The sequence below is a fragment of the Paenirhizobium naphthalenivorans genome (assembly GCF_007992095.1).
Classification (GTDB): domain Bacteria; phylum Pseudomonadota; class Alphaproteobacteria; order Rhizobiales; family Rhizobiaceae; genus Allorhizobium; species Allorhizobium naphthalenivorans.
Genome location: NZ_BJZP01000030.1, coordinates 1 through 49,612 on the forward strand (window position 1 = coordinate 1; position 49,612 = coordinate 49,612).

The 49,612-nt window shown below is 61.4% G+C and carries 45 protein-coding genes and 3 pseudogenes; 25 read left to right on the forward strand and 23 right to left on the reverse strand.

The genetic code is table 11. The features are described 5' to 3' along the window. Positions 1-161: 161 nt before the first annotated feature. Entirely contained in the window at positions 162-1,946 is a 1,785-nt protein-coding gene (locus RNA01_RS20130) for an ABC transporter ATP-binding protein (RefSeq protein WP_210245789.1), read from the reverse strand. Positions 1,947-2,186: 240 nt separating this feature from the next. Between RNA01_RS20130 and RNA01_RS24495 the strand changes: the two are divergent. Then, positions 2,187-2,323 (forward strand): annotated as a pseudogene (locus RNA01_RS24495) (IS6 family transposase); the annotation flags it as partial. A 43-nt stretch (positions 2,324-2,366) separates the two neighbouring features. Here the strand turns inward: RNA01_RS24495 and RNA01_RS20140 are convergent. From RNA01_RS20140 to RNA01_RS20160, 5 genes and pseudogenes are all read right to left on the reverse strand, one after another. Then, positions 2,367-2,788 (reverse strand): annotated as a pseudogene (locus tag RNA01_RS20140) (ATP-binding protein); the annotation flags it as partial. Positions 2,789-2,906: 118 nt separating this feature from the next. Next, positions 2,907-3,839: a putative B6 ABC transporter permease subunit 1 gene (locus RNA01_RS20145; RefSeq protein WP_147181952.1), complete on the reverse strand. Its 933-nt coding sequence runs from the start codon at positions 3,837-3,839 to the stop codon at positions 2,907-2,909. A gap of 15 nt (positions 3,840-3,854) precedes the next feature. After that, complete coding sequence (locus tag RNA01_RS20150; RefSeq protein ID WP_147181953.1) at positions 3,855-4,946, reverse strand: putative B6 ABC transporter permease subunit 2; 1,092 nt, start codon at positions 4,944-4,946, stop codon at positions 3,855-3,857. Further along, complete coding sequence (locus RNA01_RS20155) at positions 4,943-6,514, reverse strand: putative B6 ABC transporter ATP-binding protein (RefSeq protein WP_147181954.1); 1,572 nt, start codon at positions 6,512-6,514, stop codon at positions 4,943-4,945. The genes RNA01_RS20150 and RNA01_RS20155 overlap by 4 nt, the downstream gene beginning before the upstream one ends. Before the next feature lie 74 nt (positions 6,515-6,588). Beyond that, positions 6,589-7,542 (reverse strand): putative B6 ABC transporter substrate-binding protein, encoded by a 954-nt coding sequence (locus tag RNA01_RS20160; RefSeq protein WP_235916810.1) that lies wholly within the window; start codon positions 7,540-7,542, stop codon positions 6,589-6,591. Between the two features lie 179 nt (positions 7,543-7,721). Between RNA01_RS20160 and RNA01_RS20165 the strand changes: the two genes are divergently transcribed. Together RNA01_RS20165 and RNA01_RS20170 are read left to right on the forward strand one after the other, a co-directional pair. Then, positions 7,722-8,126, forward strand: coding sequence for a hypothetical protein (locus RNA01_RS20165; RefSeq protein ID WP_147181956.1), 405 nt, complete (start codon positions 7,722-7,724; stop codon positions 8,124-8,126). Positions 8,127-8,402: 276 nt separating this feature from the next. Further along, positions 8,403-9,170 carry an SDR family oxidoreductase gene (locus RNA01_RS20170; RefSeq protein WP_210245790.1) on the forward strand — a complete coding sequence of 256 codons (768 nt, stop codon included), beginning with the start codon at positions 8,403-8,405 and terminating at the stop codon, positions 9,168-9,170. A gap of 26 nt (positions 9,171-9,196) precedes the next feature. On the opposite strand, the gene RNA01_RS20175 is transcribed toward RNA01_RS20170, so the two are convergent. The 6 genes from RNA01_RS20175 to RNA01_RS20200 all read right to left on the reverse strand — a co-directional run bounded on the left by RNA01_RS20175 (position 9,197) and on the right by RNA01_RS20200 (position 15,574). Continuing rightward, positions 9,197-9,913, reverse strand: a complete 717-nt coding sequence (locus RNA01_RS20175; RefSeq protein WP_147181958.1) for a GntR family transcriptional regulator — start codon at positions 9,911-9,913, stop codon at positions 9,197-9,199. A 535-nt stretch (positions 9,914-10,448) separates the two neighbouring features. Next, a complete protein-coding gene (gene ppaT, locus RNA01_RS20180) occupies positions 10,449-11,633 on the reverse strand; it encodes a pyridoxamine--pyruvate transaminase (protein ID WP_147181959.1) in 1,185 nt (394 codons plus the stop codon). An 18-nt stretch (positions 11,634-11,651) separates the two neighbouring features. Beyond that, on the reverse strand, positions 11,652-13,013 hold the full coding sequence (locus RNA01_RS20185; RefSeq protein WP_147181960.1) for an MmgE/PrpD family protein: 1,362 nt from the start codon (positions 13,011-13,013) through the stop codon (positions 11,652-11,654). A gap of 1 nt (position 13,014) precedes the next feature. Next, positions 13,015-13,911, reverse strand: coding sequence for an NAD(P)-dependent oxidoreductase (locus tag RNA01_RS20190; protein WP_147181961.1), 897 nt, complete (start codon positions 13,909-13,911; stop codon positions 13,015-13,017). A 29-nt stretch (positions 13,912-13,940) separates the two neighbouring features. After that, a complete protein-coding gene (locus RNA01_RS20195; RefSeq protein ID WP_147181962.1) occupies positions 13,941-14,723 on the reverse strand; it encodes an SDR family NAD(P)-dependent oxidoreductase in 783 nt (260 codons plus the stop codon). Then, positions 14,720-15,574: an N-acyl homoserine lactonase family protein gene (locus tag RNA01_RS20200; protein WP_235916811.1), complete on the reverse strand. Its 855-nt coding sequence runs from the start codon at positions 15,572-15,574 to the stop codon at positions 14,720-14,722. Before RNA01_RS20200 ends, RNA01_RS20195 begins: the two co-directional genes overlap by 4 nt. Positions 15,575-15,748: 174 nt before the next feature. Here RNA01_RS20200 and RNA01_RS20205 point away from each other — a divergent pair, with 174 nt between their 5' ends. The 8 genes from RNA01_RS20205 (at position 15,749) to RNA01_RS20240 (ending at position 24,117) form a co-directional block, all read left to right on the forward strand. Next, the gene (locus tag RNA01_RS20205) at positions 15,749-16,150 is read left to right on the forward strand and encodes a carboxymuconolactone decarboxylase family protein (RefSeq protein ID WP_147181963.1); all 402 of its coding nucleotides are present in this window, start codon (positions 15,749-15,751) and stop codon (positions 16,148-16,150) included. 59 nt (positions 16,151-16,209) lie between these two features. Beyond that, positions 16,210-17,700, forward strand: coding sequence for a 4-hydroxyphenylacetate 3-hydroxylase N-terminal domain-containing protein (locus RNA01_RS20210; protein ID WP_147181964.1), 1,491 nt, complete (start codon positions 16,210-16,212; stop codon positions 17,698-17,700). A gap of 68 nt (positions 17,701-17,768) precedes the next feature. Beyond that, a complete protein-coding gene (locus RNA01_RS20215) occupies positions 17,769-18,158 on the forward strand; it encodes a nuclear transport factor 2 family protein (protein ID WP_170253585.1) in 390 nt (129 codons plus the stop codon). Positions 18,159-18,162: 4 nt separating this feature from the next. Then, on the forward strand, positions 18,163-19,581 hold the full coding sequence (locus tag RNA01_RS20220; protein WP_147181966.1) for an amidase: 1,419 nt from the start codon (positions 18,163-18,165) through the stop codon (positions 19,579-19,581). Positions 19,582-19,592: 11 nt separating this feature from the next. Next, complete coding sequence (locus tag RNA01_RS20225) at positions 19,593-20,891, forward strand: amidase (protein ID WP_170253587.1); 1,299 nt, start codon at positions 19,593-19,595, stop codon at positions 20,889-20,891. Next, positions 20,888-21,403 carry a flavin reductase family protein gene (locus RNA01_RS20230; RefSeq protein ID WP_147181968.1) on the forward strand — a complete coding sequence of 172 codons (516 nt, stop codon included), beginning with the start codon at positions 20,888-20,890 and terminating at the stop codon, positions 21,401-21,403. The genes RNA01_RS20225 and RNA01_RS20230 overlap by 4 nt, the downstream gene beginning before the upstream one ends. 137 nt (positions 21,404-21,540) lie before the next feature. After that, the gene (locus RNA01_RS20235; RefSeq protein WP_147181969.1) at positions 21,541-22,584 is read left to right on the forward strand and encodes a 2,5-dihydroxypyridine 5,6-dioxygenase NicX family protein; all 1,044 of its coding nucleotides are present in this window, start codon (positions 21,541-21,543) and stop codon (positions 22,582-22,584) included. A 3-nt stretch (positions 22,585-22,587) separates the two neighbouring features. Beyond that, positions 22,588-24,117 carry a GMC family oxidoreductase gene (locus tag RNA01_RS20240; protein WP_147181970.1) on the forward strand — a complete coding sequence of 510 codons (1,530 nt, stop codon included), beginning with the start codon at positions 22,588-22,590 and terminating at the stop codon, positions 24,115-24,117. Positions 24,118-24,177: 60 nt separating this feature from the next. On the opposite strand, the pseudogene RNA01_RS20245 reads toward RNA01_RS20240, so the two are convergent. Both RNA01_RS20245 and RNA01_RS20250 read right to left on the reverse strand, forming a co-directional pair. Beyond that, positions 24,178-24,929: pseudogene (locus RNA01_RS20245) on the reverse strand (IS6 family transposase). A 96-nt stretch (positions 24,930-25,025) separates the two neighbouring features. After that, positions 25,026-25,967, reverse strand: a complete 942-nt coding sequence (locus tag RNA01_RS20250; protein WP_147181971.1) for a LysR family transcriptional regulator — start codon at positions 25,965-25,967, stop codon at positions 25,026-25,028. Positions 25,968-26,131: 164 nt separating this feature from the next. On the opposite strand from RNA01_RS20250, the gene RNA01_RS20255 reads away from it, so the two are divergent. The 14 genes from RNA01_RS20255 to RNA01_RS20320 all read left to right on the forward strand — a co-directional run bounded on the left by RNA01_RS20255 (position 26,132) and on the right by RNA01_RS20320 (position 40,315). Beyond that, positions 26,132-27,322 (forward strand): muconate/chloromuconate family cycloisomerase, encoded by a 1,191-nt coding sequence (locus RNA01_RS20255; RefSeq protein ID WP_147181972.1) that lies wholly within the window; start codon positions 26,132-26,134, stop codon positions 27,320-27,322. A gap of 2 nt (positions 27,323-27,324) precedes the next feature. Further along, positions 27,325-27,615 (forward strand): muconolactone Delta-isomerase, encoded by a 291-nt coding sequence (gene catC / locus RNA01_RS20260; RefSeq protein WP_147181973.1) that lies wholly within the window; start codon positions 27,325-27,327, stop codon positions 27,613-27,615. A gap of 73 nt (positions 27,616-27,688) precedes the next feature. After that, positions 27,689-28,627, forward strand: coding sequence for a catechol 1,2-dioxygenase (gene catA, locus RNA01_RS20265; RefSeq protein WP_147181974.1), 939 nt, complete (start codon positions 27,689-27,691; stop codon positions 28,625-28,627). A gap of 123 nt (positions 28,628-28,750) precedes the next feature. After that, complete coding sequence (locus RNA01_RS20270; RefSeq protein WP_147181975.1) at positions 28,751-30,109, forward strand: Rieske 2Fe-2S domain-containing protein; 1,359 nt, start codon at positions 28,751-28,753, stop codon at positions 30,107-30,109. Further along, a complete protein-coding gene (gene benB / locus RNA01_RS20275; RefSeq protein WP_147181976.1) occupies positions 30,106-30,594 on the forward strand; it encodes a benzoate 1,2-dioxygenase small subunit in 489 nt (162 codons plus the stop codon). Before RNA01_RS20270 ends, benB begins: the two co-directional genes overlap by 4 nt. A 42-nt stretch (positions 30,595-30,636) precedes the next feature. Further along, the gene (benC, locus tag RNA01_RS20280; protein WP_147181977.1) at positions 30,637-31,662 is read left to right on the forward strand and encodes a benzoate 1,2-dioxygenase electron transfer component BenC; all 1,026 of its coding nucleotides are present in this window, start codon (positions 30,637-30,639) and stop codon (positions 31,660-31,662) included. Next, positions 31,659-32,447 carry a benzoate diol dehydrogenase BenD gene (gene benD, locus RNA01_RS20285; RefSeq protein WP_147181978.1) on the forward strand — a complete coding sequence of 263 codons (789 nt, stop codon included), beginning with the start codon at positions 31,659-31,661 and terminating at the stop codon, positions 32,445-32,447. The genes benC and benD overlap by 4 nt, the downstream gene beginning before the upstream one ends. Before the next feature lie 42 nt (positions 32,448-32,489). Beyond that, positions 32,490-33,821, forward strand: a complete 1,332-nt coding sequence (locus RNA01_RS20290; RefSeq protein ID WP_147181979.1) for an MFS transporter — start codon at positions 32,490-32,492, stop codon at positions 33,819-33,821. An 11-nt stretch (positions 33,822-33,832) separates the two neighbouring features. Further along, positions 33,833-35,035 carry a benzoate/H(+) symporter BenE family transporter gene (locus RNA01_RS20295; RefSeq protein WP_147181980.1) on the forward strand — a complete coding sequence of 401 codons (1,203 nt, stop codon included), beginning with the start codon at positions 33,833-33,835 and terminating at the stop codon, positions 35,033-35,035. A gap of 215 nt (positions 35,036-35,250) precedes the next feature. Then, the gene (locus RNA01_RS20300; protein WP_147181981.1) at positions 35,251-36,093 is read left to right on the forward strand and encodes a metallophosphoesterase family protein; all 843 of its coding nucleotides are present in this window, start codon (positions 35,251-35,253) and stop codon (positions 36,091-36,093) included. After that, the gene (locus RNA01_RS20305) at positions 36,090-37,259 is read left to right on the forward strand and encodes an ABC transporter ATP-binding protein (protein ID WP_147181982.1); all 1,170 of its coding nucleotides are present in this window, start codon (positions 36,090-36,092) and stop codon (positions 37,257-37,259) included. Before RNA01_RS20300 ends, RNA01_RS20305 begins: the two co-directional genes overlap by 4 nt. Next, positions 37,252-38,187 (forward strand): carbohydrate ABC transporter permease, encoded by a 936-nt coding sequence (locus RNA01_RS20310; RefSeq protein ID WP_147181983.1) that lies wholly within the window; start codon positions 37,252-37,254, stop codon positions 38,185-38,187. Before RNA01_RS20305 ends, RNA01_RS20310 begins: the two co-directional genes overlap by 8 nt. Continuing rightward, the gene (locus tag RNA01_RS20315) at positions 38,184-39,023 is read left to right on the forward strand and encodes a carbohydrate ABC transporter permease (protein ID WP_147181984.1); all 840 of its coding nucleotides are present in this window, start codon (positions 38,184-38,186) and stop codon (positions 39,021-39,023) included. Before RNA01_RS20310 ends, RNA01_RS20315 begins: the two co-directional genes overlap by 4 nt. Positions 39,024-39,049: 26 nt before the next feature. After that, the gene (locus tag RNA01_RS20320; protein WP_147181985.1) at positions 39,050-40,315 is read left to right on the forward strand and encodes an ABC transporter substrate-binding protein; all 1,266 of its coding nucleotides are present in this window, start codon (positions 39,050-39,052) and stop codon (positions 40,313-40,315) included. A gap of 66 nt (positions 40,316-40,381) precedes the next feature. Here the strand turns inward: RNA01_RS20320 and RNA01_RS20325 are convergent, their stop codons facing one another. The 9 genes from RNA01_RS20325 to RNA01_RS20365 all read right to left on the reverse strand — a co-directional run. Further along, positions 40,382-41,377, reverse strand: a complete 996-nt coding sequence (locus RNA01_RS20325; protein WP_147181986.1) for a substrate-binding domain-containing protein — start codon at positions 41,375-41,377, stop codon at positions 40,382-40,384. Between the two features lie 145 nt (positions 41,378-41,522). Then, a complete protein-coding gene (locus RNA01_RS20330; RefSeq protein WP_147181987.1) occupies positions 41,523-42,437 on the reverse strand; it encodes a TIM barrel protein in 915 nt (304 codons plus the stop codon). Positions 42,438-42,473: 36 nt separating this feature from the next. Beyond that, positions 42,474-43,223 carry a glycerophosphodiester phosphodiesterase family protein gene (locus RNA01_RS20335; RefSeq protein WP_147181988.1) on the reverse strand — a complete coding sequence of 250 codons (750 nt, stop codon included), beginning with the start codon at positions 43,221-43,223 and terminating at the stop codon, positions 42,474-42,476. Between the two features lie 35 nt (positions 43,224-43,258). After that, the gene (locus RNA01_RS20340) at positions 43,259-44,140 is read right to left on the reverse strand and encodes an ABC transporter permease (protein ID WP_147181989.1); all 882 of its coding nucleotides are present in this window, start codon (positions 44,138-44,140) and stop codon (positions 43,259-43,261) included. A gap of 10 nt (positions 44,141-44,150) precedes the next feature. Beyond that, positions 44,151-45,077, reverse strand: a complete 927-nt coding sequence (locus tag RNA01_RS20345) for an ABC transporter permease (protein WP_147181990.1) — start codon at positions 45,075-45,077, stop codon at positions 44,151-44,153. A 10-nt stretch (positions 45,078-45,087) separates the two neighbouring features. Continuing rightward, on the reverse strand, positions 45,088-46,026 hold the full coding sequence (locus RNA01_RS20350; RefSeq protein ID WP_147181996.1) for an ABC transporter ATP-binding protein: 939 nt from the start codon (positions 46,024-46,026) through the stop codon (positions 45,088-45,090). A gap of 48 nt (positions 46,027-46,074) precedes the next feature. Then, positions 46,075-47,073: an ABC transporter ATP-binding protein gene (locus RNA01_RS20355; RefSeq protein WP_147181991.1), complete on the reverse strand. Its 999-nt coding sequence runs from the start codon at positions 47,071-47,073 to the stop codon at positions 46,075-46,077. 110 nt (positions 47,074-47,183) lie between these two features. Continuing rightward, positions 47,184-48,818: an ABC transporter substrate-binding protein gene (locus tag RNA01_RS20360; RefSeq protein WP_147181992.1), complete on the reverse strand. Its 1,635-nt coding sequence runs from the start codon at positions 48,816-48,818 to the stop codon at positions 47,184-47,186. A 135-nt stretch (positions 48,819-48,953) separates the two neighbouring features. Then, the coding region (locus RNA01_RS20365; RefSeq protein ID WP_147181993.1) for an HAD family hydrolase at positions 48,954-49,612 on the reverse strand (659 nt) is incomplete at its 5' end.

Here is a 49,612-nt window from a genome sequence, read left to right on the forward strand (position 1 = left end):
GAGGACCAGCCGACCGGTGCCGAGAGCCCGCCAGATCGCGAGAGCCGCGCTGCGGGTGTTTTTCGGTTTTTCCCCACCAAGTGCTGCACCTGGTCCGCGGTGTCCACGCGGTCCGACGACCGAAGATGAGACGATGGATGAGCGTGAATCCTCCATCTTGTTCATGCGGCGTCCTCCGCGACGCCCTGCTGCGAACGCACGATGTCGGCATAGACCGGGCAATCCTCCATCAACGCCTCATGCGGCCCGAACCCGACAATCTTTCCGCGATCAAGGACGAGGATGCGGTCCGCATCCCGGATCGATGCAACACGCTGGCTGACGGTCACCGTGACCGCATGCGTGGTCGCTTGCCGAAGCTCCGCCCGCAAGCGCGCATCGGTCGCCTGATCGAGCGCCGAAAAGCTATCATCGAAGAGGTAGAGATCAGCGTCGCAGACCAACGCCCTGGCGATGGCGAGACGTTGTCGCTGGCCTCCGGAAAAATTCGTGCCGCCTTGCGCCACCGGTGCCGCCAGTTTCTCGGGTAGCGCGCGGATAAAATCGGCGGCCTGCGCGATCTCAAGTGCGTCCCAAAGCCTGACATCGTCGGCCTGCGGATTCCCGAGCCGCAAGCTGTCTGCCACGGTGCCCGAGAAGAGATAGGTCTTTTGCGGAACGTAGCCGATCCGCCCACTGAGCGCCTCGGGCGCGATCGCCCGCAGATCGATGCCGCCAAGCAAAACGCGCCCCACGCTCGGATCATCCAGCCGCGCGATGAGATTGACGATGGTGGACTTGCCCGAGCCAGTGGCGCCGATGACGCCAAGGACCTCACCGGGGCCAACCTCGAAATCGATGTTCTCGAGGACCATGGCTTCGGCGCCGGGGTAACCAAAGCTCACCGCCTCGAAGCGCAAGGGCAGCCCTGTCCCTTTTTTGGGCAGAGCTTGCGGATGAGCGGGCGGACCCACTGCAATCTGGCTTTGCAGAAGTTCGCTGATCCGTCGTGCGCTGACCAGCGCACGTGGCAACAGCACGACCAGCATACCCATCATCATCACGGAGATCAGGATTAGCGAGACGTAGGATAGAAAGGAGATCAAGGCGCCTATCTGTAGATCGCCGGCGACGACCCGGCCCGCTCCGGCCCATATCAGGGCGACCGAGGCAAGCTGCATCACCGCGGTCACCGCAGGGCTAATCGTTGCCATCAGCCGCCCTGCATGGAGCGCGGTGTCCGTCAGTTCCGTGTTGGCCGTCGCAAACCGCTGGCTTTCGCGGCCCTCTTGCAAAAAGGCGCGAATGACCCGAATGCCTTCAATCTGTTCGCGCAGGATGGCGTTGACCCCATCGAGTTGTTTCTGCATCCGCTGGAACAATGGCGTTGCGCGAAACGTCAAAAAACCGATGATGAGCGCCAGGATCGGCACCGCGATCAGTAAGAGCCTCGACAACTGCACATCTTGACGCAAAGCCATGATGGCGCCGCCAACCCCCATGATCGGTGCGATCACGATCATGGTCAGCGTCAAGGTGAGCATGGTCTGCACTTGCAGCACGTCATTCGTGCAGCGGGTGATGAGAGAGCCGATACTGAAGCTCTGCACTTGCGCAAGGGCGAGGTTATGGACCTTGGCAAAGACGTCGGCACGCAGAGCCTGACCAACCCGGAAGGCGATCTGCGTGCTCAGCACGACCGCGGTGACGCTGAGGAAAAGCTGCACCAGTGAAGCCGCCGCCATCAATCCGCCATAACTCAAAATCGCGTCGGAAGAGTTGGCGGCAATGCCCTTATCGATGATGTCGGCGCTAAATCCCGGCAGAAGCAGTGATGCCCAAACCTGTCCTAATTGGCACAGCAGCAAGCCTAGCAGCGTCCAGCCATGCATGAGAATCCGGGCGCTCCAACCTTTCGCCGGTGTGGCCGGCGCGGCCAAGATGATCGAGGATTCGGTTGCGCTCATTGTTCGCCTTTTTCCGACTTTCCTATTCAAGACACCGGCCCGCACCAATCCGAGTATTGGGTCGCCAAAGCTTCGACGCGGCTGGTCTCCGCAAAGCTCGGAGTTACAAGGCGTCGCCTTGAACTCAGTCAACATCTGCGGCATGCCGTCCCCTTTGGGCAAGAATATGTATGGTAGCTAATGGGATGGGATCAATGGGCTATAATTTGCATATGTTGCACAGACTTCCTGGGGCTATTCACGCTCAACCGATGGGTTCTGGCCTCCGCGCCGATGATCAAGAATCGTCGGAGTCAGTTCCGCCGACCCACTTTGGGTCAGTCCGGATTGACGCGACCTATGTGAAGATCCGCGGCAAATGGCGATACCTGTATCGAGTGTCGATGCCGCGTGAATTTTCCCCCGAAGTGGGTGCGGGGGGAGTTGAGGGTTTTTCGGTGGCCGTCCGCGCGGCTTTTGTGGCGGCGCGAATCCCAGGGGCGCGATGAGGGCTTTCGAACGAACATGCTCGGGCATAAGTTAGGTATGCTGCCTCAACCGGTAGTTGGATCCCTCAATCTGCACCACGATGGCATGATGCCGCAGTCTGTCGAGCAGTGCGGCGGCGACAACGGGATCGCCGAAGACATCACCCTATTCTATGAGGTCGCAGTTTGACGTCAGGATCATTACGCTGCGTTGACGAGTTGGAAGAATAGGTTGCCGTCGCCCTGGATGACCGGCAGATAGCTGATCTTGTCGACGATCGGCGGACTTGGCCTGCAAAAGAACCGAGTGCATTCCTGCAGTCCGCCTTCCCGCTCGGAACCGGCAAAGGAACCGATCAGATCGGCGAGTGTCGTGAGTGCACGCGGCACTGTAAAACTAACCTGTCGGCGATCGAACTGCGCGATTTTTCAGTATAACTCAAGTCGTTCGTAATCGCCTTTACCGCCGCCAGGTTCTCCTTACGGAGCTCGCTCAGCGAGCCCCCCGCACGAAACTTTCGCCAAGGGCCTGCGGCAGGCTCGCTTTCCTGCCGGCGACGAGCAGCACCAGCATCACCATCGCAAAGGGCAACATCTGGATGACGTCGGTGGGCACGTTCACACCCGCCACCTGCAGCGCCGTGGCAAGCGAAAGGCTGGCCCCGAACAGGAGTGCGCCACCAAGGACCCAGAGCGGGCGTCCCCGTGCCAGCATGGCAAGAACGATGGCGATGAAGCCGTTGCCATGGCTCATGAAGGGAATGAAGACACCTGCGACGGCCACCGACATGAAAGCCCCACCGAGCCCCGCTAGTGCACCCGTGACCAGAACGGCGAGGCTGCGGGTGCGAACCACGTCAACGCCCATGGCGTCCAGCGCCGCAGGCTTGTCTCCGGCCGCCTGGAGGACGGAGCCGAGATGGGTCATCCGATATATCCAGGCAAATAGTGCGACGAAAGCAATTGCCAGATAGACGACCGGAACGTGGTTGAAGAGGATCGGCCCGAGCACGGGTATCTCCGACAGGGGCCATATCGGCCATTTCGAGACACCGTCGAGACGCGGGTAGCTCCGGGAAAACTGCGCGAAATGCAAGAGCGCCGTAAGGCCCTGAACCGCAAGCGTCAGAGCGATCCCGATCACGATCTGGTTGAGGCCCAGGCGCACACAAAACAACACCATGAAGGCCGCAATGAATGCCCCGGCGGCAGCGCCGCCGACAAAGCCCAGGGCCGGGCTGCCACTCGCCCACGCGACGAGAAAACCGGCGTAAGCGCCCGCGAGGATCATGCCCTCGAGACCGATGTTCAATACTCCCGCCTTTTCGGAGAGCTGTTCTCCAAGGCCCGCCAGAAAAAGCGGGGTCCCCGCAGAAATGGCCCCGAGAAACAAAGTTATGATGAAGCTTTCAGTGAAGAGAGACATGTTTCAAACCTTTGCTTAGGGCTTCGCGCGGTAGTGCCGGCGTTTGTCCAGGTATTCGGCAAGCGCCAATGTGATCAGCAACAACGCCACGATGACCAGGGAGAAGAAGCTCGGCACGCCAAGTCGTCGGGCGGCACTTTCGCCACCGATCGTGAGAGCGGAGAAGAGGAAGACATAGGCGATTGAGGCGAAGCCATTCAGTCTGGCGAGAAACACCAGCGGCACGACAGTCAGGCTGTAGGCCGGGTTCCAGTCTGCCCGTACATTGCCTTGGGTGCCAAGAATATCGACAGCTCCGGAAAGCCCCGCCAGGCCGGCCGAAATGGCGAAGACGGCGATCGTCAGTTTCGGCACAGAAAGCCCGGCATGAACCGCGGCCCGCGGATTGGCGCCGACGAGACGCAGCCGCATGCCGAAGGAAGTGCGTGTCATCATCAGATGCACCGCCATGATCACGATCAGGCCAATAATCAGGCCGGATGAAACGGTTGTGTCAAAAAGCTTGGGCAGCCGAGCCTCCACCGGGAGGGTGCGTGTCTGGGGTGTCGTGGTGGCAGGGTCGAGAAAAGCGAGCTTGACCAATACGTTGGCGAGCGAAACGCCGAGAAAGCTCATCATCAGCGTTGTGATGATCTCGTTGATCCCGTGCCAAGCCTTCAACAGGGCCGGCAGGACACCCCATAGCGCCCCGATCACGGCACCGATGAAGAGGCCGATCATTAGGTTGATCCAGATGGGAAAGCCGGCGCCGAACATCAGCGGCGTTACCGCCGCGACGATAACGGCAGCCAGCAGAAACTGGCCATCGCCGCCCAGATTCCAGATCCCCGCGCGGAATGCGACGATCAGGCTGGCAGCGATAAGGAGGAAGGGACCCATCCTGGTCAATGTTGCTGCCAATCCGGAGGGCGACAAAATCGCCCTGTCCACTACATAGGTATAGTAGCTAAGGGGATTAACGCCCATCGCCAGAAGAATGATCCCGCCGAGCGCCAATGCTGCGATGAGCGGCCCGACGCTGATGGTCAACACGCGGCCCCATGCCGGGAATGTCCTCGATCTGCCGGAGTTGGTCGTCCTGACAGCGGTCGCTTGTGGTTCGCTCATTCTTCTTCTCCGGTACTCATCAGGCGGCCGACTGCATCGCGGGCGCCCGGGCCATTCTGGACAGCGCCCAACAGTTTTCCCCTATCAATCACGCTGATCCGATCTGCTAGCTCCAGAAGTTCATCGAGATCCGTTGAGATCAACAGGACCGCCTTGCCGCTGCTTGCGGCCTCACGGATACGCTCGCGTGTCGCGCGAATGTTCTTGACGTCAAGACCATAGGTCGGTTTGGCGAAGATCACCGCTTCAGCCGCCCCAGTCAGTTCCCGCGCCAGAAGAACCTTCTGGATGTTGCCGCCAGAAAGCGTGCCCACCGGCGTTTGAATGCTCGGCGTTCTTATGTCGAAATTGCGGACATGCTCAGCGGCCTGCGCGTTGATCGCCTTCGGTTTCTCCAGCCCCCCTTGCCAGAACGGCGCGGCGCCGATGTCTTTAAGCAGGAAGTTCGTAGCCACGGCGAAGATGCCCACCGTGCCTTCGCCCAGTCGATCATCCGTTACATATCTAAGTCCGGCAACACGGCGTGCGCCGACGCTCCGCGCGCCGATCTCCGTGCCGTTGAGCTGAACGCTGCCGAATGCCTTCGTCTGGCCGGCCAGAGCCTCGGCGAGTTCCTTTTGGCCATTACCGTCGATGCCGGCGATTCCCAGAATTTCGCCTGCGCGTATGCTGAAAGCAATGTCGTTCAGCGGGATGCGTCCGGCCTGCGAGGTGAGGCCTTCGACCTTCAGAACCACCGCTCCGAAATCGCGTTCAGGGCGAGCCCAAGCACTCGCTTTGTCGACAGCCGCCTGGCCGAACATGAAGCCGATGATGTTGGCAGTGTTCTGTTCGTCGGATTGCTCCCGAAGCTCCTGTGGGCCGATGGATCCCGCATTGCGGCCAAGTCGCAGAACCGAGATCCGGTCGCCATAGGCCAACGCCTCGTTCAGCTTGTGGGTGATAAAGATGACCGCGAGACCATCGGCCGCAAGTCGGCGCATCAATGCGCCGAGTGCGGTTGCCTCGTGGGGGGTCAGCATGGCCGTGGCTTCGTCGAGGATCAGGCACCGGCTTCCGCGCATGAGGGCACGCAGGATCTCGACCTGCTGGCGTTCGCCGAGCGAAAGGGTGGAGACCAGTGCGAAGGGATCGACCCGTAGGCCGACGCGCTCCGCAGTCTCGCGAATGCGTTTGGCGACACCGCTCCGGTCCGGTTTGCGCCACCAGACTCCGTCGAGCGTGAAATTGTCCACGACGCTCAGGCTGGGCACCAACATGGAATGTTGGAAGACCGTCCCGATGCCGAGGGAGAGGGCTTGGCGAGGCGAAGTAATGGTAACCGCGGCTCCGTCGATCTCGATCGATCCGCCGTCCGGCTGCTGTAGCCCTGAAAGCATGCCGACAAGCGTCGACTTGCCGGCGCCGTTCTCGCCGAGTAGCACATGTACTTCGCCGGGCCATATATCGACGTTGACATTGTTGTTGGCGATTACACCGGGAAAGCGCTTGGTAACGCCGCGCAGACCGATGAACGGCCTCCCGAGCGCGTGTGACGGAGAGGCTGCTGCCTCGATTGTCGCCTGCATCTCAAATTCCTTCATGAGGGTCTGGGTTGCCGCATGCGTCATACATCCGGCAACCCAGGTTGGAGCAGGATGGCTCAGTTGGAGCCGACCGTCTTGACCAGCGCGTGCACGCTGTCGGCGTCGAATTTCTGCTCGACCTTGATCTTCCCGGAGATGATGTCCTCCTGAAGTGCCTCGATCTCCGTCCAGACATTTTCCGGAGCGTTGGCGGTCTTCAGCAGGCGGAGGCTGCCGTCCGCGAGTCTGATATTGTAGTTCCGGCTGCCGTACTTGCCGTCCTTGAGATCCTGGATCATAGCGACATAGACCGGTTCAAGGTTCCAGATGACCGATGACAGCAGGTGTCCCTTGTCGATCGATGTCTTGTCACCGATCACATCGATGAAGTAGGCCTTGCCACCATCGGTTGCCGGTGTGGTTTCAACGGCCTGCAGCATGCCGAAGCTGGACCCGTTGCCCTGGCCGAAAATAATGTCCGCGCCCGAAGCGATGACCGTTTCGGTCACGCGCTTGCCACCGGCCGCATCCGCATAGGCTGCCGGGCCGATAACCGCATAGCGGACTTCGACCGCCGGATTCTCCGCCTTGACGCCTTGGGCGAAGGCGACCGACATGTTGTTCCAAGACGGAGGCTCGCCGGAAACGACGATGCCGACGACCTTGGTACGGGATACCTTGGCGGCCAGGCGGCCCGCCAGATAGGCGCCCTCGCCGCCGGCTGCGGTGTAGTCGGCGATCTTGCCGGCGGCCAGTTTGTCGGGGCTGTCGACGATGGCCACGGGAACGCCCAGTTCTTCACCGATCTCCGGCGCGGCAGTGTTGTAACCGGAGGCGTGGGCGATGAGAAGGTCGGCGCCGTCCTCGGCAAGCTCGCGCAATGTGGGACGAACATCACCATAGCCGAGGTTCTCGGCGACGATCACCTTTACACCCGCAGCTTCACCGGCGGCCTTGGCTGCGTCGACGCCCTGCTGGTTCCAGCCCATATCGGTGCCCATTTCCGGGGCCAGAATAGCAATGGAGTCCACGTCCGCAGCCGATGCTGCCCCTGAATTAAAAGCAACGGTGGACAACACAATCGCAGCTATACTTACTGACGACTTGATTTTATTCCTCATTATATTGTTCCCATTCTTGATTGTTGTTGACGGTAATTCGACATGTGCTAGATTTTACTTATCGTAAAACCGCAGAATTGGATCATGATATGAAAGTCCGCCTCCTTCTTGTTCCGGCGCTCCTCTCGAGCCTCGCTTCCACTCCGGCCCTTTCCGCGGCGCAGGCTCTAGATTTTGCGATCGAAAATACTGGAAAGGCCGCGTTGACCTGCAGTGCCGCCTTCGCGCACTGGTTTTCCGCCGATCTCGGAGAAGCCGCCCCTGGCGCGAGCATCTCTTTCAGTCTAGGCGTCGACGTTGATTCCGGAACGGTGTTCCAGAAAAATACCGTCGGTGACAAAATGGCAGTGCAACGCGTCTGGTGTGGCCTCAAGGGTGACGACTGGCGAACGAGAGATGAAATTCCGCTAGAGCATCGGGCAGGCGTAGTCCCCGAGCCGGTTCGTCTGCGGTGTGCGACAGCGGGAGAGAAGACTCGCTGCGTCGCGCAGTAGGCACCTTCGCAGCCTGCTGCTTGCCATCTTGTGCGATGCGAGATCCGGTCCCCCTTCTCGGCGGGACCGACTGGGCGGCGCAAGGAATCAAAGAGTGCCTGGAAATCCATAACGACGTTCTCGATTGACAGCGTCAGAATACGATAGCATGATCATACCGTAATACAATAATGAAAAGGGCGGCGAGAGAAAATTTTCGCTTCCATAGATTAAGCACATGAATTCAAACGAATTATTGTGGGTCTCTGGTCGCCGAACATGAGAGGAAAAGTGAAAATGAGGACTGCAATAGTCACTGGAGCCAGTCGCGGATTGGGGCGAGCCTTCGCAATCGGACTGGCAAGGGACGGCTTCGCGCTGAGCCTTTGCGCTCGCGATACGGAGGGTCTGGAGGCGACTGCCGAAATGGCGCGGGCCGCTGGTTCACCCAAGGTCGTCCTCGTCGCCGCAGATCTTTCGCAGACGGGTGCCGCCGAAAAGGTCGTTGGCGCCACATTGGAGGCGACCGGGCGCATCGATGCATTGATCAATAATGCGGGCGCGACCAAGCGGGGCGATTTCTTCGTGCTGACTGAGGACGATTTTCTTGAAGGCTTCGCACTCAAGTTTCACGCGACGGTGCGCTTCTGCAAGGCCGCCTGGCCCGCCTTGGCCGAAAGCAAGGGCGCGATTGTGAACATCTCCGGCGTCGGCGCTCACACCCCGGAACCCGATTTCACCATCGGCGGTTCTGTCAACTCCGCGCTGATCAATTTCACCAAGGCCATCTCCAAGCGCGTCGGAGATACCGGGATGCGGATCAACACCCTATGCCCCGGCCACATCGTCACAGACCGACTTGCCAAGCGTATCGAAACTCTGGCCCGGGAGCGGGGGATTTTGCTTGAGGACGCACGCGAGGAAATGCGCCTGGAGCAGGGCATCCAGCGCTTTGCCGATCCTGAAGAAGTCGCAAACGTGGTCCGTTTTCTTTGCAGTCCGGCCGCATCGTACATTCATGGCGCCGTCATCAACGTGGATGGTGGCGCAACGCCAGGGATCTGACTATTCGGCCCGTAGTCGGGCCGAACTCAGTCTTCGCCTTCTTCGGCCAGCCGCTCGCGCAGGATGGCGACCGCGGTCTTCCCGGCGTTCATCACATGACGCGCGGCGGCCTTGCGGGCTTCCTTTCCTCGTCGGGCGGCGAGGTGCCCGACGACCTCCTCAAGTTCCTCAAGGCTCTCTCGCGTCCGCCCAGGTGCGCCCAACGATGTTGCGCGCAAAACCATCACGCGTGCGTTGAGCGAGGAAAGCGTATGCCCCAAGGCCTCGTTGTGGGCCCCGTAGATCAGGCAATCGTAAAAGGCGTTCTTCGCGGTCAACCGTTCCAGCGGATCCGTAATCTTCTCTCCGCGTTTCAGAACCTCGAATGCAGCCTTCAACGCCTCGATATCCTCATCCGTCGCATTGCGGGCGAACAACTCGCAGGCCAATCCTTCCAGTTCGATCCGTACCTGATAGATACCCTCCGCCTGTTCCGGAAGCAGACGAGCGACGATCGGCCCGCGATGGGGGACGACCTGCACCAGGCCCTCGCTCTCCAGCTGACGCAGTGCCTCACGCACGGCGGTGCGGCTTACGCCGGTCATTTCGCAGAGATCCCGCTCGGTGATGCGCTCCCCGGCTTTGAAGTATCCAACCGCAATCGAGTCGCGGATGCTCTCGGTGACGCTGTGGCGGACGGGTGCCGCAGCCTTGATGACCTTGAAATCAATGGGCGGAGTTTTCCGATGCAGAAGCTTAGCCATCAGTTGGTGCTCCGTTTGCGAACTGAAAGTTGATAATACGGTATTACTACACGGAAACTGCCTGCTTTAAAAGCGCTAGATTGCCCGAGTGCCTGTTTTGGATGCAGTGTCCTGTTCGTGGTTGTTCGCGGCCGGGTGTCTTGCAGATGCCCTTGCGTGAAAATCTCAGTCCTCATGGCGTCGATCAATCAAGAAAAATCGAGAACATCAAGAATTTTATTCATGTTTTAAATTTAGTGAAATTCTACATATTATTAAAATTCGGGTATCTTTTAAGTATATCCATACCTTTTTAGGGAATAAGTATATGGATTGTTCGGACGCATATTCGTTATTACCGAATTCCGGAACAGTTGTTACCGCCAGAATTTAGGGCTTTTCGCTAATCTCAACAGCTTTCCGACGTGTGCGATCTCCCCGGTGGGGGCCAGTCCACAAGGTCAAAGCGGGCGTCGAGTCGGAGGACCTCCCGGAGTGGCGCCACGGCTCCGGGAAACATGTTTCGACTGCAACGCCCCTCATGTCGGAGGAAGCCTTACGCCTGCGCTTCGCCGATCACAGTCATCGCCGCCGCGACGCCGGCTCCTACATCGATCCCTTTCACGCCGGCCGCCTGGAGGCCACCCGCAATGGCTGCGACAGAAATAAGCGAATAGGTCGGACGCGCTGTCGGCCCCATGTGCCCAATGCGGGTGAGCTTGCCTAGTGTCTCTGCGCGTCCCGACGAGAAGACGATGCCGTAGCGAGCCCGGATCGATGCCCGCAGCTTTGCCTCATCAACACCATCCGGAATTGCGACTGCGGTACAGGTCGGCGAGGCAATCGCTTCACTTGCTGCCCAAAGTCTGAGGCCGGCGGCCTGGATCCCTGCTCGGCAGGCCTTGGCCGTCAAGGCATGACGTGCCCACACAGCCTGTTCTCCCTCCTCCAGATAAAGATCGAGTGCCGCATCAAGGGCATAGATCTCTGAGACGGACGGGGTGAAGGGGAACGGCTGACTCGCATCGAACGCTTGTTTCCAGTCGCTGATGGACAGGATGGAGGCGGTCGGAGCGTCTGGGTTGGCCGCGATCTTCTCCCAGGCTGCCTCGCTCACATGCAAGAGAGACAGTCCCGGCGGGCAACCGAGGCATTTGTTCGGTCCCGTCACGAAGATGTCGGCACAACAGGTTTCCGGCAGGACTTCCATTCCGCCGAATGCCGATACGGAATCGACGATCAGGAGTCTTCCGGCCTCACGCACGACCGCGCCGATTTGCGCGACGGGATTGACCGTGCCGGACGGCGTATCGTGATGGCAAATGGAGACGATGGCAATGTCGGGACGCTTCTTCAGCATGTCGGCCACAGCATCCGCAGTGAGCACTTCGTTGTAAGGAACTTCCAGTTCGACCAGTTCCTTTGCGTAGCGCGCAGCCCAGAAGCCGAAGCCTTTTCCGTACACCCCTGAAACGAGGTTGAGCACGACGTCATTCTTGGCGATCAGCGACGCAGCCGCAGCCTCGAGCCCTAGCACGGGCTCGCCCTGAAGGATCACCGGCGGAGCGGTCGTGTGGAAGACCTGCCGAACCTTCGCGTTCGTTGCCTCATATTGCTCGAGGAAAGCCGGATCGTAGTCGTAGAGAACAGGCCTGGACAACGCCCGCAACACCGCAGGATAGGCGTCCACCGGGCCGGTCGTCAGCGTGAATATCGGATCTGAATATGTTCTGCGGCTCATGAGTTTCTCCTGTGATCTCTATTCTGGAAAAATTGCAGGCTGTGTTGCGCGCAGGAACGCCGCGCCATCGACGGCGTCGTCTAGGCTCTCCAGGGCGGCAATTAGGGCGTCGACCTTAAGGTGAAGACATCGCCACGTTACCTGGTCGCGGAATTTTCCGGCGAGGTCCGCATCGCTCAGCGGGTGGTCGAGCCCGCTTTTCGCGGCCGTGACCTTGTGCAGGATCTCGCGTCCTCCGCTCAGGCGAAGACAGATCTGCACCGCGTCCAGTGCAGTGGTGGGGTCGTCGCGGAAAACGAGTTTGTCGCTGAGCGCGCGGACCTGTGGATCGGCGACCGCATCGTCGGAAAAGGCAGCCAGATCGGCACTTCCGTGCAGCAGGCTGACGGCGACAGCATGTTGAGCGCTGACCTGCGCCAACCGACCGGAAGTCACGCCGGGCCGGTCGGTTCGCTGACGCAGGAGCGGATGGCCGATGAGCTCCACCGACTCGATGTCAGCCGCGCCGAAACCGCCTTTCGCATGCAGTGCCAGACATGCCTCGATCACAGGGTTCAGTACGACGCCGCACGGGTAGGGTTTGAAGGTGTTGCTGAGTATTTCCCAGCGGCTGCCGAGCTCTCCGGTGATGGCAGAATAGTCCGGCGCGTCCGAGTGAAGCGCCAGAAAACCGCGCTTTCCCTCCAGCGGGGCTTCGGGGCCGGTGTACCCGTCGGCGGCGAGCAGCGCGGCCATCAGACCGCCGCGCGCAGCCTGGCCCACCGAGAGGCTTTTCGACATGGTGCCGAGCGTTTCGACCGACCCCGCGCCTTGCGCCAGCGCATGTCCGAGTGCGTCGACCAGTTGGGACGGCGACAGGTCGAGCAGGCGCCCGGCCGCCATGGCCGCGCCGAAAATCCCGCATGTCGACGTGATGTGCCAGCCGCGTGCATAGTGCATCGGATGGAGAGCGTTCCCCAGACGACACGTGACCTCTGCCCCGAGCACAAACGCCTCGATGAGTGCGCGGCCGCTGACTGGCTTTCCCTTGGCGGCCAGGGTTTCCGCCAAGGCCAAGACGGCAGGTCCGACGGGCGCCGAGGGGTGGATTACGGTCGGGATATGCGTATCGTCATAGTCGAAGATATTTGCCGAAGCCGCATTTATGTAAGCAGCCCATAACATATCGGCCCGTTCTGGGCGTCCGATCAACGTATTGGTCGCAGGACCAGAGAAGACCGGCAGCAGGGCTGCCAGTTTGTCGATGGCCGCTTCGCCGGAGCCGCCGATTGCCGTACCCACCATGTTGAGCAGGGAACGCCGCCCGGCAAGGAGGGCGGAATCAGGCAGCGTCGGCGGCATGTGTACGAAGGCGGCGAGAGTAGCACTGACGCTCGTCATGTCAGGCGCCGGCGGCCTTGCCGCGTACTTCGGTATCCGCCCACTTCTCAAGGGGGCGGATGATCGCTGTCATATCGGCCGACGGGCCGCAATCGGCTTTGGTGATCGAAAAGAGCATCCGCACCGCATTGCCGACCAGCATGGGCACGCCGAGCCGATCGGCTTCCTCGAGGCAAAGGCGGATGTCTTTGAGTGACAACCCAATGGCGAAGCCGAAGTCGAAACCGCGCGGCAGGACGAAACGGGGAATCTTGTCGACGCTTGCGGAGGTGCGACCGGATCCGGCATTGAGCACCTCAATCATGACGTCGGCATCAAGGCCGGCCTTGGCGCCCATCACCATAGCCTCGGATGTGATCGCCAGCGCTGCAGCCGAGCAGATGTTGTTGATGAGCTTCATCACCTGAGCCTTCCCAGGCTCTTCGGCGACGCGTATCACCTTGCCGAGAGTGAGGAGCATCGGCTCGACAACGGCGAAATCGGCCGATGGGCCCGCGGCCATCAGAGCCAAGGTGCCTTTCGTCGCGCCCGCGACGCCACCTGATACCGGACTGTCGACCAAAGCGATGCCAGCTGCGGACAAGATCTCCGCCAGATCCATCTCGGCCTTCGGGCCGGTTGTGGAAAGGTCGACAACGCGTTTCACGATGCCGGGATTTTCGGCAATATTCCGGCCGACGGCCAGTACCACCTCAGGCGTGGGCAGCGACAGGAAAAGCGTTTCCGCGCGCCCGGTCAGTTCAGGAATGGTCGCTGCCGCCACTGCCCCGGCATCCGTCAGGGCGGTGACCGCCGCTTCGGCACGATCATTGACGACAAGCGTGTAGCCCGCGCCGATAATGCGCTCCGCCATCGGACGGCCCATGTTGCCGAGGCCAATGAAACCAATCTCACTCATTCAACTCTCCTGTTGTCGCGGCTCGCTCTTCAAGCGAAAGACCAGCCATTGTCTACGGGGATGGCCGCGCCATTGATGCCCTCACTCGAGGGGCCGCAAAGGAACTGCGCAAGCGCCGTCACCGTCTCTATCGGAATGAACTTGCCCCCCGGCTGCCGGGTGGAAAGGAAAAGCCTCTCCGCCTCGTCGCGGGAAATGCCCTTGTCGTTCGCGAGCGTCTTGATGCGCTCGAGCGCCGAATCGGTCGCCATCAGGCCCGGGCAGATCGCGTTGCAGGTGATGCGCGTCGCGGCGAGCTCAAGCGCGACGGTGCGCGTCAGGCCGATCATCGCATGCTTGGTCGTCACGTAGTCCGCGCGCCCGGCAAGCGCCATCAGGCTGTAGACCGAGGCCATGTTGATGATGCGCCCCTGGTTTCGCTCCCGCATCTTTGGCAGGCACGCCCGGATCAGCCGGAACGGCGCCGACAGATTGACCTCGAGAGCCCGATCCCAGTCCGCATCGCCGAGCGTCTCCACCGGCGACATCTTGCGGACCACGGCATTGTTGATCAGCACGTCGATCTGGCCGAGATGGCTTTCCGCCTCGTCGACGAGGCAGGCGGCGGCACCCGTTTCGGAGAGGTCGATTTCGACCGCGCCGACTGGGCGGCCGATTTCCTCGGCCAGTCCATCGGCTGCGTCTTCCACGTCCGGCAGAATGTCGGTCAGAAAGACCCGATCTCCGGCCTTCGCAAAGGATCGTGCCAGTTCGAGCCCGAGGCCGACGGCGGAACCCGTAATCAGCACACCTCGTCCGCTAGGGAATTTCATCGCGAAAGTTCCTCCCACGACAGGGAAGGTGCGACGTCCAGCCGAACGACGACACCTTCCAGTTCCGTCGAGGCCGCGGGATAGGCCCGCATTACCGCCGGATCATGCCCCGGCACGATGTGATCGAGGCTGGGTGCCAGTTCGATCAGCCGCGAATAACCGCGAACAAGCGCCGCTTCGTCGAACAGCACCGGGAAAGGATTGCCACGTTCCATGTTGGCGTAGAAGTGCGTGGCGTCGGATGCGAGCACGACCCATCCGCGCTTGGTCATGACGCGAACAGCCTGCAATCCGGCGCTATGACCCGGTATCGCATGGAGCCAGAGGCCGGGCGTGAGCTCCTGGTCACCTCGGTGAAACTCAATTCTGCCGGCATAGAGGCTTCGAATGTAGGCAACGATATTCTCGACGTCGAAGGGTGCACGTGCCTTCGCATTGCACATGCATGGACCCGTGGCGTGACCCGCTTCGTCGACCTGGAGGTGGAACCGCGCAGCCGGAAAGCCCCCCAAGGTGCCCGCATGATCATAGTGAAGATGAGTCAAGATGACCTGCGACACCTCGCGAGCGTCGACGCCAAGCAGGGCGAGTGCGTCTGTGGGATGGCGCAGCAACGTGCGTCCGCGCGCCTTGGCCGCATCATGGCCGAATCCCGTGTCGATTACGAAGACCTCGTCTGCGCGGCGGGCCAGCCAGATGAAGTAGTCGAGATTGGCGCCCGCCTCATGTGGATCCGCACGGAGAAAGTTGTCCTTGGCGGTGCGCCCGCCGTGCATAGCATAGCGCAGGGCGTAAAGCTCGAATGGCACTATTCCTGCCTCAGACTCAGCCGTCGGGTCAATCATGCTCATTCCAATCCTGGTCGCCATCCGAGATGGATTTCAAAACTGCTCTTACAATATGACCGTAATCTTGTCATACAATCTATTGACAGGTCAAGTCCGGCATGTCTAGATTTGAAGCATCAGGACGGCAGAGCCAGCGGCTCGACAAATGCCTGCCTGTCCACCTTAACGGAGAGATGCATGACTCGTCCTGAATTCAGCGGTGAACAATTCCAGAAAGGTCTGCAGGTAAGGCGTGAAGTTCTTGGCGATGCCTATGTGGCGCCGTCACTGGCCAGCGCCGACGACCTCACCGCTCCCCTGCAAAAGCTCGTGACGGAGTGGTGCTGGGGAGAAATCTGGACCCGTCCGGGACTGGAACGCAAGACCCGCAGTTTCCTCAATCTCGCGATGCTGACGGCTCTCAATCGTCCGCACGAGGTCAAGATCCATGTTCGCGGCGCGCTGAACAACGGCGTGACGGAGGAAGAGATCGTCGAGGTCATCCTGCAGGCGGCAATCTACTGCGGCGTTCCGGCCGCACTGGACTCAATGCGGGTCGCCTCGGAAGTGATCCGCCAGGTGCGCGAAGAAAAAGCTTGATTTGGCCTTGGTGTCCGAAGGGGCGCGATCGGCAATTCGAATTTCAACAGGAGGCCTAAATGACAGAGACGGGAACGCTAAAGTCCGCAAAGGACGTGCCGCACAGGCTCAAGACTGGTGAGGAATACAAGGAATCACTTAAAGATAACCGCCAGATCTGGGTTGGTGGCGAAAAGCTGAACTCGGTCTATGATGAGCCTGCGTTGGCACGTGGCATCGACCTTTTGGCTTCGATGTTCGACGACCAGTTCACCGAGGAACACGCTGACGCGACCACCTATTACGACGAAAAGGTCGGCGCCGTGCTGAGCCGGTCGTGGCAGATTCCGCGCACCAAGGAAGACCTGGCTGCGCGTCGCAGGATGATCGAATACACCTCGCTCAAGACCGCCGGCACCTTTGGCCGCCCGCCGGATCTCGCGCCGTCCATCGTCGTCGGCCTCTATGCTTATCTCCCGACCTTCAAGAAGAAGAAGTCGCTGATCGAAGGTATTGATCCGGATTTCGCCGAAAATATCGAACGCTACATGGAGTACGGTCAGAACAACAACCTGACCGCATCTGAAAGCCTTGCCGGCCCCCAGGCCGACCGTTCTTCGCCCAAGGCGTCGGAGGCTTCGCTGCTCAAGGCACGCAAGGTCACCAAGGATGGTGTCTACATCTATGGCGCCAAGACCGTCGGCTCGATCGCGGCCCAGGCGAACGACATCTTCTTCACGAACCTCGGCGGTATTCAGGAAACGCCGGCTGATGCGTGCATCTGGGGCTCGGTTCCAATCGACACCCCCGGCATCAAGATGATCTCGCGCGAAATGGTGTCGCAGCCGTTGGCCAGCAAGTTCGATCATCCGGTTGCAAGCCTCGGTGAGGAAGCTGACCAGTTCATCATCTTCGACAACGTCTTCGTTCCGAAGGAGCGGCTCTTCAATCTCGGCGATCCGACCGCGATGAGCTACTACGGCCCGGTCTGCGTCTTCGCACACTGGCACGTGCTCACCCGTCTGGCTGTCAAGGCCGAGCTCTTCGTCGGCGCAGGTCAGATGGTCCTCGACTATCTCGGCACCGGCAAGATCCCTGCCGTGCAGATGATGCTCGGCCAGCTTGTCGAATACGCCCAGACGCTGCGCGCTTTCGTAACCGCGGCAGAGGCTCTCGCCGTGCCGACGGAAGGCGATGTCATGCGCCCGGATGTCGGGATGCTGACGGCCGGCCGTCTCTACTCGATCGAGAACTACCCGAAGATCATCCACATCCTTCAGGAAATGTGTGGTCAGGGTCTCGTCATGCGTTTCGGCAAGAAGGCCTTCGACAATCCGGATGTCGGTCACTTCTTGCATGAACTCCTGCCCGGCCACGGCGTGTCGGCCATGGTCAAGGAACAGCTGATGAACTTCATCTGGGACATGACTTCCGGTTCTCTGGCTGGTCGCGTCGCACTGTTCGAAAACGTCAATGCCACGCCGGCTCCAGCCCTTCGCGCAAGGCTTTACAACGAAGTCAAGCGCGACGGATATGTCGCTCAGGTGAAGAAGATCGCCGGCATCGAGTGAACCACAGTCGACCCCGCCCGACCCGAAGAAGGGCGGGGTTCTTTTTTCCGACAATGCGGGAGCCCGCTATGGATCACGCCACGCTCATTGACTGCCTTTATCATGCCTACGCGTCACGCGACGCGGATCAGGCGGCGTCCCTCTACCATCCCGAGGGCTGGCACGAGGAAGTCGCGATGGCCAAGCGCCGCGAAGGTCGAACCGCCCTGGCGGAGGGACTGATTGGGTTCTGGCGGATGTTGCCCGACGTCTCATGGGACAGGCGCGGCTACATCCGTGCCGCCAATCAGGTTGCGGTCCCCTATTTCATGACTGGAACATTCACGCCTCGCGGAGGTGATGGAACCCCAAGGCAGATCGCACTCGATGGTCTGCATCTCTTCGAGATCCGCGACGGCTTGTTGACCTCCAGCAAGGACATGTGGGACCTCGACCTCTTTAAGGCACAGATGGGCTGAACCGATGGATGACCTTGCGACACTGGACGGCATTGCTTTATCCGGGCTGATTGCCAAGCGCGAAGTAAGCGCCGGCGAAGTGCTCGAGGCCGCGATCGAGCGCATCGAACGTTTGAATCCGAAATTGAATGCCGTCGTGCATGAGCATTTTGATCTTGCCCGGAAACAGGTGGCGGAGGGGCTGGCGGACAGTTGCCTTTCAGGGGTTCCCACCCTGCTGAAGAACACCGGCTTCGAGGCCGAAGGCATGATCCTGTCGACGGGATCCGAGCTGTTGCGTAACAACGTCAGCAAGCGAGATTCAACGATAACCGTGCGTTACAAGGCGGCGGGCATGGTGATCCTGGGCAAATCCAACACACCGGAATTCGCTCTCAGCTTCACCTCGGAGCCTGACGCATTTGGCCCTACGCGCAATCCCTGGGACCTGGATCGTACAGCCGGCGGCTCGTCTGGCGGTTCGACCGCTGCGGTCGCAAGCGGCATGGTCCCCATTGCCAACAGTTCAGACGGTGCCGGTTCGACAAGGCTTCCGGCCAGTCACTGCGGCTTGTTCGGCTTCAAGCCGTCACGGCTTGTCAATCCTGTTGGCCCGGTCACAGCCGAGGCGATCGGGGGCATGTCGACCCCGCACGCGGTTTCTTGGTCGGTGCGGGACAATGCCGCCATGCTCGACATATCGGCCGGTGGCGACATCGGTGATCCCTGGGCGTCGCCGGCTACTCCGGGCAGCTATTTGTCAGCCCTGAACAAGCCCCCCCCCCGTTTGAAGATTGCGATGATCCTCGGCTCGCCCACCGGGAGTCATGTTGAGCCGGAGATGATTGAGAGCGTTGAGGAAACGGCGCGACTTCTGGAAAATCTGGGCCATCGTGTCGAGATGGTGGAGGATGCGGGCTATGATGCCGAAGCGCTGAAGATCGCCTGGCGCATCATCGTCGGGGTCAATGTCGCGCTGGGAGTGACCGGCGGCGATCCAGCGTCGCCGAACCTGTCCAAGCTTGAACCCGTCAATCAGGAATGGGTTCGTGAGGCGCTGGCCGTTCCTGGCACACGCTACCTCTGGGCGATTGGCCAGCTTCACGCCTCGTCGCGTGCGCTTGCCGGATTCTTCAGCCGGTACGACGTCATGCTGACGCCCGCAGCCGCCGAACCAGCTCCCCTGTTGGGCAAGCTCGCTGGCCGGGGAAAGACGCTTGACGAATTCTATGAACTATTCTGGTCGCACTCGCCCTTCACCGCGGTTTTCAACACCTCGGGCTGCCCGGCGATGTCGGTTCCGTTGGGCACGAGCGCGAAAGGCCTGCCTGTCGGATCGCATTTCGGTGCCGCCTTTGGCAAGGACGCCCTGCTCTTTGCCCTGGCTGCAGAACTGGAATGTGCGGCTCCGTGGATCAACCGGCGTCCCGCCCTTTTCGGCTGAGGAGAAATCCTGTGAAAGACAAAGACATCCTCGCATTGAACGTACGGGACATTGCCTCGGCCATACGCGCCCGCGCCTTGACGGTGCGCGCTGTCACGGAGGCGCACCTGAGACATATTGACGAGACTGACGGGCCGGTGATGGCCTGGCAGCATCTCGATGCCGATCAGGCACTTGCCTCCGCCGACGCAATGGACCGGCAGGGCGCGACAGGTCTCCTCGCAGGCGTACCGATCGGTGTGAAGGATGTCATCGACACGGCCGATATGCCGACAGGCTATGGCACCTCGATCTACGATGGTTTTCAGCCTCCGTGGGATGCGGCGGCGGTACAGAACGCCAAGAACGCCGGAGGATTGATCCTCGGCAAGACGGTCAGCACCGAACTGGCGATGGCGAGCCCAAACAAGACGCGCAATCCGCACAATCCCGCCCATACGCCCGGCGGTTCGTCGTCGGGCTCATGTGCCGCGGTCGCAGCCGGTATGGTGCCCGTGGCGTTCGGCACACAGACCTCCGGCTCGGTCATCCGTCCGGCCAGCTTCTGCGGCGTGACTGCGTTCAAGCCGAGCTTCGGACTGATCAATACGGTCGGCATCAAGGTGCTGTGCCATGGGCTCGATACGCTCGGCATCATCACACGCAATATCGCAGATGCGGCCCATTGTGCTGCGGCTCTCAGTGGCCGGTCCGATCTAGAGACCCCGACTCCGCCTGCGCGGCCGCGCATCGGGATCCTGATCGGAACCCGTCTTGACAAGGCCGAGGCTTGCTCGATCGAAGCGGTCGAGCAACTTGCATCTGTCGCGAAAGCGGCCGGTGCGGAAACGACGGTCATTCCGGCGCCGGCCTGGTATGACGGCATTTTCGATCTGCATGAATCGGTCATGGGTTGGGAAGTGACCCAATCGCTCGCCTTCGAGATTGCCCGTCATTGGGACGGCCTGACTCCCGTGACGCGATCCATGCTCGAAGATCAGGGACGCATCGACGAGATCCGTTACCGCTCTGCAATGGCCGAGATCCCGGGCATCCGCCATCTGATGGATTCGATCCTGTCCCGCTTTGATGCCGTCCTGACGCTGGCCGCTCCCGGCGAAGCGCCGAAGGGTATGGCGACGGGAGACCCAATCTTCAACCGGCTCTGGAGCGTCTTGCAGGTACCGCTGATCTGCCTCCCGGTCACCAAAGGCCCGCAGGGCATGCCGGTCGGCGTCCAGCTTGTCGGCGCCCGCGGCTCGGACCATCGCCTGGTTTCCGCAGCACTGTTCCTCGAAACCGCCATTGCCGCCAAAAGAGGTATCAAATGACCGAACTCCCAGCAGATCAGTTAACGGACGACTTTCGCACGGCAATGCGGCAGCTGGCAGCGACCGTGAACATCATTACCGCAGGCGAGGGAGTGACCCGCCGTGGGTTGACGGCGACGGCAGTCTGCTCGATGTCGATGACACCTCCCTCAATGCTGGTCTGCGTCAATCGTTTCGGCGAAGCGCACAAGGCGATCACCGCCGCCGGAAGCTTCTGCGTCAACATCCTCGCCGACGGTCAGCGCGAAATCGCCATGCGGTTTGCCGGCCAGATCGGGGAGATGGGGGAAGACAAGTTCGCACCCTACGGCTGGACGCATCTGGCAACCGGCGCCCCGGCCCTCGATGACGCGATGGCCAATCTCGACTGCGAGATCGCGTCGGTTTCAGAAACCGCCAGCCATTCCATTTTCATCGGCAATGTGAAGGCCATTCGCTTCGGACCGGAAACATCGCCACTGCTTCATTACAATCGCAATTTTTTCTCGTTGGCCAACCAGACAGCGCTCTGAACGACCAGCGAAATCGGGAACCGGCTTTTCGACCACAAGACAAAAAGCAGAGAGCGCCTTCGATCCGGCCCGACCGGATCCGCGCCTGGTCACAGCCACAAATTCAACGGGCAATGGCCCAACGGAGGTACGACATCATGGCAATCAGTGACGCGCAATTCTTGAAGGGCTGGAGACAGGTGCTCGGAATGTGCAACCTGAAACAGGGTGAACAGGTCACTATCCTGACCGGCGACGACAGCAACAAGCAGATTGCCTACATCGCCAAGCTCGCCGCATCAGATCTGGGGGCGGTGGTCACGGAACTGAACCTTGCTCCGATGAACGGCGAAAAGGCGCTTTCGCCCGACAAGTCCGGCTATGTCGGCAAGACGCCTCTTGAAGGAAACAGCGCAGCACTTGCCTGCCTCCAGGCCTCCGACTTGGTAATCGACACCCTGCAGCTCCTGTTCTCGAAAGAGCAGGAGGAGGTGCTGAAGGGCGGCACGCGCATGCTGCTGGCGGTCGAGCCGCCGGAGATCATGATGCGCCAGATCCCACGTCCTGAAGATAAGGCCCGTGTTCTTGCGGCAGCGCGCAAGATCGGCGCCGCGCGGGAAATGCATGTGACCTCGAAGGCGGGCACGGACTTCCGCTGTCGTCTGGGCCAGTATCCGGTGCTGACCCAGTATGGTCTCGCCGACGAGCCGGGTCGCTGGGACCACTGGCCGAGCTGCTTCTCTGCCCGCTGGCCCGACGAAGGCAGCGCCGAGGGTACGATCGTGATCGACGAAGGCGACATCCTCCTGCCGTTCAAGAAGTATGCGCGCGCACCCATCACCGTGACGATTGAAAAAGGCTACATCGTCGACATCAAGGGTGGTTACGACGCCGAATTCATGCGGACCTTCATGGAGAGTTTCAACGATCCCCGGGCCTACGCGATGGCGCATGTCGGCTGGGGTCTTGAGAACCGTGCGAACTGGACGGTTCTCGGCCTCTACAATCCCGAAGCGCAGCTCGGCATGGATGCTCGCTCCTTTGCCGGCAATTTCCTCTGGTCATCGGGGCCGAACACAGAGGCAGGCGGCGACCGCGACACGCCCTGCCATCTCGACATTCCGATTCGCAACTGCTCGGTTTCGCTGGACGGCGAGGTCATGACGCTGGATGGGGTGGTTGTCCCCGAAGATCAGAAGTAAGCCATGACGCACTATGACCTGGCAATTGTTGGCGCCGGCTCCGCCGGTGCCCTTCTCGCGGCCCGCCTCAGCGAGGATCCGGCGCGGCAAGTGCTTTTGATCGAAGTGGGCGGCGAGCCGACGGATCCCGACATCTGGAAGCCGTCCATGTGGCCGTCGATCCAGCATCGTAACTATGACTGGGACTACCGCACCCTTTCCCAGAAGGGGACGGCGGGACGCAGTCACGCCTGGGCGCGCGGCAAGGCGCTCGGTGGCTCGAGCCTGCTGCATGCCTTGGGCTACATGCGCGGTCACCCGGCCGATTTCGCTGTCTGGGCGGAGGCGACGGGCGACGAGCGCTGGAGCTGGGACGGCCTGCTGCCGGCCTTCCTCGCCATCGAAGACCATTCGCTCGGCGGCGACGGCATCCACGGCAAGGGTGGACCGATGCCCGTCTGGATCCCTGACGATGAGGTGAGCCCCCTGGCCCAAGCCTATATGCGGGCGGGTGAAGCCCTGGGCCTTCCGCGCATCCCGGGTCACAACACCGGCAAGATGGTCGGCGTCACACCCAATTCCCTGATGATCAGGGACGGTCGGCGCGTCACGGTGGCCGAGGCCTGGCTCACGCCGTCGGTGCGCGCGCGGCAAAACCTGACGGTCATGACCGAGACGCTCGTACGCAACCTCAAGCTCGACGGATCGAAGGTCTCGACCCTTGATGTGCTCGGACCGAACGGCAGTGCCAGCATCAGCGCCGACACCGTCGTCCTGTCGGCCGGCTCGCTGGAGAGCCCGGCACTGTTGATGCGCTCCGGGATCGGTCCTGAAGACGTGCTGAAACAGGCTGGCGTCGCCTGCCGTGTCAAGTCTCCGGATCTTGGCCGCAACTTGATGGACCATCTGCTCGGAGCGGGCAATCTCTATGCCGCGCGGCGAGAAGTGCCACCGTCGCGCCTGCAGCATTCCGAAAGCATGGCCTATATGCGCGCCGGCGATTTCGGCGCGGATGGCCAGCCGGAAATCGTGGTCGGCTGCGGCGTCGCTCCGATTGTCTCGGAAAGCTTCAAGGCCCCCGCACCGGGAACGGCCTATTCCTTCCTGTTCGGTGTGACGCACCCCACAAGCCGCGGTGATGTGCGCATTTCTGGAGCGGAAATAACCGATCCGTTGCAGATCGACCCATGCTACCTGCAGACCGAGCACGATCGCCTTATGTTCCGCGCAGCCTTAGCCGCCGCACGGGAGATCGGACAGCAGGCCGAACTCGACGAGTGGCGCAGCCAGGAGCTTCTGCCGGGTCCGCTCGACACGACGGAGGAAATCGACGCCTTCATCGCCAAGGCAGCAATCACGCATCACCATCCTTCCGGGACCTGCCGGATGGGTAAGGACGATGCCGCGGTCGTCGATTCCAGCCTGCGCCTACGCGGTTTGGACAATCTGTATGTCGTCGACGGCTCCGTGCTGCCGAGCCTGACAGCGGGTCCGATCCATGCGGCCATATTGGCAATCGCCGAAACGTTTGCACGACAGATCGGAGACGCGTGAACAGCGGGCCTGTCGCAAAGATCTTTGTGGGCCGCAATCATCTCCTGCACGGTGTCGATTTTATACTCTGTTAATTGTTTTCAGTCCGAAGAGACGCGCAAGGAGATCATTCTGATCGTTGACTGTCCAGCAGCCGGAAAAGCCGAAGCATTTCCTCAACCACAGCATTGCCTCGAAACCGGCAATCGTCCGCCGCGCCGTGTTGAAGGACTGAAAGCTGCCGATTTTCGGCATGTTCTTCTCCACCCGGAAATGGTCGCTCTCAATGCCTTGTTGGAGATGCTTTGTGACATAATGCACGGGATCTGGATGCAGCAACCCGCTATTGACCGAGGTTTTGATCACCGACGGAAACGTATTGGCGCCATCAGTGCCGATCTTGCCGGGCGACAATGATGGCTCGTCCGTGAGCATTTTTTCGGAAGAAACGCTTGGCGGCATCGAGATCACACTTCGCAGTGAGCAGGAAATCGACTGGATTGCCATGCTTGATGGCTCGGTACAGATAGCGCCATTTGCCGCGGATCTTGACGTAGGTCTCATCGACGCGCATCGAGCCGCAATGTGGCCGACGAAACTGACGCAACCGCTTCTCGATTATCGGCGCATAGGCCAAAACCCAACGATTGATGGTACTGTGGTCGACCTCAAACCCGTGCTCGCGGAACATCTCCTCCAGATCCCGATAGCTGAGCGGATAACGCAAATACCAACTGGCTGTCAGCACAATCAGCCATGCACTCGAAGTGCCGGCCTTTGAAGTCATCCTTCGACTGGCGCTTCAGCTTTTCGGCAAGGGCATTCAGAAGCATCGGCTCGCTCCGCAATTTTCGGAGCGGCAATTTCTCCTCCTATGGTCAACATCGGGTTAATCAGCAAAATTGCGACAAGGCCGCCTAAGGGCTGCCTTACCGGCCAAAGGGTGGATGGGAGAGGAGATTGTGTTCCAAGTCCAGCCAGGGTGGGGCCTCCGCATACATTTCCTGAATCAGTTGCTTGACGAGATCGACATACCGCGAGTTGTCGCCGATTCGGTGGTTGAGGATCACTGGCGAGGTTGCGTCCTTTCCTTCGAGCAGCCGGTAGTGCACGTCCGAGCGCATTTGGCGTGCGGACGAAGGAATGACGCACAGGCCGGCTTCGGCGGCAACCAGCCCCAGGGCGGTCTGGATTTCACGTACTTCCTGCACTTCGGCCGGCCGCGCGTCATGGCTCTGCAGCACATCCAGCACTTGGTCGGCATAGCCGGGTCGCGGCTCCTTGGGGTAGACGATGACCTTCTGGCCGGCCAGGGCGGCGACCGGCAGGGGAGAGGAATCCTGGGCGAGCGGCGTGTCCTTCGGAATTGCCACGACCAGACGTTCCTCGCGCAGGACGATGCCGACGGTATTGGGGTCGCTGTGGCGCATTCGGCCGAAGCCGACGTCGATGCGGCCCTCCTTGAGCGCAGGGATTTGCTGGACAGAGACCATTTCCAGCAACTGGATGTCCAGCTCCGGGGCATGCTGACGTAGCTTTCGCACCAGTGACGGCAGACCGCCATAGAGCGTCGATGCAACGAACCCGATGGAGAGCACGCTGTTCTGGTTCAGGCCGACCCGGCGGGTCGCAGCCTGCATCTGTTCGACCCGGCCGAGAACCTGCAACGCTTGTTCATAGAACAGACGGCCTGCCTCCGTCAGCTTGACTGGGCGACTCTTGCGGATGATGAGCGGGACGCCCAATTCCTCCTCCAGCAGCTGGATCTGTCGGCTCAAGGGGGGTTGTGCGATGTGCAGCATCTGGGCCGCGCGCGTGAAGTTCCGCTCCCGCGCAACGGCCACGAAATAGCGAAGCTGGCGAAGATCCATCCCTTTGTCTCCATCCCTTATGCCTGAATTGCCATCATCAACGATATGTTGCGCTGCGGCAAGTGCAGCCAATATAGCATATTTTCGATTTCGATACCTTAAAGGTATTGTATCAGACGCAAATGATGTTGGACGTAGTTCCCTGCCCGACGCAAAGTCGGATCATGAACACGACCTTGACATCCGTTATCCCGACCGCAGCCGCTTTCCCCGTCGTTGAACGGGTCGAGACCCTGCTTGTCGATCTACCGACCATTCGTCCGCACAAGCTGTCGGTCGCGACCATGAACGGCCAGACGCTGATGCTGGTCAAGGTTCACTGCAGCGACGGCATTGTCGGTATCGGCGAGGGTACCACAATCGGCGGGCTGGCTTATGGCGGCGAAAGCCCCGAGGGCATGAAGCTTGCGGTTGACACCTATTTCAGGCCGTTGATGGTTGGCCAGGACGCGACGGCCGTGCGGGCGCTGATGGAGCGCATCGGCAAGATGGTCAAGGAGAACCGTTTCGCCAAGTGTGCGGTGGAGACGGCGCTGCTCGACGCACACGGCAAGCGGCTCGGCCTGCCCGTCAGCGAGTTGCTGGGTGGGCGCCTGCGCAACCGTCTGACGGTGGCGTGGACGCTGGCTTCGGGCGATACCGCGAGGGACATTGCCGAAGCGGAGAAGATGCTCGACCTGCGTCGGCATAAGGTCTTCAAGCTGAAGATCGGCGCAAAGCCGCTGCGAGAGGACATTGCTCATGTTGCAGCCATCAAGCGGGCACTGGGCGAGCGCAGTTCGGTGCGCGTCGATGTCAACATGGCGTGGAGCGAAACCGACGCCGCCTACGGCATGGCCGCTCTGGCGGATGCCGGTTGCGAACTGGTTGAGCAGCCGGTCGCCACAGCCGCCGCGCTGGCACGGCTCGTTCGTCGTTTTCCCGTGGCGCTGATGGCGGATGAATCGTTACACGGTCCCGAAAGCGCCTTCGAATTGGCAAAGGTCAGTGGCGCGGATGTGTTCGCCGTCAAGATCGAGCAGAGTGGCGGGCTCTTCAACGCCCAGCGCGTCGCGGCCATCGCGGACGCGGCCGGTGTCGGTCTTTACGGCGGCACCATGCTCGAAGGGGCCTTCGGCACGGTGGCGTCAGCGCAAGTGTTTTCCACTTTCACCAAACTACAGTGGGGCACTGAGCTGTTCGGACCGTTGCTGCTGACGGAAGAAATCCTCACCACACCGCTGGACTACAGCGATTTCGAGCTGACTGTTCCCTCGGGGCCGGGTCTCGGCATCGAACTGGACGAGGAGCGGGTGGCCTTCTTCACGCGCGACGGACTGCGTAAGACCATTGGTGTCGTTGGGCAAGGAGGCTGATCATGCTGTTTCATGTACGGATGAATGTGAACATACCCCGCGACTTGCCCCAGGCAGAGGTGGCCGAAATCCTCGCCCGGGAAAAGGCCTATTCGCAAGAGCTGCAACGTAGCGGCAAGTGGCGGCACATCTGGCGTATTGCAGGCCAGTACGCGAACTACAGTGTCTTCGACGTGAGGGACAATGCGGAATTGCACGAGGTTCTCTCGGGCCTCCCGCTGTTCAAGTTCATGGACATCGAGGTGACGCCGCTCCTGCGGCATCCCTCCGCGATCCGCGAGGACGATACCTAACGCACTTTATGACGGCGCCCCGAGAGGACGGGAGCGCGCAAGCTTTTTGAGCAATCCAAGAGGAGGATGAAAAATGAATGTGAAGATCTTCGACAGACCCGACGTCCAGGCTTTCCTGAAAGTGCTGAGCGGTCTCGACAAGGATGGCGGCAATCCACGCATGAAGCAGATTGTTCACCGCATCATGTCGGACCTGTTCAAGGCGATCGACGATCTCGACATCACGCCGGATGAATACTGGACCGGTATTGCATGGCTCAACGATCTCGGCGCCGCCGGTCAGGCCGGACTGATTTCGCCCGGCCTTGGCCTCGACCATTTCCTTGATGAGCGTCTCGACGCCATCGACGCTGAACTCGGCATCGAAAACCCGACCCCGCGCACCATCGAAGGCCCGCTCTATGTCGCCGGCGCTCCCGTGTCGACCGGCTTTGCGCGCCTTGATGACGGCACCGACACCAACGGCCATACGCTGATCATGCATGGCACGGTTTACGGTTCCGACGGCAAACCGCTGCCGGGCGCCAAGGTCGAGGTCTGGCACTGCGACACGCGCGGTTTTTACTCGCACTTTGATCCGACCGGCAAACAGGCGCCGTTCAACATGCGCCGTACGATCATCGCCGACGACAAGGGCTGTTACAAGTTCCAGAGCATCCTGCCGAGCGGCTACGGCGTTCCGCCGGGCAGCCCGACCGAGAAGCTCCTGTCCGCGCTCGGCCGCCATGGCCAGCGTCCGGCGCATATCCACTTCTTCGTCAGCGCCGACGAGCATCGCAAGCTGACGACACAGATCAACATCGAAGGCGATCCGCTCATCAACGACGACTTCGCCTATGCGACCCGCGACGGCCTCGTGCCCTCGGTCATCGAGCGCACCGACGACAAGAGCATTCACGCCAACAACCTGAATGGTCCGTTCGCCGAGATTGTCTTCGACATCCATCTGACGGCCCTGATCGACGGCATCGACAACCAGATCAACGAACAGCGCAAGCGCGCCGCCGCCTGACCGGCGTTATCAGGCGGCCCCTTTTCGGAAGGGGCCGCCGACAGCAAACCCCAAGAACCCCTATCATCGATATTTTTGGCAAGGGCCGTGCCGGCAGGACGCGCTCTATGCGGGAGATCACTCATGTCCGCGATTATCGACAAGGCCCGGGACCTCGACCATCTGCTTTCGACCGCCGTTCAGGACGACAAGGACGCCGGCATATTCCGTTGCCGCCGCGACATCTTCACCAATGAAGACCTGTTCGAGCTGGAGATGAAGCACATCTTCGAAAGCAATTGGGTCTATCTGGCCCATGAGAGCCAGGTTCCGGAGAACAACGACTACTACACGACCTATATCGGTCGTCAGCCGGTGGTCGTCACCCGCGACAAGAATGGCGAACTGCATGCGGTCATCAATGCCTGCGCCCATCGCGGTGCTATGCTCTGCCGTCGCAAGCACGGTAACAAGGGCAGTTTCACCTGTCCTTTCCACGGCTGGACTTTTTCCAATACCGGCAAGCTGCTCAAGGTCAAGGACGAGAAGTCCACCCAGTATCCGCCCCAGTTTGCGAAGGACGGCTCGCACGACCTGACGCGTGTGCCGCGGTTCGAAAGTTATCGCGGCTTCCTGTTCGGCAGTCTCAAGGAGGATGTAGCTCCCCTGGAAGATTACCTCGGCGAGACGAAGGTCATCATCGACCAGATCGTCGACCAGGCGCCGGAGGGGCTCGAAGTGCTGCGGGGCAACTCGTCCTACATCTATGATGGCAACTGGAAGCTGCAGATGGAGAACGGTTGCGACGGCTATCATGTCAGCTCCGTGCACTGGAACTACGCCGCTACCATGGGCCGGCGCAAGGAAGAGGGCACGAAGGCAGTCGATGCCAACAGCTGGAGCCGCTCGGTCGCCGGCGTATACGGGTTCGAGAATGGCCACATCCTGTTGTGGACGAACACGATGAATCCGGAGGTCCGTCCGGTCTACAACCACCGGGACGAGATCAGTGCACGCGTGGGTGGGGACAAGGCGGATTTCATCGTCAACCAGACACGCAATCTCTGCGTTTATCCGAACGTGTTCCTGATGGACCAGTTCAGCACGCAGATCCGCGTAACCCGGCCAATCAGCGTCGACAAGACCGAGATCAGCATCTTCTGTTTCGCGCCGAAGGGGGAAAGTGCCGAGGATCGGGCGATCCGCATCCGCCAGTATGAAGATTTCTTCAACGTTTCGGGCATGGGCACCGCTGACGATCTGGAGGAGTTCCGTGCTTGCCAGTCCGGTTATGCCGGCACAGCCGCACTGTGGAACGACCTTTCGCGTGGTGCGCCGCTCTGGATCGAAGGTCCTGACGACAATGCGAAGCGCATGGGGCTCAAGCCTCTCCTTTCCGGCGAGCGTTCCGAGGATGAGGGGTTGTTCGTCCGTCAGCACGAATATTGGGCGAGGGTGATGCGCGAGGCGCTTTCCGCTGAAAAGAACGGAGTGGTCGAATGAGCATTTCCTACGAAGCCATCTGCGCTTTCCTTTACCGGGAGGCGCGCCTGCTGGACGATCGCGAATGGGACGAATGGCTGACCTGCTACGCGCCTGACGTGACCTACTGGATGCCGGCCTGGGACGACGACGACCAGATCACCGAGGATCCGCAGTCGCAGATCTCGCTGATCTACTATCCGAGCCGCGATGGTCTTGAAGACCGGGTGTTCCGCATCAAAACCGAGCGTTCCGGCGCCTCGACGCCCGAGCCGCGCACCAGCCACAACGTGACCAATGTCGAATTGCTGGAGGATCGGGGGAGCGAGTTTGACATACGCTACAACTTCCACACGTTGAACCATCGCTACAAGGTCACTGACCATTTCTTTGGCACCATGTTCGTCACGCTGCGTAGGAGCGGCGGCGATCTGCTGATCGCGCGCAAGAAGATCGTACTGAAGAACGACTACATTCGCCAAGTCATTGACGTCTATCACGTCTGACGGGCGTTGCCGAACAGTGCAGGCACTGAGGAGGAGGGTTCCATGGCCAGCTACAAGATCGCATTGAACTTCGAGGACGGGGTGACCCGCTTCATCGAGTGCAAGGACGGTGAGAAGGTGCTCGACGCCGCCTTCCGCAACAAGATCAACTTACCGATGGACTGTTCCGACGGCGTGTGCGGCACCTGCAAGTGCCGCGCCGAGAGCGGCAGCTATGATCTCGGCGATGATTTCATCGACGATGCGCTGGCTGCCGACGAGGCTGACAGCGGTCTCGTGCTCACCTGCCAGATGCGACCGTCCTCCGACTGTGTCATCTCAGTCCCCACAACGTCGGTTGCTTGCAAGACCGGGCAGCAGAAGTTCGTCGCCACGGTGGCCAATGTGGTGCCGCATAATGACGCCGCGATCGTGCTGGAACTGGATGTCGATTCACAGGCTCCCGCCTTCCTGCCCGGCCAGTACGTCAATATCGACGTTCCGGGCAGTGGCCAGAGCCGTTCCTATTCGTTCAGTTCTGCGCCCGGCGAACGGCGCATCGGCTTCCTGATCAAGAAGATCCCCGGCGGCGTGATGAGCAACTGGCTCGCGAAGGCGCAACCCGGACAAAAGCTTGACCTTACCGGCCCCCTGGGCAGCTTCTTTCTTCGCGACGCCGAGCGTCCGCTGCTGTTTCTCGCGGGCGGGACGGGCCTTGCGCCATTCTTGTCGATGCTGGAGGTTCTGGCCCGCACCGGGACGGAGCAGAAAATTCACCTGATCTACGGCGTTACCCGTGACCTCGACCTGGTTCTCGTCGAGGCGCTCGAGGCCTTTGCCGCGCGCATGCCCAACTTCAACTTCACCACCGTGGTGGCAGAAGAGGCGTCCAGCCATCCGCGCAAAGGTTGGGTCACGCAACACATGCCGGCGGAGATGCTCGATGACGGGGATCTCGACGTCTATCTGTGCGGCCCGCCGCCGATGGTCGATGCCGTGCGCAGCTACTTCACCGAAAACGGCGTGAAACCGAACAGCTTTCACTACGAGAAGTTCACGCCCAATGCGGCGGCGAAGGAGGCCGCATGACCATGGCGCGTTTCGCAGGCCGTTTCGCGGGCAAGGTGCTGGTCGTCACTGGTGCAGCCCAGGGTATCGGTCGCGCGGTGGCGTTGCGCGCCGCAGGAGAGGGGGGCAAGGTGCTGTTCGTGGACCGGGCCGACTTCGTTGCTGAGGTTGCGGCGGAAGCGGGGACGGATGACGTTGATGCCTTCAATGCCGACCTTGAAACCCATGAGGGTGCAGCTGCGGCGATGCAGTTTGCCGCCGAGAGGTTTGGCGGCATTGACATACTGATCAACAATGTCGGCGGCGCGATCCGTATGCGTCCCTACGCCGAGTTCGAGCCGCAGCAGATCGACGCCGAGATCCGTCGTTCACTGATGCCGACGCTTTACTGCTGCCACGCGGTTCTGCCGTATTTGTTCGCCCGTGGCGGGGGCACCATCGTCAACGTGTCCTCGAACGCGACGCGCGGCATTCACCGCGTACCCTACTCGGCTGCGAAGGGCGGTGTGAATGCCATTACCCAGTCGCTGGCGATGGAACTGGCGGAAAGCAACATTCGCGTGGTCGCGACCGCGCCCGGCGGCACGGAGGCGCCGCTGCGCCGGATTCCGCGCAATACCGCCGGAGACACAGAGGCGGAGAAAGCGTGGATGGCCGAAGTCGTGGAGCAGGTGAAGCAATCCAGCTTCATGAGGCGCTACGGCACCATCGACGAACAGGTCGCGCCTATCCTGTTCCTGGCCTCGGACGAGGCATCCTACATCACGGGCAGCATACTGCCCGTTGCTGGAGGCGATCTCGGCTGAGAGCTTTTGACTGAACGCGTAACGACTCGGGGAGGAGTGAGGATGCGCAACATCGATGTGAATGATGTTATAGACAACAATGCTTTCGGGGGATTTCAGTGGATGCTGGTCGTGCTGTGCGCGCTGCTGCTGATCGTCGATGGCTATGACGTTTTCATTGCTGGCACTGTGTTGCCGACGCTGATTGCGGAATGGGGCTTGAGCAAGCCGCAGGCCGGTATCCTGCAAGCATGGGCGTTGTTTGGGATGATGTTCGGCGCGCTGATCTTTGGTCCCCTCGCGGACAGGATCGGGCGGAAGAAAGGTATCGCGATCAGCTTCCTGCTGTTTACCACCTCCACCCTTCTGACGGGCTTTGCGGACTCCCCGACGGAATTCAAGGTCTTCCGCTTCATTGCCGGTTTGGGCTGTGGCGGGCTGATGCCGAACGCGGTGGCGCTGATGAACGAATATGCGCCAAAGCGCCTGCGCGGCACCATGGTCGCGCTGATGTTCTCCGGCTACTCCGTCGGCGGAATGGTCGCCGCTGGTCTTGGTATCGGCATGATACCGCAATACGGCTGGAGGCCGATGTTTTTCATCGCGGCTATTCCGCTGCTCATGCTGCCGTTCATCCTGTGGAAACTGCCGGAATCGCTAGGGTTTCTCATCCGCCAAGGGCGGCAGGAGCAAGCGAAAGCGATTTATGCCAAAGTCAATCCGTCCGCTCGCCTGGGCAGTGACGACAGGCTTGTCTGCTCCGAAGCTAAGGGCGCGTCAGCATCGGTCATCGAACTGTTCCGGCATCAGCGCACCCTGCGCACGGTGATGCTGTGGGGGGCGTTCTTCTGCTGCTTGCTGCTCGTGTATCTGCTGTCATCCTGGTTGCCGAAGGTCCTTCAGGAGGCTGGCTATGCTGAGAAGGCCAGCTTGTTGAGCCTATTTTCGCTCAATTTTGGCGGTATGGTCGGGGCAATCGTTGGCGGTTGGCTCGGCGACAGGTTCGGCCTGCCGAAGGTGGTGGTCGGTTTCTTCGCCTCCGCTGCCGTGTCGATCGCGCTGATCGGCTTCGGCCTGCCTGCCACGCTACTGTTCCTGGCGGTGTTCGTCGCCGGCGCCACGACCATAGGTACGCAGATCCTGCTCTATGCCAGCGTGGCGCAGCTCTATAACCTCTCCGTACGCTCCACGGGGCTGGGTTGGGCCTCGGGCGTCGGCCGTATCGGTGCTATCGTCGGCCCGACCTTCGGCGGTGTGCTCCTGGCGCAGGAATTGCCGCTCCAGCAGAACTTCTTGATCTTCTCAATCCCGGCGGTGATCTCGGCACTGGCGATGCTGGTCTTTGCGGTCAGCAACGCTCGTCGCACCAGTACCGTGCAACTGGCCACCGCATAAGGACGGTGACGATGACCAGCAGGCAAGGCGCCCTCGGCGAGGATGCATCTCTCTCAGCCGTTCTGGCGGGGTTGGTGTCCACGTTGATCGCCTATGCCGGACCGCTGGTTATCGTCTTTCAGGCGGCACGGGGTCTTGACCCGGCGCTACTGGAATCGTGGGTGTGGACAATCTCCATCGGCAGCGGTGTGCTCGGCATCGCGCTGAGTCTGAAATACCGGGTGCCGGTGGTGATTGCTTGGTCCGCGCCCGGCTCCGCGCTGCTCATCACGCTCCTGCCGACGGTCGATTTTTCCGAGGCCGTCGGCGCCTATCTCATTGCAAGCGTGACGCTCTTCATCATTGGGGTGACCGGCACGTTCGACAGGATAGTCGAGAAACTGCCGGTCGGAATATCCGCCGCTATGCTCGCCGGCATTCTATTCGGATTCGCCGCGAAGACGTTCGTCGCCTTGCCGGCCCAGCCGCTTCTGGTCGGCACGATGTTTATCGCATTTTTCGTCGGGCGGCGCTGGTTCCCCCGCTATGCCGTTGTCGCTGTGCTGATGGTTGGCAGCCTGGTCGCAATGCTTGGCGGCGACTTTGCCGGCTCCATGCCGTCGATCCGCTTCACCACGCCAACTTGGACGACGCCGCATTTTAGCTGGCAGGCGGCCGGCAGCATTGGTCTGCCACTGGTTGTCGTCGCGCTTACGGGCCAATGGGTGCCGGGAATTGCCGTATTGCGCGGTAGCGGCTATGCGCGTCCTCGCGCGCGCTCCCTGATCGCCTGGACGTCGGCCGGCTCCGCCCTTCTGGCGCCGTTCGGTTGCCACGGTCTCAATCTCGCCGCCATCACCGCCGCGATCTGCGCTGGTCGAGAGGCTCATGAAGATCCCGCCAGACGTTATATTGCCGGCGTTTCCGGCGGCGTTCTTTATCTTATCCTCGGTTGTCTTTCCGCGACGGTGCTGGCGCTGTTCGCCTTGCTGCCAAGGGAGTTGGTTGCCGCATTGGCGGGGCTTGCTCTCTTCCCGACGATTGCCGGCGCACTCTCCGTCGCCATGGCGGAAGCCGGCGATCGCGATGCCGCGCTCGTCACCTTCATCGTCTCTGCCTCCGGCATGTCGCTGCTTGGCCTCGGCGCCGCCTTCTGGGGGCTGCTGTTCGGCCTCTCAACGCATATATTGCTGCGATGGACGCTTGTTCGGCGCGTCCGCGCCGCGGAAACGTGAGGAGGAACCCAATGACTGCGAACCGCCTCTCGCAGCAAACCTGGCTCACCGTCCGCAACACACGGTAATTCCTTCTTGAAGAATTGATGACGAAATTGGAAGAACGCTGAAACGCGCCTCAAGCGACTGACACGCTGAGCACCTAAACACATCGCCGAGAGCGCCGGGCTTGCCCGTCACCCGGCGCCGATCCCGTGCTTAGAAGGTGCCCAGTCATGAAAATCATCCAGATCAGCGATACGCATTTCAGCCCGTCCAAGCCACATTTCAACGACAACTGGGAGCCGATCCGCCGCTGGATCGAGGAGGTCAAGCCGGACCTCGTCGTGCATACCGGCGACCTCACCATTGACGGCGCTGACCAGGAGGACGACCTCGTGTTCTCCATGGGCTTGATGTCTGAGATCGGCGTGCCGGTCCTGATCGTGCCGGGCAATCACGACGTTGGTCATATGCCTGGTTCGCACCAGCCGATCGATGATGCGCGGCTCGAACGCTGGCGCCGCCTTGCCGGTCCCGACCGTTTCGCCAAGGACATCGGCAACTGGCGGATGATCGGCCTCAACAGCCTGCTCGTCGGCTCGGGCCATGCAGAGGAAGAGGCGCAATTCGACTGGCTCGTCGAGACGCTGGAAGGCCGCGAGGGCCGCCGCGTGGCGATCTTCGCCCACAAGCCGCTGTTCGTCGACGATCCGGCCGAGGGCGATACCGGCTATTGGGGTGCCCGCCCCGCCGAACGCCAGCGCCTGTTCGACCTCATCGCCGCCCATGACGTGGTGCTCTATGCCAGCGGCCATCTGCACTGGAGCTGGCAGGGCGAGATGGGTGCCACCCAGCTGCTCTGGGCGCCGCCGACCTCCTTCATCATCGACAAGCTGGAACGCGAAATGCCGGGCGAGCGCCTCGTCGGCGGCGTCATCCATCATTTGGGCGACGACGTGACGAGCGAGATCGTCGCGGTCTCCGGCATGATCGCCCATGTGCTCGACGAGGTGATCGACGAGGTCTATCCGCGCGCCAGCACTACCGCCGCGGCTCCGGTGGAGGCGGCCGAATGAGCGCGTTCAGCCTTCGCGACATCAACAAGTCCTATGGCGGCAACAGCATCCTGAAGGGCGTCAGCCTGGAAGCCGAGGCCGGCGAGTTCATCGCGCTGGTCGGGCCGTCCGGCTGCGGCAAGAGCACGTTGTTGCGCATCGTCGCCGGCCTCGACCACGCCGATCGCGGTGAGATCGTCATCGGCGGCGAGGACGTATCGGCAAGGGCCGCGGCCGATCGCAACATCGCCATGGTGTTCCAGTCCTACGCGCTTTACCCGCATCTGACGGCTGGCCAGAACATCGCCGTTCCGCTCGCCATGCGGCGCCTGTCGACCGCCGGACGCCTGCCCCTGATCGGCGGTATGCTTTCCGGCCAGCGCCAGATCCGCACTGACATCCAGCGTCAAGTTCAGGACATGGCGGCTTCCCTGAAGATCGACCATCTGCTCGATCGCAAGCCGGGCCAGATGTCGGGCGGTCAGCGCCAGCGCGTGGCGCTGGCCCGCGCCATGGTGCGCCACCCAAACGTCTTTCTGATGGATGAGCCGCTCTCCAACCTTGACGCCAACCTGCGTGTTCATGCGCGCGGCGAGATCGTCGAGCTGCACCGCAAGGCGGGCGTTCCGACGCTCTATGTCACGCATGACCAGTCGGAAGCCCTGTCCATGGCGGATCGCGTCGCCGTGATGATCGGCGGACGCCTGCTTCAGCTCGACAGCCCGCGTAGGATCTACGACGACCCCGCCCATATCGAGGTCGCCCGCTTCCTCGGCCAGCCGCGTATCAATGTTCTTTCTACCGTGGTGGACGACAAGGGGCTGGTGCAGGCCGGCGACATCCGCCTTGCCACGCGTCTCCACCTCAAATCCGGTGCTGCGGTGATGGTCGCCTTCCGTCCGGAATTCGTGCGCCTTGCGCCTGCCGGCGAAGGAAGTTTGCCGGCCCGCATCGAACGGCTCGAATTTCTTGGCTCGGAAGTGGTGATCTTCACCAAACTCGCGGCGATGGACGGCGTCGTCGTGGCGAAGGTTCCACCCGCCGAAGCCATCGGCCTTGCCGCTGGCCAGCGTATCGATCTGAAGCTCGATCCCGGCGCCATTCTCGTGTTCGACGAGCATGGCGAGCGGCTTGCCGCCATCATCGCCACCGCGTCGGCCGAACGGTCGGAGGTCCTACATGGCTAGTCTTGCCTTCGATACCGCGCGCCCGTCGCGCGTGCTGTCCGCCGCACAAACAGCGAAGCGTCGCGAGGCGCGCATCGCCATCCTGCTCTCGGCTCCGGCCTTGCTGCTGTTGTTGCTCTTCATCATCCTGCCGACGGTTGCCGTGATCTTTCTCGGCTTCACCGATTTCGAATTGGGCTATGCAAGCTTCAATTTCGTCGGCTTCGAGAATTATGCCGAATTGCTGCACGACCGCACCTTCAGGAAATCGCTGTGGAATACCACGGTCTACGCCGCGATCGTCGCGCCGGTCTCAATGGCACTCGGGCTCGGCATCGCGCTGCTGATCGAATCCGAGGGTTGGGGCAAAAGTCTGTTTCGCACCGCCTATTTCCTGCCGGTCGCCTCGCTGCTGGTCGCCATGGCAACTGTCTGGCAATATCTCTTTCACCCGACCATCGGCCCGATCAACGCCGCCCTCGGCCTGATCGGCATAGAGGGACCGAACTGGCTCGGTGCTTCGAGCACCGTGATGACAAGCCTGTCGATCATCGGCATCTGGCAGGCGACGGGCTTCAACATGGTGCTCTTTCTCGCCGGCCTTTCGGCCATCCCGCGTGAGCTTTACCAGGCGGCGGAAGTCGATGGCGCGCGCTCGGCGCTCTCCCGTTTCCGCCTCGTCACCTGGCCGATGCTGGGACCGACCACGCTGTTCGTCACCACCATCAGCATCATCAACGCAGTCAAGGTCTTCGAGACCGTCAAGACGCTGACCGAAGGCGGCCCGAACAAAGCGTCTGAAGTTCTGCTCTTCACCATCTACCAGGAGGGCTTTGTCTTCCTCAAGGTCGGTTATGCCTCGGCGATGACCGTGATCTTCCTGGCGATCCTCGTGTCGCTGATGTTCCTCCAATACCGCGTGATGGACCGGAAGGTGCACTACGCATGACCCTGACCGATCGTCTCACGCTCGGCCGCGCCGTGCGCCTCGCTCTCCTGTCGCTCGGAGCCATCGTTTTCCTGGCGCCCTACATTTTCATGATCTCGACCGCCGGCAAGGCACAGAGCGAGATCTTCTCCTCGTCGCTCACCCTGATTCCCCAGACTTGGTCCTATGCGGAAAACTTCGCCAAGGCCTTTGGTCAGGTTTCGATGGGCGGCTTGCTGTTGAACGGCGTGATCGTCTGCGGCCTGATCCTCCTCGTCCAGGTGCTGGTGGCCATCCCTTGCGCCTATGCCATGGCCAAGTTGTCCTTCGGAGCCGCCCGGCTGATGATGGCGCTGGTCATGCTGGGCCTGCTGGTGCCGATCCATGCGACGGCCCTGCCGCTTTATGTCGCCTTCGATCGCCTGTCGGTACTCAACAGCTATTTCGCGCTGGTCGCCCCATTCTCGATCTCGGTTTTTGCGATCTTCCTCTTTCTGCAATTTTTCCGCGGCATACCTGATGATCTGATCCACGCGGCCCGTCTCGACGGCATGTCGGAGGCAGGCATCGTGGCGCGGGTCATCGTGCCCAATGCCTGGCCAGCGATTACCGCCTTTGCGATCTTCTCGGTCGTCGCCCACTGGAACGACCTGTTCTGGCCGCTGATCGTCGTCACCAACCAGACCTATGCCACGCCGCCGCTCGGGCTGCTCTACTTCCGCGCGGCCGAAGCCGGCGATGACTACGGCGCGTTGATGGCGGCGACGCTCATCATCACCCTTCCCCTCGTGCTTGCCTTCCTGCTCGCGCAGAAGCGCTTCGTTGAGGGTATCACCATGACCGGTCTCAAAGGCTGATCCGGTCCAAACCCAGGAGAACTGCGATGACTTACCTCAAGAAGGCGCTGGCCGTGGCGGCGATAACGCTGGCGACGAGCTTCTCGGCCCATGCCGAGACCACGCTCAAGGTCCACTATCCGATGCCCGGTTTCTTCAAGGACGTGATGGACACGATCTCGAAGAAGTTCATGGAAGAAAACCCCGGTATCAAGATCACCTTCGCCAATCCTTCGGATACCTATGAAGCCGGTATCCAGACCATTATGCGTCAGGCCGGCTCGGCGGAGATGCCGGATGTCACTTTCATCGGCCTCAACCGTCTGCGCATGCTCAACGAGCGCGAGATCCCGGTCGACCTTGCACCCTTTATGGGCAAGGACGGCAACATGGCGGAACAGGGCTTCTCGGACAACATCCTGAAGCTCGCCCAGGTCAAGGGCAAGCAGGTCGGCCTTGCTTTCGCTACTTCCAACCCGATCATGTATTACAATGCCGATCTGGTACGCAAAGTTGGTGGCGATCCGGACCAGCCGCCGAAGACCTGGGACGAAGTGATCGCGCTCTCGTCCAAGATCAAGGCGCTCGGCGACGGCAATGAAGGCATCGACTTCCGCTGGCAGGGCGACGACTGGATGTTCTCGGCCCTCTTGTTCGGCGCCGGCGGAAAGATGCTGAACGATGATGAGAGCGGCGTTGCCTTCAACGGTCCGGAAGGCGTCAAGGCCTTCGAACTGGTCGACCGCATGGTCAAGGAAGGTGGTCTTCCGGTGTTCACCAAGCAGGCCGGCGAACAGGCCTTCGTTGCCGGCAAGGTCGGTTTTGCCTTCATGACCACCGGCGCGCTGCGCAATACCATCAAGAATGTCGGCGACAAGTTCGACCTGCGCACCGGCCACATCCCGTTGATCGACCCGATCAACGGCAAGCTGCCGACCGGTGGCAATGCTGCCGTGATGCTGACCCGCGATGCTGAGAAGCAGGAAGCCGCCTGGAAATTCATCAAGTTCGCCGCTGGCCCGTTCGGCGCCTCGGTCGTCGTTCCCGGCACCGGCTACGTGCCGAACAACGAACTCGCCGCCAAGTCGCCGGACTATCTCGGCAACTTCTACAAGGAGAACCCGCTGTTCCGCGCCGGCCTCGAGCAGATGCCGCTGATGCAGCCCTGGTATGCCTTCCCCGGCTCGAACGGCGTGAAGGTCACCCAGACCATCGTTGAAAACCTGTCGCGTGTGGTCGAGCAGTCCGCCGAGCCGAAGGAAGCTCTCGACGACGCAGCCGTCGAAGTCGAAGGTTTGCTGCCGCGCAGCTAAGTCCGACGTTGCCAGGACACGCAGATTGAAGACGCGTCGCTTGAACAAGCGGCGCGTTTTTAATTGTCAGGAAGCCTGGTTGATTCGCCTGACCGTGCCGCCAGCGTTCAGCTTGTGACCAATCCTGAGATGGCGGGGTGTTGCTGAGTTTTCCGCAATGTCGAGCAGCAGGGAGGCCGCAGTCGCCCCCATGCTGGCATCAGCCATCTCGATCGTCGTCAGGGGGGGATGCACCAGCCGGCCGATGGCGATGCCGTCGAAACCTGTGACCGACACGTCGTCCGGCACATTTAGCCCCTCGCGGCGAAGAGCGCTGATCACGCCCAGCGCCAGAAGGTCGTTCGATGCAATGATCGCGGTGGGGCGGTGGGTCCGCATGGCCTGGCCGAGATCGAGTTCGTCATAGCCGGTAACGAAGGGGATCTGCAGGGCGTTCAGCACCGGCAGACTGCTTGCCGCCATCGCGTCACAATAGCCCTCATACCGCAAACGGGCACGATCGGAACTCTCGAAGCGTCCCGACACGAACAAGATCTGCCGGTGGCCATGTTCGATCAGGTGCATTGTGATCTCGTGCCCGGCAAGGCGGTTGTCAGTCGTCACCGCCGCGGGAAAGCGTGAGGTCGGCAGATTGTTGAGCAGGACGGTCGGGGGCAGGAAGGCCGGCAGAGTCGATTGGCTTTTCAGTGGATCGCAGACCGTCAGTATGAGGCCGGTCGGCTTTTCCGTCAGCAGGTAATCGACGGCATCTGCTTCGCGTGCCGGATCGTAATCCGACTGGGCGATCAGCACGCCGTGGCCGGACACCCGCATGCGGTTCTGGATGCCGGAGAGCGAGGCGGCGAAGACGGGATTGGTGATGCTGGGAATGAGCACGCCGATCACGGGCCGGCGGCGTCCCGGTGGAAGGGTTCGTTCGATCCTGTGATAGCCGAGATCTGATGCCGCCTTGCGCACGCGCCGCATCATGCCTTCGCTGACCGGTCCGCTGCGATTGAGGACACGACTGACCGTGGCCATCGAGCAACCCGCTCTTGATGCGATCTCCTGGAGTGTCGACATTGTGCGCTCTCTATGCCGGTGCGACGGTCACGCGAGGTCGGAGATTGTTCGCGACAGGGACCGATGCGGCTTGCCCGAAATCCTGAAATGTCGTTGGCCGCCGTGCTTGCCACGGCGGCCATGCGTGTCTGCTGTGATCGAGTTCTCACTCGGCTGCAATGGCCTTTTTCCGATGGTTTATTGCCATCAGCCTGCAGGCGCGCTCAAGGCTTTCCGGCTGTTCGGCACGATAGCGGGCGCCGATTTCCATCATCATCACCGTGCCGGGCAGGAAGTCCAACTCGCTGAAGATGTCCTCCCAGTCGATGTCGCCCCAGCCGAGCGGCATGTGCAGGTCGCCGATACCCATCGCCGTGTTTTCCTGCAGGTGATAGCCTCTGTAGAAGCCCTGCGGGCGGCCGAAGCTGTCATGCAGATGCAGATGGCCGGTGACCGGCGCCATGGCGGCGACCTGTTCACGGAAGTTAAGGCCACGATAGGTGGATTCGATATAGGCGTGGCTGAAGTCGATGAGGGCAACGACATTGGCGTGATTAACCGCCTTGACCGTGTCTGCGACCTCGGCCGGCGTCTGGCGATACTGACCGGGTTCGGTGGTGAAGATGTTCTCCAGCGCGATGCGTACGCCGTAGGGCTTGGCGAATTCGGCGAGTTCAAGCAGGGCCTCGCGTTCGCGCAGGTCTGCTTCGGCCCGGTCGAAGGTCTGTTCGGCGCGCAGGCAGCCGCCATGCTGGACGAGCACGCGGGCGTCGATCCGGTCGCAGATTTCGACCAGCGCCTTGGCTGCGTCGATCTGATAGCGGCAGGTGGCCGGGTCCATGAAGTTCGATGAGACGAGGCCGTGGACCGTGTAGCGGAAGTCGAACTGTCGCGTCAGCGCCACGAGCCGTTCGGCGCGCTCCTTGATGATGCGGCCACCGGCGATCAGGTCAAGGGTGGTCACACCCAGCTCGACCGTGTCGACGCCGATGTCGGCGAGCGCCCGAAGATCGGCCTCTAGGCTCTGCATCTCGCCATTGGTCGAGGCGGCATTGAAGCCGGTTGCGATGATATTGCTCATGTTCTCACTCCAGAATTGGGGATTGGGCTAGGGGCGTTAAACGGTTGCCGAGACCTTGCCGCGCAGGTTCAGCGCGATGTCGGGGCTGTCGGATGTCAGGTGGCCGATGCCGCGCTCCAGCCATTTGCCAATCAGCGCCTCATTGTTGAGCGTCCATACGCACAGGCGGTCGAGCGGTAGCAAGCTCGTGATCAGATCCCATTCGGCGTCCATCAGTTCGTGATGGATGGCGACGATCTCGACGAGACCGTCGACCCGCTCGATGAAGCTTTTCAGCCCCCCCTGCTTCTCTGCCCAGGCGGCATTGACCGAGACGAGCCGGGCGATTTCCGGTGCGGTGCGGCGGCATTCTTCGAGCACGGAGACGTCGAAAGAGGTCAGGTAGCTTCGTTCGGCGAGGCCCTGGGCTGCGAGTTCCGCGGCGACCCGCGAGACAATGCCCGGATAGGGCGTGCCCGTTTCATCGCTCTTGACTTCGACGTGGAGAGGGAGGCCGTCGGCGGTTGACAGCACCGAAAGCACTTCGGCAAGGGTCGGGATGGTCTCGTCGCTGCCCTTGAGTTTGACGCTGAGGCGTGTTTGTGGCGTCAGCGCCCGGACTGGGCCTTCGCCGTCGGTGGTGCGCTCGAGCGTCGCGTCATGAATGACGAGCAGTTCGCCGGAATCGGTCAGATGGACATCAAACTCGATGGCGTCGACGCCGAGGTCTAGCACGTTGCGAAAGCCTGTCAGCGAGTTTTCGGGCCAGAGATTGCGGGCGCCGCGATGGCCGGTGATCCGTGTCATGAGCATGTCCTGATGGATTGGGGTTTGAGAAGTGGTCACCGCACGGTCGGATCGAGCTTGTCACGCAGCCAGTCGCCGACCAGCGAAATCGACAGGGTCGTCAGCATGATGACGAGGGCGGGGGCGAGCATGATCCACGGTGCGCGTGTCAGATATTCGCGGCCGAAGCCAACCATGTTGCCCAGGCTGGTTTCGGGTGGCTGCACGCCGAGGCCGAGGAAGGAGAGGCCGCTTTCCATAAGGATGATTTCTGGAAAAGTGAGCGTCATCGAGACGATCAGCGTCGAGGCGACATTCGGGAGGATGTGGCGGAAGTAGACGCGCAGGGGTGTCGCGCCAAGCTGCACGACGGCGGAGGCATAGCCCTGGGCGCTGGCCGAGATGGCGAGGCCCCGGGCGATGCGCGCATAGCGCTCCCAGCCGTAGAAGCCCATCAGGCAAACGATCAGCATCATCGAGGAACCGAAGAAGGCGAGGACGGCCAGCGACATGATGAGGAAGGGGAGTGCTGCCTGGAAGTCGGCCAGCACGAGCACGAGATGCTCGACCGCGCCACGGAACTTCGCCGCGGCAAAGCCGAGCGTGGTGCCGAACACGGCGGAAATGATCGTCGCGCTGAACGCGATCACGAGCGACACGCGGATCGACTGGATCAGGCGCGCCAGCACGTCGCGCCCGAGTTCGTCGGTACCGAGCCAGTGCTTGATGTTTCCGGGCGCGGCAAGACGGTTGGTGAGATCCATCGCCGTGATGCCGTAGGGGCGCAGCCGGTCGGCGAAAATCGCCACCAGCACCATCGCCACCAGCCACAAAATGCCGAGCCCGATCGAGAGGGGAACGTTGCGGCGGAGGACGGATAGGAGAGTGGCGGTCCGGCTGCCGTGCGGTTGCGCCTGTGCCAGGTCTGTCGAGGTCATGGCATCCTCCTCAATGGGCGGTTTGAGCGCGAAGGCGCGGGTCGAGCCAGCCGTAGAGCAGGTCGACGATGAGGTTGGAGATCACCATGGTCGCGGCGATCATCAGGAGGATGCACTGGACGACGGCTAGATCACGGTTGGCGACGGAGACTACAAGCAGGCGACCAATGCCAGGCCAGGAGAAGATCGATTCCACCACCACGGCGCCTGCGATCAGCGAGCCGACCATGAAGCCGACGATGGTGACGATCGGTACGGCGGCATTCGGCAGGGCATGGCTCCAGACGACATCAGGCCATTTCAGTCCCTTGGCGGAGGCGGTACGGATATAGGGCTGACCCATCACCTCGATCATGGCGCTGCGTGAGAAGCGGGCGAGGATGCCGATTCCGCCGATGCTCATGGTGATCGTCGGTAGGAGGCCGTGCATCCACGTGTCGTGACCGCCGGAGGGCAGGACGCCAAGGATGACCGAGAAGATCAGCACGAGCAGCAGTCCCATGACGAAGGAGGGAATGGTGAAGCCGAAAATGGCGAGCAGGATCACGCCGCGATCGATCGCGCTCTGCCGGTGCAGCGCGGCATAGACGCCGGCGGGGATGCCGATCAGCAGTTTGAGGACGAGCGCCGGGATGGTCAGTTGCAGTGTTGCCGGAATACGCTCCATCACGAGCTGCATGGCCGAGGCCTTGTCGCGCATGGAGACGCCGAAATCGCCGGTGAAGATCGCTTTGACATAGGCGAGGTACTGCATCCAAAGCGGTTGATCGAGACCCCAGGCCTTGCGGAAGGCATCGACGGCGTCCTGCGGCACGTCGGGACCGAGCATGACCTGTGCCGGATCGCCTGACATGCGCAGCACGACAAAGGCAAAGGTGACGACGGCGAAAATGGTGATGAATGCGCGCAGCAGGCGGGTGAGAACAAAGCGGATCATGGTCGTCTCCTCACGCGGCCACGGGCGCGGCGACGCCCTCGACCAGGTGGCAGGCCGCGGTTCGCTGCACGCCGATCGCGCGCAGGACCGGCACGGTCGTACGGCAAATGTCGGCTGCCAACGGACAGCGGGGATGGAAGGCGCAACCAGATGGCCGGTTGGCCGGGTTCGGCGGTTCGCCTTGCAGGATCATCCGACCGGTCAGTGGTTTGCCTGGAACCGGCACGCTGGAAACCAGCGCCTGGGTATAAGGATGTCTCGGCGAGGCGAAGATCACATCGGATGAGGCTTCCTCGACAATCCGGCCGAGATACATGACCGCGACGCGATCGGCGATGTTACGCACCACCTTCAGGTCATGGCTGATGAAGACCATGGCGATGTCGTTCTCTTCCTGAAGATCGCGCAGCATATTGACCACCTGCGCCTGGATCGAGACGTCAAGGGCGGAGACGGGTTCGTCGCAGACTAGAAGCTTCGGTCGCGAGGCGAGCGTCCGGGCGATCACGGCGCGCTGGCGCTGGCCGCCGGAAAGCTCGTGTGGGTAGCGATCGGCCTGGTCGTGCCGCAGTCCGACGGCCGTCATAAGGGCTTCGACGCGGGCAGCCCGCTCGCCCTTGGGCAGCAGATTATGGATCTCCAGCGGTTCGCCGATTTGCGTGGCGATGGTCAGACGCCGGTCGAGTGCCGCCAGCGGATCCTGGTAGACGAGCTGCATCTTGGCCCGCAGCGCGCGCCATTCGGCGGTACCGAATTCAGGCATGGACTTGCCCTCAAAGGCCACGGTTCCCGATTGCGCTGGATCAATGCCGAGAAGCATGCGCCCGAGTGTCGACTTGCCCGAGCCGGATTCGCCGACGATACCAAGCGTCTCGCCCGGCATCACCTCGAGCGACACGCCATCGACGGCACGCACTGACGTCGCCTTGCCGAGCAGCCCGCGCCGCATTTGATAGACACGGGTCAGATGTTCGGCGTTGATAAGGGAAGCGGCCACTTACACGTCCTCCAGGATCTTCTGTCGAACAGCTGCGGCTCGGGCGATGGCGACGGGGCTGAAGCAAGCCAGCCGGCGGCCATCTTCCAGTGTTTCGAGTTCCGGACGCTGCCAGCTGCAAGCATCCTCGGCATGGGCACAGCGTGGCGAAAACGCGCAGCCACTGGGGAGTTTTTTCGGGTTGGGGACGGTTCCAGGAATGGGGATCAGCCGGTTGCGTGGGCCGTCGATGCGCGGGATCGCGTCGAACAGCCCGCGGGTGTAGGGATGACGCGGTTCGGCGAACAATTGCCCGATCGAGCCCTGTTCGACGATCCTTCCGGCATACATGACGCAGACCCGCTCGCAGACCTGAGAGACCGCGCCGAGGTCATGGCTAATGAAGACGGTCGCCATGTCGGTCTCGGCGCGAAGCTGGATGAGAAGGTCGAGGATCTGCGCCTGGATCGTCGCGTCCAGCGCTGTTGTTGGCTCGTCCGCGATCAGCAGGTCGGGTTCCCCGGCAAGCGCCATGGCGATCATCAGCCGCTGGCACTGGCCGCCGGAGAATTCGTGGGAATAGAGATCGAAGCGACGGCGGGCATCGGGAATGCCGACCATGTCCATCAGCCGAAGGGCTTCCGCCTTGGCTGCCTGTCCGTGGAGTCCGCGATGGAGGGCAAGCGCCTCTGTGATCTGTCGGCCGATACGCAGTACCGGGTTGAGCGAGCTTGATGGGTCCTGGAAGATCATTGCGATGCGGCCGCCGCGAACGCCTTCGAGTATCTGGCGAGGGCCACCGCAAAGTTCGCGGCCCTCGATGCGCACGGAACCGCTGACGCTTGCCTTGCCGGGCAGCAGGCCGAGCGCAGCAAGCCATGTCACCGACTTTCCGCAGCCGGATTCTCCGACCAGCCCCAAGGCCTCGCCATGGCCGACGGTCAGATCGATGCCATGCAGGACCGGAACGCCGTCAAAGGCGACTTTCAGTTCACGAAGTTCCACGAGATGAGGGTTCATTGCGTTCACCTTCTTCAAGGCCTGATGGCCCGCGAAACTCCGCTTGGCCGCTACGGTTACTGGAAGGGAAGTCCGGCGGCCAGATAGCCGCCGGATCGAACTGGACGCTCCTACATGGTCCAATTGCTGGAGCGGAAGTCCATGGCGAAGGCAGGCGCTGCCTTCCACTTCAGCGAGGACTTCATGCCGGTGAAGACGGCGTTCTGGTGCAGGACCTGGTAGGCCGGGTCTTCGCGCTCGGCGATTTCCAGCATGCGGGCGATCGCCTTCTTGCGCAGGGCGCGGTCGGTAGAGGTTTCCATGACGACGGAGAGCTTGTTCATCTCTTCGTTCGACCAGTCCTTCTTCTGCTGCACTTCGCCGTTCGGGCCGAACTGCACCACCATCGGGGTGATTGGGTCGTTGATGGTGTTGGAAGCCGACCAGTCGCGGACGCCCTTGACGCCTTCCGGATCGTGGATCTGGGCCCAGTTTTCCTTCATCTGGATTTCGACGTTCAGACCGACCTGCTTCCACATCTCGACCAGAATCTGCGCCGTCGGCGTCTGATTGGTGTAGTAGTTGTTCAGCAGACGGTAGGGGATGGCATCGCCCTTGTAGCCGGCTTCCTTGAGAAGCTGCTTGGCGAGGTCCGGATTGTATTCCGGAGCGGCCCAGCCGTCGATGAACATGTCGGTGGTCTTGAAGGAGTCGAACTGCAGGCCGGCCGGAACGACGGTCTGACCACCCCAGAGAGCTTCGACGATGGCTTTGCGGTCCACGGCATGCGTGAAGGCGCGGCGAACGAGCGGATTGGCAAGGATTACGTTCTGCGTGTTGAACACGGAAATGCGGTGGTTCCAGATGGTCGAGCTCTGGATTTCCAGGCCCGGCGCGTTCTGGACCGTTGCGATCTGGTCCGGCGGCAGGTCGCAGGCGAAGTCGTATTCGCCGGAAAGCAGGCCGTTGACGCGCGAGGCGACTTCCGGAACTTCGACGAAGCGGATCTGTTCCAGCGGTGGGCGGCCACCCCAGTATTCATCGAAGGCGACGAGGGTCAGCGAGACGTCCGGCTTATATTCGCCGACCATGTACGGGCCCGTCGTGATCGGCTTGGCAGCCCATTCGTTGTAGGTCTTGGCCTCATCCCAGGCGCGGCGGTTGGCGATCTGGCTGCCACCGGCATAAAGGCGGCCTTCCAGCGTCACGTCCGGCGTGGCGTTATGGAAGCGGACCGTGTACTTGTCGACAGCCTCGACACCGGCGAGCGCCGGCCACAGACGGCGGCCGATGCCCGGCACGATGGCCGGCAGTTCCTTGGCATTGGTCGGCTTGTGGTCGGATTCGAACACCGTCTTGCCGCCCTTCGGCTCGGTATTGCCGAATACGCGTTCCTTGGAGAAGGAGAAGACGACATCTTCGGCCGTCAGCTCATCGCCATTGTGGAACTTCACGCCTTGGCGCAGCTTCAGTTCCAGCGTCTTGTCGTCAATGCGCTTCCATTCGGTGGCGAGACCCGGAACCGGACCCTGATCGCCCATCCAGTCGCGCAGGATGAGGCCTTCCCATAGGTTCGGGAAGAAGATGCGTTCGCCGACGTTGGACTGTTCGTACCAGATGTCGAGCGTGTTGTTGTTGGTGATCTTCTGCACCGCGATCGTCACCGACGGGCGTTTGCCCTGGGCGAATGTCATGCGTGGCAAAACGAGGCTGCCGGTTGCTGCGCCGATCAGGCCGAGCGCGCTGCGTCGATTGATGGAAAGCATCGAAATCCTCCTTCAAGGAATGGGGACATGTCGGAAACAGAGACCTTGATCTTGCGCGTTCCGGGTGTTGGTTTGTTAATGGCCTTGTGAATTTTGAGTGACGAACGCGTCGCGGCGGCCGCGGCGCGCCTTGGATCAGGCGGACATGGTCAGATCCGCGCCGTCACGCGGTGACGGCGGGCATGACAGTGCGGGAGCAACCGCGCCGAGAGCTTCGGCAAGTTCATCGGCGCCCGTCACGACAAGGATCGCACCGGCATCGGTCAGCGCGGCTTGGCGACCGGCGCGCGGGTCTGCCGGATCGACAAAACCGATCGCCCGCATGCCGGCCGAGACCGCGCCGCGAATTCCATGCGGGCTGTCATCGACTACGATGCAGTGAGCAGGATCAACGTCGAGTTTGTGCGCGCATAGCAGGAAGAGATCGGGCGCCGGCTTTGGATGCGCGACCATTTCGGCGCTGTAGATGTGCGGATCGAATGCGTTCCACAGATCGAAAAGGCCGAGGCTGTTTTTCAGGCGCTCCAGCGTGCTGTTCGACGCGACGCACTTGCGCTGCGGCAGTGAGCGAACAAGTGCATTCATGCCGGCCATCGGCGCGAGAGAACGGGCGAATTCGCCATAGAGATTGTCGCGGCAATCGGCGAACAGCTTATCCGTGTCGGTCAGCCCGAGTTCGTCCGTGCAGATTCGCCGCGCATCGCTCTCCGAATAGCCTGTGAAGCGCCGATGGACCTCTGCATGGGAAATTGACACGCCGGCACCCTGCAGGGCCTGCCACAAGACATGGCTCC

Excerpts from the sequence above, each read along its gene's own strand:
- RNA01_RS20130 (WP_210245789.1), bottom strand. The coding sequence starts at position 1,946 with ATGAGCGCAACCGAATCCTCGATCATCTTGGCCGCGCCGGCCACACCG.
- RNA01_RS20145 (WP_147181952.1), bottom strand. The coding sequence starts at position 3,839 with ATGTCTCTCTTCACTGAAAGCTTCATCATAACTTTGTTTCTCGGGGCC.
- RNA01_RS20150 (WP_147181953.1), bottom strand. The coding sequence starts at position 4,946 with ATGAGCGAACCACAAGCGACCGCTGTCAGGACGACCAACTCCGGCAGA.
- RNA01_RS20155 (WP_147181954.1), bottom strand. The coding sequence starts at position 6,514 with ATGCAGGCGACAATCGAGGCAGCAGCCTCTCCGTCACACGCGCTCGGG.
- RNA01_RS20165 (WP_147181956.1), top strand. The coding sequence starts at position 7,722 with ATGAAAGTCCGCCTCCTTCTTGTTCCGGCGCTCCTCTCGAGCCTCGCT.
- RNA01_RS20170 (WP_210245790.1), top strand. The coding sequence starts at position 8,403 with ATGAGGACTGCAATAGTCACTGGAGCCAGTCGCGGATTGGGGCGAGCC.
- RNA01_RS20175 (WP_147181958.1), bottom strand. The coding sequence starts at position 9,913 with ATGGCTAAGCTTCTGCATCGGAAAACTCCGCCCATTGATTTCAAGGTC.
- ppaT (WP_147181959.1), bottom strand. The coding sequence starts at position 11,633 with ATGAGCCGCAGAACATATTCAGATCCGATATTCACGCTGACGACCGGC.
- RNA01_RS20185 (WP_147181960.1), bottom strand. The coding sequence starts at position 13,013 with ATGACGAGCGTCAGTGCTACTCTCGCCGCCTTCGTACACATGCCGCCG.
- RNA01_RS20190 (WP_147181961.1), bottom strand. The coding sequence starts at position 13,911 with ATGAGTGAGATTGGTTTCATTGGCCTCGGCAACATGGGCCGTCCGATG.
- RNA01_RS20195 (WP_147181962.1), bottom strand. The coding sequence starts at position 14,723 with ATGAAATTCCCTAGCGGACGAGGTGTGCTGATTACGGGTTCCGCCGTC.
- RNA01_RS20200 (WP_235916811.1), bottom strand. The coding sequence starts at position 15,574 with ATGAGCATGATTGACCCGACGGCTGAGTCTGAGGCAGGAATAGTGCCA.
- RNA01_RS20205 (WP_147181963.1), top strand. The coding sequence starts at position 15,749 with ATGACTCGTCCTGAATTCAGCGGTGAACAATTCCAGAAAGGTCTGCAG.
- RNA01_RS20210 (WP_147181964.1), top strand. The coding sequence starts at position 16,210 with ATGACAGAGACGGGAACGCTAAAGTCCGCAAAGGACGTGCCGCACAGG.
- RNA01_RS20215 (WP_170253585.1), top strand. The coding sequence starts at position 17,769 with ATGGATCACGCCACGCTCATTGACTGCCTTTATCATGCCTACGCGTCA.
- RNA01_RS20220 (WP_147181966.1), top strand. The coding sequence starts at position 18,163 with ATGGATGACCTTGCGACACTGGACGGCATTGCTTTATCCGGGCTGATT.
- RNA01_RS20230 (WP_147181968.1), top strand. The coding sequence starts at position 20,888 with ATGACCGAACTCCCAGCAGATCAGTTAACGGACGACTTTCGCACGGCA.
- RNA01_RS20235 (WP_147181969.1), top strand. The coding sequence starts at position 21,541 with ATGGCAATCAGTGACGCGCAATTCTTGAAGGGCTGGAGACAGGTGCTC.
- RNA01_RS20240 (WP_147181970.1), top strand. The coding sequence starts at position 22,588 with ATGACGCACTATGACCTGGCAATTGTTGGCGCCGGCTCCGCCGGTGCC.
- RNA01_RS20250 (WP_147181971.1), bottom strand. The coding sequence starts at position 25,967 with ATGGATCTTCGCCAGCTTCGCTATTTCGTGGCCGTTGCGCGGGAGCGG.
- RNA01_RS20255 (WP_147181972.1), top strand. The coding sequence starts at position 26,132 with ATGAACACGACCTTGACATCCGTTATCCCGACCGCAGCCGCTTTCCCC.
- catC (WP_147181973.1), top strand. The coding sequence starts at position 27,325 with ATGCTGTTTCATGTACGGATGAATGTGAACATACCCCGCGACTTGCCC.
- catA (WP_147181974.1), top strand. The coding sequence starts at position 27,689 with ATGAATGTGAAGATCTTCGACAGACCCGACGTCCAGGCTTTCCTGAAA.
- RNA01_RS20270 (WP_147181975.1), top strand. The coding sequence starts at position 28,751 with ATGTCCGCGATTATCGACAAGGCCCGGGACCTCGACCATCTGCTTTCG.
- benB (WP_147181976.1), top strand. The coding sequence starts at position 30,106 with ATGAGCATTTCCTACGAAGCCATCTGCGCTTTCCTTTACCGGGAGGCG.
- benC (WP_147181977.1), top strand. The coding sequence starts at position 30,637 with ATGGCCAGCTACAAGATCGCATTGAACTTCGAGGACGGGGTGACCCGC.
- benD (WP_147181978.1), top strand. The coding sequence starts at position 31,659 with ATGACCATGGCGCGTTTCGCAGGCCGTTTCGCGGGCAAGGTGCTGGTC.
- RNA01_RS20290 (WP_147181979.1), top strand. The coding sequence starts at position 32,490 with ATGCGCAACATCGATGTGAATGATGTTATAGACAACAATGCTTTCGGG.
- RNA01_RS20295 (WP_147181980.1), top strand. The coding sequence starts at position 33,833 with ATGACCAGCAGGCAAGGCGCCCTCGGCGAGGATGCATCTCTCTCAGCC.
- RNA01_RS20300 (WP_147181981.1), top strand. The coding sequence starts at position 35,251 with ATGAAAATCATCCAGATCAGCGATACGCATTTCAGCCCGTCCAAGCCA.
- RNA01_RS20305 (WP_147181982.1), top strand. The coding sequence starts at position 36,090 with ATGAGCGCGTTCAGCCTTCGCGACATCAACAAGTCCTATGGCGGCAAC.
- RNA01_RS20310 (WP_147181983.1), top strand. The coding sequence starts at position 37,252 with ATGGCTAGTCTTGCCTTCGATACCGCGCGCCCGTCGCGCGTGCTGTCC.
- RNA01_RS20315 (WP_147181984.1), top strand. The coding sequence starts at position 38,184 with ATGACCCTGACCGATCGTCTCACGCTCGGCCGCGCCGTGCGCCTCGCT.
- RNA01_RS20320 (WP_147181985.1), top strand. The coding sequence starts at position 39,050 with ATGACTTACCTCAAGAAGGCGCTGGCCGTGGCGGCGATAACGCTGGCG.
- RNA01_RS20325 (WP_147181986.1), bottom strand. The coding sequence starts at position 41,377 with ATGTCGACACTCCAGGAGATCGCATCAAGAGCGGGTTGCTCGATGGCC.
- RNA01_RS20330 (WP_147181987.1), bottom strand. The coding sequence starts at position 42,437 with ATGAGCAATATCATCGCAACCGGCTTCAATGCCGCCTCGACCAATGGC.
- RNA01_RS20335 (WP_147181988.1), bottom strand. The coding sequence starts at position 43,223 with ATGACACGGATCACCGGCCATCGCGGCGCCCGCAATCTCTGGCCCGAA.
- RNA01_RS20340 (WP_147181989.1), bottom strand. The coding sequence starts at position 44,140 with ATGACCTCGACAGACCTGGCACAGGCGCAACCGCACGGCAGCCGGACC.
- RNA01_RS20345 (WP_147181990.1), bottom strand. The coding sequence starts at position 45,077 with ATGATCCGCTTTGTTCTCACCCGCCTGCTGCGCGCATTCATCACCATT.
- RNA01_RS20350 (WP_147181996.1), bottom strand. The coding sequence starts at position 46,026 with ATGCGGCGCGGGCTGCTCGGCAAGGCGACGTCAGTGCGTGCCGTCGAT.
- RNA01_RS20355 (WP_147181991.1), bottom strand. The coding sequence starts at position 47,073 with ATGAACCCTCATCTCGTGGAACTTCGTGAACTGAAAGTCGCCTTTGAC.
- RNA01_RS20360 (WP_147181992.1), bottom strand. The coding sequence starts at position 48,818 with ATGCTTTCCATCAATCGACGCAGCGCGCTCGGCCTGATCGGCGCAGCA.